We start from the raw sequence: 52482 nt of genomic DNA, 5'->3' as shown, positions 1-52482 counted from the left end.
GAGGTGCTGCGCGGGCTGACCGTGTTAGAACACTGTTTCTCACTCACGACCAGCCGCGGCAGAGCTCAGAGCTTGACCGGGTAGACGGGCTCCGGGATCTCGGGCTTGATCCGGTGCTCGACGAAGATGCCGTGCCACAGCATGAACACGATCAGCGCCCACAGCTGGCGGCTGCGGTCCAGCTGCCCCGCCTTGTGCTCCTCCAGCAGCCCCAGGATCGCCTTCTTGTCCAGCAGCTCCTCGGTCCGGGAGTCGTTGATGATCCCCTTGGCCCAGTCGTACATCTCGTTGCGCAGCCACAGCCGGATCGGCACCGGGAACCCGAGCTTGCGCCGGTTCAGCACGTGCGCCGGGATGATCTTGGCCAGGGCCTGGCGCAGCGCGTACTTCGTCGTCCCGTGCGCCAGCTTCTGGTCCAGCGGGATCGACGCCGCGACCTTGAACACCTCGGCGTCGAGGAACGGCACCCGCAGCTCCAGCGAGTTCGCCATCGTCACCTTGTCGGCCTTGACCAGGATGTCGCCGCGCAGCCAGGTGTAGAGGTCGACGTGCTGCATGCGGGCCACCGGGTCCCAGCCGCGCGAGACGTCGTACCAGGGCGCCGTGACGTCCTTGAAGCCCACGCCTTCCTGGTAGGTCTTCAGCACGTGGCGCAGCTGGTCGTCGCGGAAGTTGCGGGCGTTGCCGTAGTAGCGGTCCTCCAGCGGCAGCGCGCCGCGGCGCAGCAGGTCCTTGCCGCGGGTGCCCTCCGGGATCTTCGTGGACACCTTGCCGATCAGCTTCCGCATGCCGCCCGGGATCTTCTCGAACGGCGCCAGCGAGATCGGCTCGTTGTAGATCGTGTAGCCGCCGAACAGCTCGTCCGCGCCCTCACCGGACAGCACCGCCTTGACGTGCTTGCGGGCCTCGCGGGCGATGAACCACAGCGGGACCAGCGCGGGGTCCGCCACCGGGTCGTCGAGGTACCAGACGATGAGCGGCAGGACCTCCATCATCTCGTCCGCCGTCACCGTCCGGACCACGTGCTTCACGCCGATCGCGGCGGCCGACTCGGCGGCGACGTCGACCTCGGAGTAGCCCTCGCGCTCGAACCCGGTGGTGAACGCGATCAGGTTCGGGTTGTGCTCCTTGGCCAGCGTGGCGGTGGCCGTGGAGTCGATGCCGCCCGAGAGGAAGGCGCCGACGGTGACGTCGGGGTCGGAGATCATGTGCTTGCCGACCGAGTCGCGCATCACATCGGCGATGCGCTGGTGCAGCTCTTCGGCCTCGGCCTGGGTGTTCACCGGCTTCGCGCTGAACTGCGGGTGGAAGTAGCGGGTGAACTTCACCTCACCGCCGGGGACCACCTCGAACGACGTCCCGGACTCGACGCGGCGGATCGCGGTGTGCAGCGACTCCGGCTCGGGCACGTACTGCAGCACCAGGTAGTGCTGAAGCGCCTTCCGGTCCAGCTCCTGCGCGACGCCGAGGGTGTCCGACAGCTCCAGCAGGCTCTTCTTCTCGCTGGAGAACGCCACCCCGCCGGGGCCCGCCGAGTAGAAGAGCGGCTTGATCCCGAACGGGTCGCGCGCGCCGAAGACGCGCTTCTCCTGGGAGTCCCAGATCATGAAGGCGAACATCCCGCGCAGCCGCTTGACCCAGTCGGCGCCCAGGTAGTGGAAGCCGGCGACGATGGCCTCGCCGTCGCCCTCGGTCTCGAACTTCGCGCCGTGCTTCTCCGCGAGCTCTTCGCGCAGCTCCACGTAGTTGTAGATCTCGCCGTTGAAGTTCATCGTGTAGCGGCCCGGCGCCTCCGGCGGCCCCCAGACCAGCGGCTGGTGGGCGTGGTCGACGTCGATGAAGGCGAGCCGGTTGAAGCCGTAGACGACCTCGGCGTCGGCCCAGGTGTCCTGCTCGTCGGGGCCGCGGTGGCGCTGGCAGCGCATGGCCGCCCCGACGGCTTCACGCGCGTTCGCCGCGCCGGTCTCGGTCGCGCAGATCAGTCCAAGCAGGCCGCACACGGGTACTCACACACCTTCAGGGTCTTCGCCGGCTGGGGAGCGCCCAGTATGCCGGGCGGGCCGTGGCGCGTATTACGCGCGTCGAGGGTTACCCCTTGGTCAGCGCGGAGCGTGAACTCGGCTAGGCTCCGGCCTGTCACAAAGATCTGTCGTAGGAGGCTCTGGGTGAAAGGGCGAGGCGCAGTGGGACAACCCAAGCGCACCCTGGGGAAGCGGACCGCGCGCATCGCTGCGCTGGCCGTGCTGGTCGCGCTGACCGCGACGGGCTGCTCCGGCGACGAGATCCTGCGGTTCGGCTGGCCGGTCGGCGTCACGCGGCAGGCCAACGAGATGCGCACGTTGTGGACCTGGACCGTGGTGGCCGCGCTGGTCGTGGGCGCCATCGTGTGGGCCCTGATCTTCTGGACCGCGGCGTTCCACCGGAAGAAGAAGACCGCCGACGGCGAGCCGGAGGAGCTGCCCCGGCAGTTCCAGTACAACATCCCGCTCGAGCTGTTCACGGTCGTCGTCCCGACGATCATGGTCTGCGTCCTGTTCTTCTTCACCGCGACGACGGAGTCGAAGGTCCTGGACAAGATCCCGAACCCGGACGTCAAGGTCCAGGTCGTGGCCTTCCAGTGGAACTGGGAGTTCAAGTACGAGGACGCCAACGCGGCGAAGCCCGACGGCAGCGGCCAGGTCAGCACGGTCGGCTCGTCCGGCGAGATCCCGCTGCTGGTGCTCCCGGTCGGCAAGGTCATCGAGTACGACCTGATCTCCACCGACGTCATCCACTCCTTCTGGGTGCCTGAGTTCCACTTCAAGCGGGACGTCATGCCGAACCCGGACAAGAACAACCAGGACAGCTCCTTCCAGAACACGATCGACCGCGAAGGCTCCTTCGTCGGCCGGTGCGCGGAGCTGTGCGGCACCTACCACTCGGTGATGAACTTCGAGGTCCGCGCGCTGTCGGCGGACAAGTACGACGCGTACATCGCGCTCCGCAAGCAGGTGAACCCGGCCACCGGCCAGACGTTCACCGCGTCCGAGGCGCTTTCGAAGATGAACTGCGGCGAGCTGTGCACCCCGCACGCGGTGACCACCCAGCCGTTCAACACCGACCGCACGGCACGCTCCGCGTCCAACTGACGCTGGTTCACACAGGGAGTTAGGAAGACCCATGAAGGTCGAAGCCCGCATCTTCTTCATCGTGGCGATCTTCGCCGTGTTCATGGCGGCCGTGTACTGGGTGTGGACCGCGCTGGCCGCCACCCACGGGCCCGAGCCGGTGGGCATCGTCTCGCTGTTCCTGACCGGTGGCCTGGCGTTCCTCGCGGGCAGCTACATGCAGTTCGTCTCCCGGCGCATCGAACCGCGCCCGGAAGACCGCGAGGACGCCGAGATCAGCGACGGTGCCGGCGAGCTGGGCTTCTTCAGCCCGGGCAGCTACTGGCCGATCGCCATGGCGGCCACCGCCGCCCTCGCCGCGCTGGCACTGGCGTTCTTCCACATCTGGCTGCTCGTCATGGCGCTGATCGCGCTGCTCATCACGATCGGCGGGCTGGTGTTCGAGTACCACACGGGTCCGTCGCACGACTGACCTTCGCACCTTTCGACTGGCCGCTGCGCTGTGGACTCAGCGCGGCGGCCAGTACTGCGAGCATCCCCAGTGCCTCCGGCCAGGTCGGGCGGTGGCCGTAGAAGGCGACGTCCACCAGCACCGCGACCACCGGGTAGAGGTAGGACAACAGCGCCACCGTCGTGGTCGGCAGCTTGCCGATGCTCGCGTACATCAGCACGTACATCAGTGCGGTGTGGACAGTGCCCAGCAGCACGAGCCAGAGCAGTTCGCGCGGGGCCGTCGGCAGCGGCGTGACGAGCAGCGCAGGCGCCAGCAGGACCGCGCCCACCGTCGTCTGGACGGCCGCGAGCAGGTGCGGGCGGATGTGCTTCAGCTGCTTCGCGACGAAGGACGCTCCGGCGTAGAGCAGGGCCGCGCCGAGCGCCAGCCCGATCCCGGCGAGCCGGACGGGCTTGCCGTCCTCGCCGTGTGCGGACAGGGAGATCAGCGTCACGCCGCCGAACGCGATCGCGCCCCTTGCCAGGTGGCTCTTGGCGACCTTTTCGCCGAGGAACGCCGCCGCCAGGCCGACCAGGATCAGCGGCTGGGTGTGGTAGACGACCGTGCTGACCGAGATCGACGACAGCGCGTAGGACGCGAACAGCAGCACCCAGTTGCCGACGAGGAACAGCCCGCCGAGGACGGCCAGCCCGAGGTCGCGCTTCGAGGGCCGCCAAGCGGGCAGCCAGCCGCGGGCGAGGCACCAGAGCGCCAGCAGCGCCCCGCCGACGAAGCAGCGGGCGAAGGCCACGGCGGGGGCGGCCGCGCCGCTCTCGAGGACGACGGCGCCGATCGTGCCGGACATCGCCATCGCCGCGGACCACTGGAGCAGCGGGCGGGTTTCGGAGTTCGTCATGGCGTTCAGGTTCGTCCGGTCCTGCTCGTCCGACCAGTGTCAGAGATGACAATGGCCGCAAAACTTGTGACATGCTGGCCGCCATGGACGTCAACCGGGTCGCCGTGGTGCTCGCGGACCACGTTTCGCCGTTCGAGCTCGGCGTCGCGTGCGAGGTCTTCGGCACCGACCGCAGCGCCGACGGCATCGAGGGCTGGGACTTCGGCGTCTGCTCGCCTTCGGGCGCGCCGGTGCCGAGCTGGTCGGGCTTCGGGCTGTCGGGGCTGCGGGACCTGGACTTCGCGGCGTCGTCGGACCTGCTGATCGTGCCGACGTGCGCGCCCCGGACAGCACCGCCGCCCGCGCCGGTGCTGGACGTCCTGCGCGACGCGGCGGCCCGGGGAGCGTGGGTGGCGGGGTTCTGCGCGGGCGTGTTCACGCTGGGCTACGCGGGCCTGCTCGACGGCCGTCGCTGCACGGTCCACTGGGTGTACGAGGCGGAGTTCCGCGCCCGCTTCCCGGCGGCGTCGGTGGACACGCAGGCGCTGTACGCCGACGACAGCGGGATCTTGACGAGCGCGGGCACGGTGGCGGCGGTGGACCTGTGCCTGCACCTGGTCCGGCGGCTGCGCGGCGTCACGGCGGCGACGACGCTGGCGCGCCGCATGGTGGCGGCGCCCTTCCGCGCCGGCGGGCAGGCGCAGTTCGTCCAGGCGCCGGTGCCTTCCGTCCCGGACGACTCGGTGGTGGCGGAGGCGCTGGAGTGGGTCGAGCGGCGGCTGGACCAGCCGTTCACGGTGGCCGAGCTGGCCCGGCGGAGTGGTTTGGGAGAACGAACGTTCCTGCGGCGGTTCTCGGCGGCCACGGGGACGACACCGCACCGGTGGCTGACGGAGCGTCGGCTGGACCGGGCCCAGGCGTTGCTGGAGGAGGGGCGCCTGTCGGTGGAGGACATCGCGACGGCGTGCGGCTACGCCTCGGCGGCGGCCCTGCGGCACCAGTTCAGCCGGTTGCGGGGGACGAGCCCGACGTCATATCGGACTGCGTTCCGCGGCTGACCGTTCTCCGCAGGGCTGGCGACGTGGGACCGGGCCGCGACTTGCGTGATCAGGCCCGGAACTCGCGTGTCTGGACTCGTGAACCGCGTGATTGGAGCCGGAACTCGCGAGTTCCGGCTCCAATCACGCGAGTTCCGGTCTGGATCACGCGAGTTCCGGCTCGGAGCGCGGAACGGCGGGTCAGCTGAAGGCGATCCAGCGGTCCAAGACCGCCGCGGCAGCGCCGGAATCGATGGCCTCGGCGGCCTTCACCAGCCCGTCGCGGAGGTCGTCCTCGAGGGAACTCGAGAATCCGTCGAACGCTGCCAAAGCCGCGGCAGCGTTGATCAACACCGCGTCCCGCACTGGGCCCGGCTTGCCGCCCACCAGCTCGCGGACCACCTCGGCGTTCGCCGCGGCGTCGCCGCCGCGCAGGTCCGCGGCGGTAGCGCGGGGCACGCCCAGCGTGGCCGGGTCCAGGGAACGCGAAGTCACCGTTCCGCCTGACACCACCCACACCGTCGAGGTGGTGGTCGTGGTGATCTCGTCGAGGCCGTCGTCGCCGCGGACCACCAGTGCCGTCGTTCCCCGGCGGGCGAACACCTCCGCCAGCACGTGCGTCTTGTCCTCGTACGCGCAGCCGATCAACGCACTTCCCGGCTGGGCCGGGTTCGTCAGCGGGCCGAGCAGGTTGAACGTCGTCGGGATGCCGAGCTCGCCGCGGACCGGGCCCGCGTGCCGCAGGGCCGGGTGGAACGCCGACGCCAGGAAGAACCCCACGCCGACTTCGGTGAGGCTGCGCTGGACGTCTTCCGGAGGCAGCGAAATCGTGACGCCGAGCGCCTCCAGGACGTCCGCCGCGCCGGACTTCGACGACGCGCTGCGGTTGCCGTGCTTGGCCACCGGCGCTCCGGCCGCCGCCGTGACGATCGTCGCCATCGTCGAGATGTTCACCGAGTTCGACCCGTCGCCGCCGGTGCCGACGATGTCGACGGCCGGGCGGTCCAGTTCGACCCGCTTGGCGTGCGCCAGCATCGTGGCCGCCATCCCCGCGATCTCGGCCGGCGTCTCGCCCTTGGCGCGCAACGCCACCGCGAACCCGGCGATCCGGGCCGGGCTCGCCGCGCCGCTCATGATCTGGTCCATCGCCCACGCCGTGTCCTCCTCGGACAGGTCGACGCGGGCGACGAGCTGCTTGAGCAGCGGCGGCCAGGTGCGGGGGACCGGGGTGGTCACCGGGCTCAGCCGTTCACGGCGGGGACCCGTCGCGCGCGCAGCACGTCGGCGACGGTCTCCGCGGCGGTCAGCGGGTCCAGCGGGTGCACCAGCACGGCGTCCGCCTGCGACCACGTCGCCAGCCAGCGGTCGTCCCGGCGCCGCACCGCGACCACGATCGGGGGGCAGTCGGCGATCTCGCTCTTCAACTGCCGGCACAAGCCGATGCCGCCGGTCGGCTGCGCCTCGCCGTCGAGGATCGCCAGGTCGACGTTGCCCGCGTCCACCTCGGACAGCACGTCCGCGATCCCGGTCGCCTCGACGTAGTCCACGCGCGCCAGATCCGCGGCGGGCCGCCGGCCGACCGCGTTCACGATCGCTTCGCGCACCTCCGCCTTGTGGCTGAACACCAGGACCCGCATCGACCGCTCGCCCATTTTGAGCACGCCTCCGTCTCGTCGCCACACAACTCAGCCGATCGTATCGGCCGAGACCGACATCACGCGGTCGGCTCCGGCTGGAGCGCGTCCCAGCCCAGCGCGTCGCCCCCGAGGCGCTGCGCCAGACCCGCCATCCGGGACCGTTCCTGGGCGCAGTGCAGGGCGTCGAGCACCTGGACGCGGACCGCGTGGACCCTCGTCAGGTCGCCGGAAACAGCCTGTTCTCGCAGGTCATAGCCGTCTTGGGCGAGGATCGACGCCGCCTCGGCGAGCCGGTCCGGCGGCAGCAGCAGGTGGTGCCGCAGGACGGCCGGTGCCGTGCTGACCCAGGCGGGTGAACCGGCGAGGACGGCCGAGTCCGCGACGGCGGGGTCGAAGGCCTCGGCGACGATCTCCAGACCGGGCGTTTCCGGCGTCAGACCGGGGCTTTCGCGCTTCTTGACCAGGTTGAGCAGGCGGTTCACCAAACCCATGAGTAGCTCTCCCCTTCCCGGGCATTCACTGTGATCGGTTACGCAGGCGGCTCGCCGTGGACCCACCCGGCGGAGCGGCGGTGCGAGAGGACATAATGCGACGCGTGACAACGGCAGCTCCCACCATCAGTCAGCGGGTCCACTCGCTGAACCGGCCGAACATGGTCAGTGTCGGCACCATCGTGTGGCTGTCCAGCGAGCTGATGTTCTTCGCCGGACTGTTCGCGATGTTCTTCACCGTCAAGGCGCAGAACTCCTCCGGCCAGTGGCCGCCGCCGTTGCACGGCGAGGAGTTCCACCTCAACGTGGCGTACGCGATCCCGTTCACGGTGATCCTCGTGCTGTCCTCGCTGACCTGCCAGTTCGGCGTGTTCGCGGCCGAGCGGGGCGACGTCTACGGACTCCGCCGCTGGTACATCATCACGTTGATCATGGGCGCGATCTTCGTCGGCGGCCAGGCCAACGAGTACCACAACCTCGTCGAAGAGGGGATGACGATCCCGTCCGGCCCGTTCGGCACGGTCTTCTACCTCGCGACCGGGTTCCACGGCCTGCACGTCATCGGCGGGCTCATCGCCTTCGTGTACCTGCTCATCCGCACGAAACTGAGCAAGTTCACGCCCGCCCAGGCCACGTCGGCGATCGTCGTGTCCTACTACTGGCACTTCGTCGACATCGTGTGGGTCGGCCTGTTCGGTGTGATCTACCTCCTTCCGTAGGTCCGCCCAGCCGCCACCACCTTCTCCATCGGCCTGAACTGACAGCAAGGGTTGCCGCAAGATGACCACCAGCACCAAGTCCTCGGAGCGCCGCTACCGCGCGCGGTCGAAGCTGCGGAGGCGGTTCGCCGGCCTGCTCGCGCTCGGTATCGCGCTGGTGGGCGCCGGCGCCCTGTACGCCGTGTTCGCCCCGGAGCCGCAGACCGCGCAGGCCCAGGGCACGCCGGCGCAGCTGCGCCTCGGCGAGCAGGTCTACAACAACACCTGCATCGCGTGCCACGGCGCGAACCTCGAGGGCGTGCAGGACCGCGGGCCGAGCCTGATCGGCATCGGCGACGCCGCGGTGTACTTCCAGACCTCTTCGGGCCGCATGCCCGCCTCGCGCCAAGAGGCGCAGATCGAGCGCAAGCCGCCGAAGCTGACCGAGGCCGAGATCGACGCGGTCGGCGCCTACATCCAGGCGCACGGCGGCGGCGTCCAGCGTCCCGCCGAGAAGGGCGAGGCCCTGCGCGGGTCCGACCCGGCCCGCGGTGGCGAGCTGTTCCGCCTCAACTGCGCTTCGTGCCACAACTTCACCGGCCGCGGCGGCGCGCTGTCCGCCGGCAAGTACGCGCCGAACCTGGACCCGGCCAGCGAAGAGCAGATCTACACGGCGATGCTCACCGGGCCGCAGAACATGCCGAAGTTCTCCGACCGGCAGCTGTCGCCGGAGGAGAAGAAGGACATCGTCGCCTACGTGAAGTCGGTGTCCGACGGCAACAACAACCCAGGCGGCAACGGCCTCGGCGGGGTCGGCCCCGCTTCCGAGGGCGTGATCGCCTTCATCGTCGGGATCGCCGCGCTGATCGGCGCGACGTTGTGGATTGGATCGAAGGCATGAGTGCCGAGGGGCCTAAGCCGCCGACGGAGGCGGAGCTGGCGGAGATGGACCGGGACCAGCTGGTCAAGCTGGGCGGCGCGCTCGACGGTGTCGAGCTCGTCGAGTACCCGACCCCGTGGCCCGTGGAGGGCACCCGCGCGGAGAAGCGGGCCGAGCGCCTGGTGGCGTTCTGGTTCGGCCTGTCCGCGCTGGCCGGGATCGGCTTCGTCGTCGCGCTCATCTGGTGGCCGTGGCAGTACGAGGCGCCGGACAACGAGAGCGGCCACTTCTGGTACAGCCTCTACACCCCGATGCTCGGTCTCACGCTCGGCCTGGCCATCCTCGGCCTCGGCATCGGCGTGATCCTGTACACGAAGAAGTTCGTGCCCGCCGAGGTCGCGGTGCAGGAGCGCCACGACGGTGACGGGCAGGGGTCGGCCGAGGTCGACCGCCAGACGATCCTCGCGCACCTGGCCGACGCCGGGAGCCGCAGCACCATCGGCCGCCGGTCGCTGGTCAAGCGCTCGGCGATCGCCGGGGCCGGCGCGCTGGGCCTCGCGGCCGCGGCGCTGCCGCTGGCGTCCTTCATCAAGGACCCGTGGAAGGACACCGACAACCGGGCGTCGCTCTGGCACACCGGCTGGCTGCCGAACTTCCCCGGCGAGAAGGTCTACCTGCGCCGCGACACCGGCAAGCCGGTCGAGGTGGAGCACGGCAAGGAAACCGAGATCGCGCTGCTCAAGGCCGAGGACCTCGACGCCGGCGCGATGGAGACCGTGTTCCCGTTCCGCGAGTCCGAGCGGAACGACGCGGAGGCCCTGGCGGCCGCGCTGACCCGGATCGACAACCCGGTCATGCTGATCCGCCTGCGCCCGACCGACGCCGCCAAGGTGGTCAAGCGGGCCGGCCAGGAGGACTTCAACTTCGGCGACCTCTACGCGTACACGAAGATCTGCAGCCACGTCGGCTGCCCGACCTCCCTGTACGAGCAGCGGACCAACCGGATCCTGTGCCCGTGCCACCAGTCGCAGTTCGACGCCCTCCACTACGCGAAGCCGATTTTCGGTCCGGCGACCCGTCCGCTGGCCCAACTACCGATCACGGTGGACGAAGAGGGATACTTGATCGCGCGAGGCGACTTCATCGAGGCCATCGGTCCGGCCTTTTGGGAGCGTAAGTCATGAGTTCACTCACCACGCCGACCAAGGGCGCGAGTGCCGTCGAACGGCACTTGGGCGAGGCCGCGGACAACGCCGACCAGCGGTACCACGCGGCCAAGGGCCTGCGACACCAGCTGAACAAGGTGTTCCCGACCCACTGGTCGTTCCTGCTGGGCGAGATCGCGCTCTACAGCTTCATCATCCTGCTGCTCACCGGCGTGTACCTGACGCTGTTCTTCGACCCCTCCATGCAGGAGGTCGTCTACCACGGCAGCTTCAAGAACATGCAGGGCCTGGAGATGTCGCGGGCCTTCGCCACCACGCTGGACCTCTCGTTCGACGTGCGCGGCGGCCTGTTCATGCGGCAGCTGCACCACTGGGCCGCCCTGATCTTCGTCGCGGCGATGGCCGTGCACATGCTGCGGATCTTCTTCACCGGCGCGTTCCGGCGCCCGCGTGAGGCCAACTGGGTGATCGGCGGCCTGCTGCTGATCCTGGGCTGCTTCGAAGGCTTCTTCGGCTACTCGCTGCCGGACGACTTGCTCTCCGGTACCGGTATTCGCGCGACGTTGTCGGGCATCGTGTTGTCGGTGCCGGTGATGGGCACCTGGATCCACTGGGCGCTGTTCGGCGGGGAGTTCCCCGGCGACGTGATCATCCCGCGGCTGTACACGCTGCACATCCTGCTGCTGCCGGGCATCATGCTCGCCCTGGTCGGGGCGCACCTGGCGCTGGTCTGGTACCAGAAGCACACGCAGTTCCCGGGCGTGCGCCGCAAGGAGACCAACGTCGTCGGCGTCCGGATCATGCCGTACTTCGCGCTCAAGGGCGGGGCGTTCTTCACCCTGGTCGTCGGCGTGCTGGCGCTGATGTCGGGCCTGTTCCAGATCAACCCGGTGTGGAACTTCGGCCCGTACAACCCGGCGCAGGTGTCGGCGGGCTCCCAGCCCGACTGGTACATGGCCTGGGCCGACGGCATGCTCCGGATCTGGCCGGCGTGGGAGGTCTACCTCGGGAACTACACGATCCCGGCGGTGTTCTTCCCCGGCGCGGTCGGCATGCCGGTCCTGATCGGCCTGCTCCTGGCCTACCCGTTCCTCGAGCGGAAGCTGTCCAAGGACACCGCGCACCACAACCTGCTTCAGCGGCCCCGGGACGCACCGGTCCGCACAGCGCTGGGTGCGATGGCACTGGGCTTCTTCATGGTCATCGAGCTGTCCGGCTTCAACGACATCATCGCCGACAGCTTCGACATCTCGCTGAACGCGACGACGTGGGCGGGCCGCATCGGCGTGCTCATCGTGCCGCCGGTGGCCTACTACCTGACCTACCGGCTCTGCCTGGGCCTGCAGCGGGCCGACCGCGAGGTGCTGGAGCACGGCGTCGAGACGGGCATCATCAAGCGGCTGCCGCACGGTGAGTTCATCGAGGTCCACCAGCCGCTCGGTGGCGTCGACAGCCACGGCCACGCGGTCCCGCTCGAGTACCAGGGCGCTTCGGTGCCGAAGAAGATGAACAAGCTGGGCTCGGCCGGTCAGGCCGTCCCGGGCACGTTCTGGTCGCCGGACCCGGCCGAGGAGACCGTCGCGCTGCAGCGGGCCCACGGCAACGGGCACGGCAACGGCCACTCGGTCACCCAGGGCGAGCCGGGCGAGTTCGAGAGCATCGAGACGGCCGAGGCCGCCAAGCGCTCGGACCACTAGCTCCACGCACGACGAAGGCCACCTCCCGCGGGAGGTGGCCTTCGTCGTGTCCTGAGTCTTGCTGCTCCGGAGCGGCTGACTGGCAGCGCTTCGAGCAGCGTCGCGGGCGCTTCGCTCAGTCCTCGGCGCCGATCGCGAAGGCCTGCTCGGTGTCGGCGCGGGAGTACGACCGGAACGCGATGTGCGTGACGGTGTCCAGCACCCCCGGCACCTTCCCGATCCGGCCGGGGATGAGGTCGGCCAGCTCCTCGTGGGCGGACACCTTGACGGTGGCGATGAGGTCGACGTCCCCGGCGCACGAGTAGACCTCGCCGACGCCGTCGATGTCGGCGATCGCCTGCGCCGCGTCCGGGATCGCGTCCGCCTCAACCTGGATCAACACGATCGCGGTGATCACCTGGGTCCTCCAAGACTCGTCTGCGGGGGTCGCCCGCGATCCTAGGCCGCGGTGTGCGCCAGCCAGTGCTCGGCCAGCGACCGGTCACCCGTGATCGTGACGCGGTCCGCGGGCAGCCGCCGGGTGAGGACGAGCAGCAGGTCCCGGACGGGGCCGGCCAGGGTGACGTCGGCCGTGTTCGTCTCCCGGGTCCACCGGACGCCGCCGGGTTCGCGGGTGATCAGCCAGCCTCGGTCCTGGTCCGGTCGAAGCTGGAGGGTCTGGCCGGTGCCGCACAGCTCGGCGAAGTCCGGCCGGAGGCTCGCGGTGACCGGGTTCGCGAGCATGTCCAGCCACTCGCCGATCGCGTCGGCCGCGAGGTCCGGGGCCACTTCGAAGGCGGTTCCCGTGGCCAGCGCCGCGTCCGCGTGGTGGATCGTGGTGTCGTGGAGCATCCGGCGCAGCCAGAACTTCGCGGGTTGCTCGCCGAAGAACGTCCAGACTGGCGTTTCGCCCGCGTCCAGGACGGTCTTGGCGAGGTCGTCGGCGCCCTGGCGGAGCCAGTCGGCCCAGGTCTCCGGGGCGCCGGGATCGGCGTCGACCGGGTCGGGAACCGGCGACGGCCCGGATCTGACGATGTCCGCGGACCAGCGGTGGGCCTGGCCGATGTGGCCGACGAGCACCCGCAGCGGCCAGTCCGGGCAGGTGGGGACGCGGGCGTCCGGGTCGGCGCCGGTGACGGTCTCCGCGAACGCGGCGGTGCGGGCGTGCAGTGCCTCGGCGAGGCTGGTGGTGTCCATGGCCGTACCGTAGGAATTCCACCCGGCTGGAGGTTCGACCGAAGGTGACCGAAGACACACTCGGGATCGGCGACCTCGCGCGGCGGACGGGGGTGCCGGTCCGCACGATCCGGTTCTACTGCGACGAGGGGCTGCTGGAGCCCGCCCGCAGCGTCGGTGGCCACCGGCGGTTCGACCGGGCGACGGTCGACCGCCTGACCCTGGTGCGGCGGCTGCGCGGGCTCGGGCTGGGGCTGCGTTCGATCACCGATGTGCTGACCGGAAGCCGGTCGCTGGACGAGGCGGTGGCCGCCGAGCGCGCGGCGCTGGACCGCGAGGTGGCGACGCTGGCCTGGCGGCGTTCGGTGCTGCGCGCGGTGGAGGAGTCTTCGCCCGCGGACCGGGCGGCCCGGCTCGAGCTGCTGTCGGCGGTGCAGGACGGGTTCGCGGCGCACGAGGCGCTCGTCCGCCTCTGGCACCCGATGACGACGGGCCCGATCCCACCGGACACGGCCCGGATGTTCCTGGACGTCAGCGCGCCGCGGCCGCCGGAGCAGCCGTCGACGGGGCAGGTGGTGGCGTACGCGTCGATGGTGGTGCTGGCGGCGGACCCGACCCTCTCCGGCCACGTGCGGGCGAGCACGCTGGCCGGCCACGAGCGAGTCGCGGACCTGGGCACGCTCCACGCGGACGTGGGGTCGGCGTGCGAGCTGGCGTTCCCCTCGGTGGCTGCGGGGGCTTCGCCGTCGCCTGGGCCGGCGCTGGACCGGTTCGTGGCGGCCCACGCGGCGGCGGTGGGGGCGGGGGACACGCCGGAGTTCCGCCGGGCGCTGAACCTCCGGACGGCGCCTGACCGGGATGCGCGGGTGCGGCGGTATTGGGATCTGGCGGGAGAGGTCACCGGGGAGCCCGCGCCGATGGGGGTCACGCACACCTGGCTGCTGGACGCTCTGGACCGCTCGGTCGCCTGAGCGACGACCAGTCCGGTGTGATCAGGCCCGTAACTCGCGTGATCACACCCGTGACTCACGTGATTGGGGCCGTAACTCGCGAGTTACGGCCCCAATCACGCGAGTTCCGGCTCGGATCACGTTGAAGGCGAACCCTGGGCACCGCGGCGGAGCCGGCGATCCGTCTCAGCCCACGTGCTCCAGGGAATGCGCCGTCGAGACCAGGTCCAGCCACCCCAGCCACCCGGCCACCGCGGCCGGCTCCGCCCACGGGCGTGTCGTCCGCACCAGCCGTACCCCCGGCCGGGCCAGCCAGCGCAGCAACACCCCCACCTCCTCCGGTGGCGCGCCGTTCAGCGGTCCCGGGTCCGGCAGCACCGTCTCCGCCGAGGCGACCAGTACGTCCACCACCGGCATCGGCGGCACCCCGCGCCGGGCCACTCCCGCCGAGGCCAGGCGGCCGTAGCGGATCACCGCCAGCTCCCAGCCCCCGTTGCCGTCCGGAGCCGCCGCGATCAGCTCCGCGATCGACGCCAGCGCCGTCTGGCGGTGGGCTCGCCCCAGCGCGCGGATCAGCGCCGCCAGCTCATCGCGGTGGCGGGCCGCCTGCTCGAAGTGCCGGCCCTCCGCCAGGCGCTCGACCTGGGCGGCCGCGACGTGCAGCGGGCGGCCGTCGAGGCCCGCGATCAGCCCCGACACCGACTCGACCGCCGGGACGTACGCCTCCACGCTCTGCCGCCCCGCGCACGGCGCTCCACAGCGCCCCAGCTCCGCCAGCACGCACGGGGTCCCCTTCGCCGTCCGCGGCGAGATCCGCTGCGTGCACGTCCGCAGCCCCGACGCCCCGGCCAGCGTGTCCGCCGTCGCCTTCGCGTCCGCCTGGTTGCGGAACGGGCCCAGCACCCCCGGCCGCGGCAGCCGGACCACCGACAGCCGCGGGAACGCCTCCTCCGTCAGCCCGACCCACCAGCCCTGGTGCCGGTTCTTCGACCGCCGGTTGTAGGCGGGCCGGTGCGCCGCGATGAGCCGCAGCTCGCGCACCTCCGCCTCCAGCGCGTGCGCGCACACCACGTGGTCGACGCGCTCGGCCAGCGCGACCATCTCGCGGATCCGGCTCCGCCCCTCCGACCCGGTGAAGTAGGTCCGCACGCGACGCCGCAGGTCCTTCGCCGTGCCGACGTACAGGACCTCGTCCTTCGGCCCTTTGAACAGGTAGACGCCCGGCGCCGCCGGCAGGTCCGCCGCCAGGTGCCGCTTGGCCCGCTGCGCCACCGTGACCTCGGGCAGGTACCCCATCAGCTCCTCGAGCGAATGGACACCCAGGTTGCCGACGCGCTCCAGCAGCCCGTGCAGCACGTCGACCGTGGCGCGCGCGTCGTCGAGCGCCCGGTGCGTCGGCCGCGTCCGCGCGCCGAACAGCAACGCCAGCGCAGTGAGGTTATAGCGGCCCACCTCGTCACGCGGCACCACCCGCCGCGCCAGCCGGACCGTGCAGACGACCGTCAGCTTCGGCCACACGTAGCCGTGCCCCTCGCACGCCGCCCGCATGTGGGACGTGTCGAACCCCGAGTTGTGCGCCACCAGCACCGCACCGCCGATGAACTCCAGGAACGCCGGCAGCACCTCCTCGATCGGCGGCGCGTCGTAGACCATCGCCTGCGTGATGCCCGTCAGCGACACGATCTGCGGCGGGATCGCCATCCCCGGGTTCACGAGCGTCGCGAACTCGCCCAGGATCTCGCCCGCGCGGACCTTCACCGCGCCGATCTCGGTGATCCCCGACGGCCCCGGCGCGGCCCCGGTCGTCTCGAGGTCGAACACCACGAAAGTCGTGTCCCGCAAGGGAGTTCCGAGCTCGTCGAACGCGAGCTGTGCCTGGATCGAACGCATGTGCGGGAGAGTAGAGGCGACCACCGACATTTTTCGAGTGGTCCGGACGGTACCCACGGTTTCCGGTCGTGCCCGGTCCGTGTGCCGCGCGGCGCGTGATGGGGGGCCGGGGCCTACCCTGGACCAATGCACCCGCAGCCGCTCGTGCCGGAGCCGCCCGAGGACCCCACCGGTCCGTCGGGTGTCGCGTCGCGGCCTGAGCAGGCTGAAGAGCCCGCGGACCAGGACGGGCGGCCGGATCCGGCCACCTGGCCGGCGCTGCCCGAGCCCGTCCGCGACCGGATCGCCGAGCTCTCGGCGGCCGCCGTCGCCAAGCTGCCCGCCACGGACGTGCCCCGCCAGCTGCGGCCCGTCGCCAAGTTCGCCCCGGCCAAACGGGCCAAGCTCGGCGGCGCTGCCTTGCTCACGGCGCTCGGCGAGTCGTCCCAGTTCCGCACGGCGGTCATCGAATGGCTGCGCGAGCACCGCACCGACGCGCTCGACCCCAACGCGGCCGACTCGGTCGCCGCGGCGGCCGCCGCCGTCCTGCTCGGCGAGTCCGGCGCCGCCGGGCGTGTCCGGCTCGTGGCCAAGAACGCCGAGGAAAACGTCCTGCGCGCCGAACGCGACGCCGCCCTGGCCCGCAGCCAGCGTCTCGAAGGCGAACTCACGCAGCTGCGCGTCGAGCTCGCCGAGGCGAAGAAGGCCGCTGAAGGCGCGCGAGGCGAGCGCGAGGGCGAAGTCGAGAAGCTTTTGAAGCGCCTTCGCGAGCAAGGCGTCCAGCTCCGCCAAGCGAAGGACGCGGCCGAAGCGGCGTCCGCCGAGACCGCGCGCGGGTCGGCCGCCCGCGCCGACGAGATCGCCGCCCTCACCGCCCAGCTCGAGCGCGAACGCCAGCGCGTCGCCAGCGAGCGCACCCGCGCCGAACGCGCGGTCGCCGACGCCGACATCGCCCGCCAGTCCGCCCGGGAGGCCCGCCAGGCCGACGAAGTGCGGCTGGCGCTGCTCATCGACACCATCGACGGCGCGGTCACCGGGCTGCGCCGCGAACTCGCCCTCGGCGCCCGCGGCGCGCGTCCCGCCGACATGGTCCGCGGCGCCAGCACCGGCTCCGGCCAGGGCGGCAAGATCGCCGACGTGTCCACGTTGGACCGCTACCTGGCGCTGCCGAACGTGCACCTGATCGTCGACGGCTACAACGTCACCAAGACCGGCTACCCGGAGCTGGCGCTGGCCGACCAGCGCGACCGGCTGATCCACCAGCTGTCCGCCCTGGCGGCGCGCACTTCGGCCGAGGTGACGGTCGTGTTCGACGGCGCGGGCGTGCTGTCGGTCCCGGCTTCGGTGCCCCGCGGGGTGCGGGTGCTGTTCTCCGACCGCGGCGTCCTGGCCGACGACGTGATCCGCAACCTGGTCGCGATGGAGCCCGCGGGCCGGCCCATGGTCGTGGCGACGTCGGACCGCGCGGTGGCGGACTCCGTGCGCGGTGGCGGGGCTCACCCGACGCCGTCCGCGGTGCTGGTCAGCCGCCTTTCGCGGGTCTGATCGGTCCCTCGCGGCCGGTTCGCGAACGTCTTGAATGAGTCATTCAGGACCTCCGAAGACCTGAATGACTCATTCAAGACGTCTGCCGGCCGCCGTTTCGCCCGTGTGGGGGCCGCCTGCGCCGCGACGCCGGTGCTGGTCAGCCGCCTCTTCCGGGTCTGACCGACGGAAATTGTCGGTGGTGGCGCCTACCGTCCTCCTCAGTCAGTCCCGGCGTGAGGAGGAGCACATGAACGACACCCCTGAGCTGTCCGAAGTGGACGTCTCGCACATTTCGGTTTCGGACATCGAAAGCGTGGTGGTCGACTGCGACCGCTGCGTGGTCCGCGGCATCTCCTGCCACGACTGCGTCGTGAGCGTGCTGCTGGGCGCGCCACCCGCTGTCGTGTGGGACCCCGACGAGCGGCGGGCCCTGGACGCGTTCGCCGACGCGGGCATGATGCCCCGGCTTCGGCTGGTCGAAGGACCCGTCCCGAGGACGGCCTGATGGGCCCGTTTCGTGTCGGCGCGCCGAGTGGTCGATCGGGTCAGGTGAACGGTAGGTAGCCGAATCGGGCCCGGAAGAAACCCCAGCGTGTAACGCCCATCACATGTTTTCTCCCCTGCTGGTCCGATGGTGTTTCGCGGCGCTACGGAGAGTTTTTGCCCCTGGGGTGGTGGACGTGGTGGCGGTCTTTTCGTAACCTGTCCGAGATCTCGTGGCCCCTGGCCGTCGATAAGGGCGGCGACACGGGATCGCCGCCGGACGCAGCTTTGTCGGGAAGCTGGGAACCGGAACCACCACCGCGTCGCAACCTGTTGCGGCAGAAGACGGCTCGCGCGCGGTGTGGGACAGCGGCGAAGAGGAACCCCCCGACCTCTTCGTGCCCCGGTCCCCTCGGCGGCCGAGACGCAAAGGAGACCCGCGCGACCGTGCAGTCGCATTCCCTCAGGCGCGTGGTTTCAGGTGCCCTCGCCGCGGCTTCGGTGATCACCCTCGTCACCGTCGCCCAGCCCACGGCCACCGCCGCCCCAGTCCCCGTCCTCCAGGCCCCGCCCACCGGTTCGGACGCCCTCGCCAAGTACCGCGACCTCGCGGCCCAGGCCGAAAAGCTCAACGAAGACCTGCTCAAGGCCCAGGACGACCTGAAGGCCAAGCAGGGTGAGCTCGACAAGGCCACCGGCGACGTCAACGCAGCGAAGGATCAAGCCGCGAAGGCGGGCGAGAACGAGAAGAAGTACCAGACCGAGGTCGACAGGTTCGCCGGCGCGTCGTTCACCAGCGGCGTCCAGCTGAACAAGCTGTCGGCGCTGCTGGCCGGGACGTCCACTCAGGACTTCCTCGACCGCTCCTCGGCGCTGGAAGTCATCGCGACCGAGAAGAACGGCGCGATGGGCAACCTCACCGGCGCCGTCCAGCAGGCCACCGATGCCGCCAACAAGGCTTCCGACGCGGCGAAGCGCGCGACCGATGCGCGTGACGCGGCGGCGAAGCTGACCGATGACATCAGGGCCAAGCAGAAGACGCTGAACGACCAGATCGACCAGCTCAAAGCGGCCAACAAGAACCTGAGCGCGGCCGACAAGGCCGTCCAGGGTGACAAGGGCGGCTCGCCCACCGGCCTCAAGGCGCCTACCGCGGCCGCCCAGACCGCGCTGGACGCGGCGCTGGGCAAGCGGGGCAGCGCCTACGTCTGGGGCGCCACCGGGCCGAGCACGTTCGACTGCTCGGGTCTGATGCTGTGGGCCTACAAGCAGGCCGGCATCACGCTGCCCCGGTCGAGCCGCGAGCAGTCCACCTTCGGCGCCGCGGTGCCGAGGGACCAGCTCCAGCCGGGCGACCTCGTGTTCTACTACTCGCCCGTTTCGCATGTCGGCATGTACATCGGCGACGGCAAGATGGTCCACGCGCCCGACAGCGGGGACGTCGTGAAGATCTCGCCGCTGCAGAGCCAGTACGCGGGAGCGCGACGCCCGACGTCGTGACCCACGCAGCACCACAACGCCGGAGGGGCGGTACCGCACATGCGGTGCCGCCCCTCCGGCTGTGTCAGCCGAGGCTCCGCCTCGGGCCGGGGGCTTCGCCACCCGGACCCCCGAACGAACAGAGGTGGCGGCCGCTAGCCTCTGGGGCGTGCTCAAGACCCTGCTCGTGACCAACGACTTCCCGCCGCGGCCCGGGGGGATCCAGAACTACCTGAACTCCCTCGCCACCCGGCTGCCGGCGGACGACCTGGTCGTCTACGCGCCGTCGTGGGAGTCGCGGACCGGGTCGCACGAGGAGTTCGACGCCGAGGCGCCGTTCGAGGTCGTCCGGCACCCGACGTCGCTGATGCTGCCGACGCCGGACGTCCTTCGCCGCGCGAAGCAGATCATGCGGGCGCGGGACTGCGAAGCCGTCTGGTTCGGCGCCGCCGCGCCGCTCGCGCTGCTGGGGCACTCACTGCGCCAGGCCGGCGCGCGCCGGATCGTGGCGTCCACGCACGGCCACGAAGTCGGCTGGTCCATGCTTCCCGGCTCGCGGCAGGCGTTGCGGCGCATCGGGGACACCGTCGACGTCGTCACCTACGTCAGCCGCTACACCCGGGGCCGGTTCGCCGCGGCGTTCGGTGCGATGGCCGGGCTGGAGCTGCTGCCGTCCGGAGTGGACACCGGGCTGTACAAACCGGACCCCGCCGGCCGCGCGGAAATCCGTGCGCGCCACGGGTTGTCGGATCGCCCGACGATCGTGTGCGTCTCCCGGCTCGTCCCGCGCAAGGGCCAGGACCAGCTGATCCGCGCGCTGCCGAAGATCCGCGAGCGCGTGCCGGACGCGGCGCTGCTCATCGTCGGCGGCGGCCCGTACCGCAAGACGCTGACCGGACTGGTCGCCGAGCTGGACCTCGGCCGCGACGTCGTGCTCACCGGATCCGTGCCGTGGGCCGAGCTTCCGGCGCACTACGCCGCGGGCGACGTCTTCGCGATGCCGGCCCGCACCCGCGGCAAGGGCCTCGACGTCGAAGGGCTCGGCATCGTCTACCTGGAGGCCTCGGCGACCGGCCTGCCGGTGGTCGCGGGCAACTCCGGCGGCGCGCCCGAGACGGTGCTCGACGAGGTCACCGGGCACGTCGTCGAGGGCCGGGACGTCGATCAGCTGGCCGAGACCCTGGCCAGCCTGCTCGCGGACCCCGTGCGCGCCCGCCGGATGGGCGAGGCCGGCCGCGCCTGGGTGAGCGAGAACTGGCGCTGGGACACCATGGCCGGGCGGCTGTCCGGGCTGCTGGACGGCGACCCGGTGGCCGTCGTCCGCTGAGGCGTCACGGCGTGTAGAGCGCCGGGTGCCGCGGATCGTCGACGCGCACGACGACGTCGGCGAGCGAGCTCGGATCGACTTCCTCCTCGTACCGCTCGTAGGCCGGGATCGCCCACGCGTCCGGCACGCGGCGGCGCAGCGCGGCGGGGGACAGCCACAGGTGCACGGCCAGGTCGAAGGCGAGGCCGGTGCCCAGCAGCAGTTCGCCGTCGAGGAGCACGACCCCGCCTTCGGGGAGCGGCACCCGCTCGGCGCGGGTCGCGCGGTCGCGCTCGGCGTCCCACAGCGACGGCAGGACCTCGCCGGACCCGGTTTGCCCCAGCGGGTCGAGGACTTCGCGGCGGAGGGCGCCGAGGTCGAGCCAGTCGGTGTAGCGCGCGTCGGGATCGGTGCGGCCGTGCTCGAAGCGCAGGGACGCGGGCCGCAGGAAGTCGCGCGCCGAGACGCGCAGGGCCGCGCGGCCGCGCAGGCGCAGCGGGTCGACCAGGGCGTCGGCGAGTTCTGTGGTTTCCGTCGCACCCGCCGCGCCGTCGACGGCGACCGCGATCCGCCGGCGCCCGGTGAGCGCGTCGATGCGGTCGGTCAGCTCTTCGGCCAGGACGGCGGGGGAAATCGGGCGGTAGCGCACGGGTGACGATCCTGCACCCGGGCCGGGCCCGGGTTTTGTCGTACCCCGGTGGGATGATGCCGGGATGACTTCTTCAGTGGGGAAGACAGCCGATGTCGGGTGGAACATCGGGGTTTCACGCACGCTGCCCTACCCGGCCGAGACGGTCTGGGAGTTCCTGGTCAGCCGCGACGGCGTCGCCATCTGGCTCGGTCCCGGGGTCGAGCTGCCGCGGGAGCCGGGCGCGGAGTACGAGACGGCGAACGGCACGGTCGGGGAGATCCGCAGCTTCGTCGGGGGCGACCGGGTGCGGCTGACGTGGCGGCCGAGCGACTGGGACCACGACTCGACGGTCCAGGTGCGCCTGAGCGGCTCGGGCGCCAAGACCACGCTGCGGTTCCACCAGGAATGGCTTTCGGGCGCGGAGGAACGCGAGGAACAGCGGGCATACTGGCAGGACGTGACCGAGCGCGTGGTGGCGGCACTCGCCGAGCGCTGAGGCTGACTGCATGGGGGTGGGTATGACGACGATCGAAGTGGCGGAGGACTTCGCACAGGACGCGCACCTGTTCGCGGCGATGCTGCGCGCGGGCGGGCCGGTGCGCCGGGTCCGGATGCCGCGTGGCCTGGACTGCTACGTCGTCACGGACTTCGCGCTAGCGCGGGCCCTGCTGGCGGATTCCCGGCTGCACAAGGACAACCGGCGCGCGTACGAGCTGTTCGAGGCGAAGTTCCCGGCCGGGGCGACGAGCCAGGGCGGCTTCGGCGAAGCGCTCGGGCGGCACATGCTCAACACGGACCCGCCGGACCACTCGCGGCTGCGCAAGCTGGTGAACAAGGCGTTCACCGGGCGGACGGTGGCCCGGCTGCGGCCGCGGATCGAAGAGATCACCACCGAACTGCTCGACGCGCTGGCCGGGCAAGCGCGGGCCGACCTGCTGCCGTCGTTCGCCGCGCCGCTGCCGATCACGGTGATCTGCGAGCTGCTGGGCGTCGCCCCGGAGGACCGAACCGAGTTCTCCGCCTGGTCGAAGACGCTGCTGAGCTCGTCGACGCCGGAAGACGCGCAGCACGCGGCGCAGAGCATGCTCACCTACCTCACCGGCCTGGTCGAGCAGAAGCGCGCCGAGCCGGCCGAGGATCTGCTGTCGGACCTGGTCCACGCGAGCGACGACGGCGACTCGCTGTCGCAGGACGAGCTCATCTCGATGGCGTTCCTGCTGCTCGTCGCCGGGCACGAGACCACGGTCAACCTGATCGCCAACAGCGTCCTGGCGCTGCTGCGCGAGCCCGAGCAGCTGGCGCGGCTGCGGGCGGACCCGTCCTTGATGCCGGGCGCGGTCGAGGAGTTCCTCCGCTTCGACGGCCCGATCCACCTGGCCACGCTGCGGTTCACCGCCGAGGCGGTCGAGGCGGGTGACGTGACGATCCCGGCGGGTGAGTTCGTGCTGATCTCGCTGCTGGGCGCGAACCGGGACGGCGACCGGTTCCCGGATCCGGGCCGCCTCGACGTCACGCGGGCGGCCGGCGGGCACCTGGCCTTCGGGCACGGCATCCACTACTGCGTCGGCGCGCCGCTGGCCCGGCTGGAGGCCGAGATCGCCCTGGCCGGCCTGCTCGCGCGGTTCCCGGACCTCGAGCTGGACGCCAAGCCAGACCAGCTGGTCTACCGCTACAGCTCGCTGGTGCACGGACTGGAGGCGTTGCCCGTTCGCCTGTGACGCGTGTCACTCGATATCGGCCGAGGGGTTCCTTCGCGCGTGAAAGCGCCGAAGCCCGCACGGGAGGTGCGGGCCGGGTGAGGGGGAGTCACCTTGAGAACCAGATTTTTCGCGATGGCGCTCGCCGTTCTGGTGGCGGTCGTGGGCTGGGCGGTCCCGGCCGCCGCGGCCGGGTACGACCTGCGCGGCACGGCGGTGGTCGAGGGCGGGCCGTACCTGCCCGGGGAGCCGGTCACCGTGAAGTACACGGTCACCAACGCCGGGGACAGCGTCTACGTGGCCGCGGGCATCATCGACCAGCAGGGCGGCACGCGCTTCTGGGTGGATTCGGGCTGGGGCGACCTGGGGCCCGGCGGCCCCGGCGCGACCTTCCAGACCGGGGAAACCCGCGAGTTCCGGCTGACCGGCGGCTTCATCGCGCCGTTCGCGGGCGACTCGCGGTTCCGGCTTTCGCTGTCCCGGCTGGACGGGATGACCCCGCCGCTGGCGCCGGTCGACGTCGTCGTGCCGCTGGCCACGGGCACGACCACGATCAGCGGCCAGGCGTTCGCCGACGCGGACGAAGACGGCGTGGCCGACCCGGGGGAGGCGCTCGCCGGCGCGCACGTCCAGCTGAACTGGAGCGAGACCCGCACGACCGACGCCGAGGGCCGGTACTCGTTCGACGACCTGCCGCCCGGGCGCTACGACGTCTACCCGGCCGACGCGCCCGGCGGCTGGATCCTGGGTGGCGGCACGAGCGTGCGGGCCGACGGCTCGACGCCGGTGGTCGACGTGCCGCTGCGGGCGCTGCGGCCGTTGTCCGAGACGCTGCACGCGGAAGTCGCGCTGGACCAGGACAGCTATCGCGTCGGCGACCCGGCGGTGCTGACGGTCGAGCTGGCCAACACCGGTCAGCGTGTCATTTCGGGTGTCTACGGCGCTTGCGACCGCGGTGACAACGGCCGCTCCCTCGACATCACCCCGGCCGGCTGGGGCGAGCTGGACTACTTCGGCCCGGGCGCGACGATCCGGCCGGGGGAGACCCGGACGTTCCGGGTGCCCGGCACGGTCACCGAACGCGCCGGCCGCTGGGGCGTCCTCGAGCAGAGCTGCGACTTCACCCGGGACGAGGCCTACCACGAGGGCGTGCCCGAGGCCCGAGACACGGCGAAGATCCTCGGCCTGGACGGCACCAGCACGGGCCGGATCGTCACCGGAACCGGCGAGGGCGTGGCCGGGCAGCAGGTGACGGCCACCGACATCGACACCGGCCAGGTGCTCACCGCGACGACCGACGCCGACGGGAACCTCACCATCGCCGGGCCCACCGGCCGCTACCGCCTGTCCGTGGCGGGGCCGTGGGTACTGGTGGGGGAGTGGCCGGTGTACGTCGCGTCGGAGGCCATGAACCAGAACGGCTGGGTGTTCACGAGGCAGCCGGCCTGAGGCGGTCAGGCTCCGCCTTCCTCCCCACCACCGCCCTCAACGGAGGCGCTTCGCGCCCTGTTTTAATGCGGAGATGGACTCCGCCGACCTGCTCGCCCTCGACGCCCAGCACGTCTGGCACCCCTACGCGCCGATGCCGGCGAAGGTGCCTTCGCTGCTGGTGACCGAGGCGAGCGGCGTCCGGCTGAAGCTCGCCGACGGCCGGGAGCTCGTCGACGGGATGTCGTCGTGGTGGTCGGCCGTCCACGGCTACCGGCACCCGGTGCTCGACGCCGCGCTCGCCGAGCAGGCCGGGCGGATGAGCCACGTCATGTTCGGCGGCCTCACCCACGAGCCCGCGATCACCCTCGCGAAGACCCTCGTCGACCTGACGCCCGACGGCCTCGAGCACGTCTTCCTCTGCGACTCCGGCTCGGTGTCGGTCGAGGTCGCCGCGAAGATGTGCCTGCAGTACCAGCGTTCCCGCGGGCTGCCGGAGAAGCGCCGGCTGCTGACCTGGCGCGGCGGCTACCACGGCGACACGTTCACGCCGATGAGCGTGTGCGATCCCGACGGCGGCATGCACTCGCTGTGGCGCGGCGTGCTGCCCGAACAGGTCTTCGTGCCGGCCCCGCCGGCCGGCTTCGACACCCCGCCCGACCAGTCCTATGTGGACATGATGGCGGAGGAAATCGGGGCCCACGCCGGGGAACTGGCCGCGGTGATCGTCGAACCGGTGGTGCAGGGCGCCGGCGGGATGCGCTTCCACCACCCCGCCTACCTGCGCGCGCTGCGGGAACTGACCGAGGCGCACGACGTCCTGCTGATCTTCGACGAGATCGCGACCGGTTTCGGCCGCACCGGCGCGCTCTTCGCCGCCGAGCACGCGGGCGTGACGCCGGACGTGCTCTGCCTCGGCAAGGCGCTGACCGGCGGCTACCTGAGCATGGCCGCGGCACTGTGCACGCCGGAGGTCGCGGCGGGGATCTCCCGCGGCGCGCTGCCGGTCCTCGCGCACGGGCCGACGTTCATGGGCAACCCCCTGGCCTCGGCGGTGGCGAACGCCTCGTTGGGTCTCCTCGCCGGCGGCGCGTGGCGCCAGGACGTCAGCCGGCTCGAGAAAGGTTTGCTCGACGGCCTCGCGCCGGCGCGCGACCTCGGCTCGGTGGTGGACGTCCGGGTGCTCGGCGGCATCGGCGTGCTGCAGCTCGACCACCCCGTCGACATGGCGGTGGCCACCGACGTCGTCACCGCGCAGGGCGTCTGGCTGCGGCCGTTCCGGGACCTCGTCTACGCGATGCCGCCGTACGTTTCGGCTGACGACGACCTCGCCGCGATCACCCGCGCGATGCTTGCCGTGGCGGAAAAGGCGTGAATTCAGCACATCGGGTGTGACCACGCGCACACCGAGACCCGAAGGTCTCTCATCGTCGCGCTCCGTGCCGTCGCGCGATCCACACCACGCGATCGGCGGAGGTTCTCGGGCGCCGTTCGCCTGAAAGGTCCGGGAAACCGAACCGATCCGTGCCGGGACAAACGCGAGAAATGCTTGCGTAGCAGACTTTTCGCGCGGTTTCGGCGATCCTGCCTCCATGATCGAGATCGTTCGCGGAGAACACGACACCGGACCGCCGTCGCCGAAAACCTTCCAATACCTCAAACACGATGTCGTCGCTTCGATAGTCGTCTTCCTCGTCGCCGTCCCCCTGTCCCTCGGCGTGGCCTTCGCCGCCGGGGCGCCGCTGCTCTCGGGCCTGATCTCCGCCGTCGTCGGCGGGCTGGTCGCGAGCCTCTTCGGCGGATCGCCGCTGCAGGTCAGCGGCCCGTCCGCCGCCCTCACCGTGGTGCTGGCCGACACGATCGCCACCCACGGCTGGCCCGTCACCTGCGCGATCACCGTCGCCGCGGGCCTGCTCCAGATCCTCTTCGGCCTGACGCGCCTCGCCCGCGCCGCGCTCGCCGTGTCGCCGGCCATCGTCCACGGCCTGCTCGCCGGCATCGGCGTCACGCTCGTGCTCGGCCAGCTGCACGTCGTGCTCGGCGGCTCGGCGCGGGGCTCCGCGCTCGCCAACGTCCTCGCGCTGCCCGGGCAGATCGCCGCGCACCACGACCAGGCCGTGCTGATCGGCGTGGTCACCCTCGCGGTGCTGCTGGCGTGGCCGCGGCTGCCTCGCCCCGTCCGCCGGGTGCCCGCCCCGCTGGCCGCCATCGCGCTGGCCACCGGCCTGTCCGTCACGACCGGGATGTCCCTGCCGCGCGTCGACCTCCCGGCCGGGCTGCCCACGCTGCACCTCGTGCCGCGGCTCCCGGACGGTGGTTGGGGCGGCTTCGCGCTCGCCGCGCTCACCATCGCCCTGATCGCCGGCCTGGAGAGCCTGCTGTCCGCGGTCTCGGTGGACAAGCTCCGCGGCGGCCCGCGCACCGACCTCGACCGCGAGCTGATCGGGCAGGGCGCGGCGAACGTCGCCGCCGGCGCGCTCGGCGGGTTCCCGGTCACCGGCGTCATCGTGCGCAGCATGACCAACTACGAAGCGGGGGCGCGCACCCGCGCGTCGGCGATCCTGCATTGCGTCTGGATCCTCGCCGCGTGCTTGCTGTTCACCGGTGTCCTACGGCTGATCCCGCTGGCCGCGCTCGCCGCGTTGCTGGTCTACGTCGGCGCGAAGCTCGTGAACCTCCACGGCCTCAAGGAAGTGCGGCGCCACGGCGACCTCCCGGTGTACGTCGTCACGCTCGCCGGCGCGGTCGCCGTCAATCTGCTGACCGGGGTCGCGGCCGGGATACTGCTGGCGCTCGCGATGATGCTGCGTCGGATGATCTTCTCGGGGATCCATGTCGAACGGGACGGCGACCGCCACCGCGTCGTCATCGAAGGGGCGCTGACGTTCCTGTCCGTGCCGCGGCTGACCCGGGTGCTCGCCGAGGTGCCACCGCACGCCGAAGTCCGGCTGGAGCTGCTCGTCGACTACCTCGACCACGCGGCGTTCGACTGCCTGCGCGGCTGGCAGCAGGCGCACGCCGGGCCGGTGACGGTCGACGAGATCGGGCATCCGTGGTTCGAACGTGGCAGCTCGGACGCGCCGACCGTGCGCCGCAGCGTCGCCGCGCGCGTCGTGCCGCGGTGGCTCGCGCCGTGGTCGGAGTGGCAGGCGGAGCACGTCGTGCTGCCGGCTCAGCGCACCGCCAGTTCGCTGCTGTGCCGGGGTGCGTCGGAGTTCCACCGCCGCACGGCGCCGCTGCTGCGCGACACGTGGAGCGGGCTGGCGCACGGGCAGCAGCCGCACACGCTGTTCATCACCTGCGGCGACGCGCGGATCGTGCCGAACCTCATCACCACGAGCGGGCCGGGAGACCTGTTCACGGTGCGGAACATCGGGAACCTGGTCCCGCCCGCCGATGGCGACGACTCGTCGGTCGGTGCGGCGATCGAGTACGCGGTCGGGGTGCTCGGCGTCGCGGAGATCGTGGTGTGCGGGCATTCGGGCTGCGGCGCGATGAAGGCGCTGCTCGGCCAGGCGCCGGACGGCTTGGTCCAGCTCGGCAGCTGGCTGCGCCACGGCGAAGCGACGTTGCGGCGACGGAGTCGTGAAGCTCCGCTGCTGCTCGGCGGCGAACGGCCGGCGGCCGAGGCCGACCAGCTCGCGCTGCAGAACGTGGTGCAGCAGCTCGAAACCCTGCGCGGCTACCCGGTGGTGGCGGATGCGCTGGCGCGCGGCGGGCTCCGGCTGACCGGGATGTACTTCGACGTCGGCGCCGCCCAAGTGTCCCTTTTGGACGATGCGGCGCGCGGGTTCGTCACGGCGGGTGCGCTGGAGCACTGACCGGAGGTGTTGTGAACGACTCGTTCATGTCGTCGGACGTCATGAACGAGTCGTTCATGACGTTCCGGTGAGCGGAAACCCTTCTGTAGTACCGGGTTCAACTGTCGCGTGACAGAAATGATCTTGTAAACGACGCGTTAACAGTCCGCCCGATTTATGACGTTCGGGCTAAATATGGCCAATCGTTCACCCAATCGAGTGGCGCATAGCGGACATTTCACACGATTTCCGGTTGCATGGTGATCATGAGACCCCTCGCCGTGCTCCGCCACGACCTGCCGGCCTCACTGGTCGTCTTCCTCGTAGCCGTACCCCTGTCCCTCGGCATCGCCCTCGCATCGGGCGCGCCGGTCGCTGCCGGGCTCGTCGCCGCCGTCGTCGGTGGCGTCGTCGCCGGTGCCCTCGGCGGCTCCGTGCTCCAGGTGAGCGGGCCCGCCGCCGGCCTGACCGTCGTCATGGCCGAAACCATCCAGACCTTCGGCTGGGCCGTCACCTGCGCGATCACCGTCGCCGCCGGCGCGCTGCAGATCCTGCTGGGGCTGAGCCGGATCGCCCGCGCCGCGCTGGCCATCTCGCCGGCCATCGTGCACGGCATGCTGGCCGGCATCGGCGTCACGATCGTGCTCGGCCAGCTGCACGTCATCCTCGGCGGGAAGGCCCAGAGCTCGGCGGTGGAGAACATCGCCGAGCTGCCCGGCCAAATCGTCGCCCACCACGACTCCGCCACCCTGATCGGCCTGCTCACCATCGCGATCCTGCTGCTCTGGCCGAAGCTCCCGGCCGCCGTCCGCAAGGTGCCCGGGCCGCTGGCGGCGATCGCCGCCGCCACGGTCGTGTCGGTGCTGGCCGGGATGACGCTGCCCCGCGTCGAACTGCCCGGGGACCTGCTGGACATCCACCTCGTCCCGCAGCTGCCGGACGGCGGCTGGGACGGGTTCGCGCTCGCCGTCGTCACCATCGCCCTGATCGCCGGCGTGGAGAGCCTGCTCTCGGCGGTCGCGGTCGACCGCCTGCACACCGGGCCGCGCGCCAACCTCAACCGCGAGCTCGTCGGCCAGGGCGCGGCCAACATGCTCTCCGGGGCGGTGGGCGGGCTGCCGGTCACCGGCGTCATCGTCCGCAGCTCCACGAACGTCGCGGCCGGCGCGAAAACGCGGGCGTCGGCGGTGCTGCACGGCGTCTGGGTGCTGCTGTTCGTCGTCCTGCTGGCCGGGCTGATCCAGAGCATCCCGCTGGCCGCGCTCGCCGGCCTGCTGGTGCACGTCGGCGCGAAGCTGGTCGACCCCGGGCACATGAGGACCGTCCTCGCCCACGGCGACCTGCCCGTCTACCTGCTCACCCTCGGCGGGGTCGTCGTGTTCGACCTGCTCACCGGGGTCCTCGCCGGGATCGGGCTCGCGCTGGTGCTGATGCTGCGCCGCACGTTGTGGTCCGGGATCCACGTCGAAAACGAAGGTGACGCCTGGCGCGTGGTCGTCGAAGGTGTCCTGACGTTCCTGTCGGTGCCGCGGCTGTCGAAGGTGCTCGGCGCCATCCCGGCCGGGGTGGCGGTGCGGCTGGAGCTGGTCGTCGACTACCTCGACCACGCGGCGTTCGAAAGCCTCACGACGTGGCAGCAGGCGCACGAGCGCGCCGGCGGCACGGTGGACGTCGACGAGGTCGGCCACCCGTGGTTCGGCGAGGGCAAGGCGGGCCGCCCGACGCGGTCCCGGCTGGCCGCGAGCCGGGCGGTGCCGCGCTGGCTGGCGCCGTGGTCGGAATGGCAAGCGGTGGAAGGGATCCCGGCCCAGCAGACCCGCAACGGCGCCACCGAGTTCCACCGCCGCGCGGCCCCGCTGCTGCGCGACACGCTGTCCGGCCTCGCCGACGGCCAGCGTCCCCGCACCCTGTTCATCACCTGCGGCGACTCCCGGATCGTGCCGAACCTGATCACCACGAGCGGCCCGGGCGACCTGTTCACGATCCGCAACATCGGCAACCTCGTCCCGCCGGGGCAGGCCGACCCGTCGATGAACGCGTCGATCGAGTACGCCGTGGGTGTGCTCGGCGTCGAGGAGATCGTGGTGTGCGGTCACTCGGGTTGCGGAGCGATGGCGGCTTTGGCCGATGGGCCGCCGGCGGGCCCGCTGGCGGTCTGGCTCCGGCACGCGGAGCCGAGCGCCCACCGCACGGGCTCGGCCACCCTGGACGGCGGGGTCCCGGACCGTGAGGGCGATCGGCTGGCGCTGCACAACGTGCTGCAGCAGCTGGAGCACCTGCGGGAGTACCCGTCGGTGGCGGCCGCCGAAGCGGCGGGGAAGGTGCAGCTGACGGGGATGTACTTCGCCGTGGGGACCGCGCAGGTGTACCTGTTCGACGGGGCCGAGCGGACGTTCCGCCCGGCCGGGGCGCCGGTGGTGGTGCGGGGGGCTTGAGGTCGGCGCGGGCCGGGCTCGTCGGGGTCCGGCCCGGGCTCGCCGCCGCCCGGCGCCGGAACCCGCCCGGCCCGCGCGGCGGAGCAGATCGCGGGCGGTGCGCTCTGGGGCGGCGCCCGGTCGGAGATTCGTCGCCCGGGGCCGCACCCGGGCCACCTCCCACCACCCGCGGCACGGAACCCGCCTCCGACCAGCGAGTCTTCCTCCGGCACCCCGCGCCATCCGGTGCCCGCGGTGCGAGCCCGGCACCGCAGTCACTAAGTTGATGGCCCGTGACCATGCTGGTGATGACGGGGACCGGGACCGGGGTCGGCAAGACGATCACCACGGCGGCCATCGCCGCCCTGGCGGTGGCCGGCGGACAGCGCGTCGCCGTCCTGAAACCCGCGCAGACCGGCGTCGGGCCCGACGAGCCCGGCGACCTGCAGGACGTCCTCCGGCTCGCCGGGGACCACGTCACCACGCTCGAGCTGCGGCGCTATCCCGATCCCTTGTCGCCGGAGGCCGCCGCGCGGCGCAGTGGTCTTCCCTCGCTCGATCCCGGGGCGATCGCGCGGGCCGCGTCCGACCTCGACACCGGGCACGACCTCACCCTCATCGAAGGCGCCGGCGGCCTGCTCGTGCGCTTCGACGGCAGCGGCTCCAGCCTCGCCGACGTCGCGTGGTCGCTCGGCTCGCTCGTCATCATCGTCGCCGAGGCGGGTCTCGGGACGCTCAACGCCACCGCGCTCACCGCCGAGGTGGCCACGAAACGCGGGCTGACCGTCGCCGGCGTCATCATCGGCTCGTGGCCCGCCGAACCGGACCTCGCGGCGCTGTCCAACCTCGAAGACCTGCCGGTCGCGGCCGGGGCGCCGCTGCTCGGCGCGCTGCCGGCCGGGCTCGGCGAGGCCTCGCCCGAGGAGTTCCTGTCCGCCGCGCGGGCCGGGCTGTCGCCGTGGTTCGGCGGCGAGTTCGACCCCGAGCTCTTCGCGGGCTGCGCTTCCGCCGGGAAGTGACCTGCGTCGCTGTCGTCCCGAGGTGCCTTCGGGCACGATGAGGGACGCTTCCACCACGACCAAGGAGACGCCGTGACCGCAGTCCCGGACACCGATGTCAGTGACAGCCGGGACTCCGCCCCGGGCCGGGGGCTCCGCCACCCGGAGCCCCCGAAAGACGTGCTCGCCTACGCGCGCGAGCACGTCCTCGAAAACGGCGTCGGCCTGGGTGAAGCCGAAGTCCTCGAGGTGCTGCGGCTGCCGGACGACCGGCTGCCCGACCTGCTGGCCCTCGCGCACGACGTGCGGATGCGCTGGTGCGGACCCGAGGTCGAGGTCGAGGGCATCATCAGCCTCAAGACCGGCGGCTGCCCCGAGGACTGCCACTTCTGCTCCCAGTCCGGCCGCTTCCCGACGCCGGTGCGCTCGGCGTGGCTGGACATCCCGAACCTGGTCAAGGCCGCCCGGCAGACCGCCGAGACCGGCGCGACGGAGTTCTGCATCGTCGCCGCCGTCCGCGGCCCGGACCAGCGGCTGCTTTCGCAGGTCCGCGAGGGCGTGAAGGCGATCCGCGAGGACGGCAACGACATCCAGATCGCCTGCTCGCTCGGCATGCTCACGCAGGAGCAGGTCGACGAGCTCGTCGAGATGGGCGTGCACCGCTACAACCACAACCTCGAGACGGCGCGCTCGCACTTCCCGGCGGTGGTCACCACCCACACGTGGGAAGAGCGCGCGGACACCCTCCGGATGGTCGCGAAGGCGGGCATGGAGGTCTGCTGCGGCGGCATCATCGGCATGGGGGAGACGGTCGAGCAGCGCGCGGAGTTCGCGGTGCAGCTGGCCGAGCTGAGCCCGCACGAGGTGCCGATGAACTTCCTGATCCCGCAGCCGGGCACGCCGTACGAGCACTACGAGATCGTGGAAGGCAAGGACGCCCTGCGGACGGTCGCGGCGTTCCGGCTCGCGATGCCGCGCACGATGCTGCGCTTCGCCGGCGGCCGCGAGCTCACGCTCGGTGACCTCGGAGCGGAGCAGGGCATGCTCGGCGGCGTCAACGCGATCATCGTCGGCAACTACCTGACCAACCTGGGCCGGCCGGCTTCGGCGGACCTGGAGATGCTCGAGGGGCTCAAGATGCCCATCAAGGCGCTCAGTGACAGCCTCTGACGCCGCTTTCTGCGTCCACTGTGGACAGCAGTCGGCCGGTGGCGCCGACCACCCGGCGTGCCACAACCCGAGGACGGCGCTGGAGCCGCCGCGCTACTGCACGTTCTGCGCGCGGCGGCTGGTGGTCCAGGTGAGCCCGCTCGGCTGGACGGCTCGCTGCAGCAGGCACGGGGAGACGGCGAGCGGCTGACTCGCGGAGGTGCCGCGAATGACTCATTCCTGTCGTCCGGCCCGCGACACGACCGGCGGCTCACCGCCTCCTCGCACCGACCGGTTACGCTCGGTCGCACGCAGTAGGAGGGAGTCCGGGTGAGTGAGTCGTCGGGGCCCGCGCACCGGCCGTCGGCCGTCGCCGGCCCGTGGTCGGTGCCCGTGCTGTTCCGGGAGCGGCGGCCGCGGGTCGTCGTCAAGGCCGACCTGCTGCCCGCCGTGAGCGTGCTCGGCACCCTCAGCCTGCTGAGTTTCCCGCTCGCCTTCGCCTGGTCCCGCCTCGCGCCGCCGGAGCGCGTGCGCATCATCGGCTCCGACGGCACCCAGGGCGCCCTCGAGCTGGAGAGCTGGCACCGCTTCGACGACCTCGCCGTCTTCGGCCTCATGACGCTCGGGCTGGGGATCGTCGTCGGTGTCGTCGTCTGGTTGCTGCGGGAGCGCCGCGGGCCGGTCGTGCTGCTCGCCGCGGTCCTCGGTGTCGCCCTCGCGAGTGCGCTCGGGATGTTGCTCGGCGTCGGCTGGGCGAACAGCCACTACGCCATCACCGACGCGCCCGCGCTCGGCTCGGTGATCGAGCTGGCGCCGCGCCTGGAGACGTGGTGGGTGCTGCTCACCGGCCCGCTCGGCGTGACGATGGTCTACAGCCTGCTCGCCACCTGGAACGGCCGCGACGACCTCGGCCGCCGGCTCGGCTGAAGCGCTTCCCCCGCGCCGGACACCGTCCCCTAGGCTGGCCCCTCGACCACAGGGGGTCCAGTGACCGAAGACATCGAAGTTTCGCGGCACCACGCCGTCCGTTTCCCGGGCATCAGCCCGCGCGCCTACGAACACCCGGTGGACCGCGGCGCACTCGCGACGTTGCGCGCGGTGCCCGGATTCGCTCAGGTCGTCAAGGCCGTTTCGGGCTTCTACAACGAACGCGGCGAGCGGCTGATGGCGCTCGCGTCGTCGATCCGCGTCGGGCCCAAGCAGTACCCGGAGCTCGATCGCCTGCGCCACGAATGCGCCGAGACGCTCGACCTGCCGTCGGTGCCGAACTTGTTCGTCTATCAGGACCCGCGCATCCAGGCGGAAGCGGTCGGGATGGACGAGCCGTTCATCCGCGTCACCACCGGGCTCGTCGAGCTGATGAGCCACGAGTCCCTGCGGTTCGTGCTCGGGCACGAAATGGGCCACGTGCTGTCCGGGCACGTCGTCTACCGCACGATCATGGTGCGCCTGATCGCCCTGCAGCTGGCGATGTCGTGGACACCGGTCAGCGCGCTCGGCATCCGGGCGATCATCGCGGCGCTGCGCGAGTGGTTCCGCAAGGCCGAGCTGTCGTGCGACCGCGCCGGGCTGCTGTGCGGCCAGGACCCGACGGCCGCGCTGCGCGCCCAGATCCAGATCGCGGGCGGCATCGACCCGGCCCGCATCGACATCCCGTCGTTCCTGCAGCAGGCCGCCGAGTACGAGTCGGTCGAGGACATCCGCGACAGCTTCCTCAAGCTCAAGTTCGTCGAGACGGAGTCGCACCCGTTCGCGGTGGTCCGCGCGGCGCAGCTGCAGAGGTGGGCGGCGTCGGAGGACTACCGGGCGATCCTGGCGGGCGACTACCCGCGTCGCGACGACGACTCACCGACGTCCGACTGGAAGGACGACCTGAAGTCGGCCGCGAAGTCGTACAAGGACTCGTGGAGCTCTTCGACCGACCCGCTGACGAAGGTGTTCAGCGACGTCGGTGAAGCGGTCTCCAGCACGGCGGGCAAGGTGTGGAACAAGTTCGGCAACGGGAACGGCACCGGCGACTGAGTCAGTTCAGGCTGGCGGGCTTGCTGAGATCGGTGAGCTCGCCGGGCGGCAGCGGCACCGCGCCGAGCGTGTCCAGGAACCCCGCCTCCCGCGTCAGCAGCCGGCACGCGATGCGGAGCCGGCGCAGGGGGTGGCGTTCCTCCAGCAGCCGCTGGCGGTCTTCCAGCGGCAGCAGGCAGTCCGCGGCCAGCTGGTAGGCCAGCTCGGCGAGTTCGGTGTCCGCGTCGGGGGTGTGCCAGTCGTCGCTGCGCCACGCCGTTTCGCAGTAGCGCCGGTGCGCCGTGCGGGCGACCACCGCGAGGCGCTCGGCCATGTCGCCGGCCGGGGCCACCGGGTCGTCGTCGACCCATTCCACCGACGCGATCATGTACGGCGCCGACACGCAGTCGAGGTCGGTCAGCCGGAAGCGGCGCTGGGCCTGCGTCACGACGTCGAACCGGCCGTCCGGCAGGCGCTTCGCCTCGCGCAGCACCGTGCTGCAGCCGATCTCGTACAGCTGGTCCAGACCACGGACCTCACGGGTCAGGGACGACCGCAGGGCCACCACGCCGAACTCGCGCCCCGGCACCGTGCCGCTGACGAGGTCGGCCATCAGCTGCCGGTACCGCGGTTCGAAGATGTGCAGCGGCAGCTTGGTCCCCGGGAGCAGAACCGTCTGCAACGGGAACAACGGCAGCAAGGTCGTCGTCGCGTCGCTTTCCGATTCCGGCTCTGTCACGGGTCCACGGTAAGGGGAGAACGCCTCCACCGCAGGATGGTCACCGGTTCGGCGGCCTGAACACCGCGAACGGATCGGTGATCTGCATGCCCTTGCCGGCGAAGGAGAACAGGGCCGCGGGACGCCCGCCGGCGCGACCCGGCGGGGCCGTGCGACCGGTGGGAACCAGCAGGCCGCGGCGCGAAAGCACCCGCTGCAGGTTGGTCGCCGAGACGCGGTAGCCCAGCGCCGCCGAATACAGCCCGCGCAGCGCGGAAATCGTGAACTCGTCGGGCGCGAGCGCGAACCCGAGGTTGGTGTAGGAGAGCTTCGAGCGCAGCCGGTCGCGGGCGCGCAGCACGATCGCCTCGTGGTCGAACGCCGTTCGCGGCAGCTTCGCGACGTCGTGCCACTCGGTGTCCTCGGGCACCTCCGGGTCGGCGTCGGAGGGAACCAGGGCGAGGAACGCCGTCGCCACCACGCGCGGACCGGGGACCCGGTGCGGGTCGCTGAACACCGCCAGCTGCTCGACGTGCTCGATCCGGCGGACGTCGACCTTCTCCTTGAGCTGGCGCCGGACCGACGTCTCGACGTCCTCGTCGGGCCGCAGCCGCCCGCCCGGCAGCGACCAGCGGCCGAGGTGCGGGTCGAGCGCGCGGCGCCACAGCAGCACCCGCAGTGTGTCCGAGCGCACTTGAAGGACCGCTCCCAAAACCTCGTGGGCCAGGGGGGCCTGGGTGTTAAGATGACTTCGCACGGTTTTCGATTATAAGGCGAAAACCGGAGACAGGTCCAGGAGGGCCCGATGACCAGCACGTTGGTTCCGGAAGGCCTCACCCCGTTCGGCGGGGTCGAGGCGAACGCGGAGTGGGCGGAGGAGGTGCGGCGCCTGGCGAAGCAGCGCGACGCGGTCCTGCTCGCGCACAACTACCAGGTCCCGGAGATCCAGGACATCGCCGACCACACCGGCGACTCGCTCGCGCTCAGCCGCATCGCCGCGAGCAGTGACGCGTCCACCATCGTCTTCTGCGGCGTGCACTTCATGGCCGAGACGGCGAAGATCCTGGCCCCGGAGAAGACCGTCCTGATCCCGGACGCGCGGGCGGGCTGCTCGCTGGCCGACTCCATCACCGGCGCCGAGCTGCGTGCCTGGAAGGCCGAGCACCCGGGCGCGGTGGTCGTCTCCTACGTCAACACCACGGCGGAGGTGAAGGCCGAAACGGACATCTGCTGCACGTCCTCGAACGCGGTCGACGTCGTCGCCTCCATCCCCGCCGACCAGGAGGTTCTCTTCCTGCCGGACCAGTTCCTCGGTGCGCACGTCAAGCGCGTGACCGGCCGGGACAACATCCACGTCTGGGCGGGGGAGTGCCACGTCCACGCCGGGATCAACGGCGCGGAGCTGGCCGCCCGCGCGGCCGAGGAGCCGGATGCCGACCTGTTCATCCACCCCGAATGCGGGTGCGCGACGTCGGCGCTCTACCTGGCCGGCGAGGGTGCCGTGGCGCCGGACCGGGTCAAGATCCTCTCGACCGGTGACATGGTCCACGAGGCTCGCGACACGAAGGCGAAGACCGTGCTGGTGGCCACCGAGATCGGCATGATCCACCAGCTCCGCAAGGCCGCGCCGGGCATCGACTTCCGCGCGGTGAACGACCGCGCGTCCTGCCGGTACATGAAGATGATCACCCCGGCCGCGCTGCTGCGGTGCCTGCGCGACGGTCTCGACGAGGTCCACGTCGACCTCGAAACCGCTTCGAAAGCGCGTGCCTCGGTGCAGCGGATGATCGAGATCGGGCAGCCCGGCGGCGGCGAATGACCACGCCGGTTAATGACCCACGGGCGAAAACCCCGGTTTGGGAAGCTCGCGCGGACCTCGTCGTGGTCGGCAGTGGCGTCGCGGGGCTGACCGCGGCGCTGCGCGCGCAGTCCCTCGGGCTGCACGTCCTGGTCGTCACCAAGGCGGCGGTCGAGGACGGCAACACGCGCTGGGCCCAGGGCGGCGTCGCCGTGGTCCTGGAAGACCAGCACGACCTCGACGACTCGGTCGCGAAGCACGCGGAGGACACGTTCACCGCGGGCGCCGGGCTGGTCGACGAGGCCGCCGCCCGCTCGATCCTCGACGGCGGCCCGGCCGCGATCGCCCGGCTGCGGGCGGACGGCGCGACGTTCGACTCATCGGGTGACGGCCTGCTGGCCCGGACCCGCGAGGGCGGCCACAGCGCGTTCCGCGTCATCCACGCGGGCGGCGACGCCACCGGCGCCGAGGTCGAACGCGCCCTGGTCGCGCAGGCCGGGCAGGCGCGGGTGCCGGTGCTGGAGCACCACATCGCCGTCGACGCGCTGCGCACCCCGGGCGGCCGGGTCGCGGGCGTCACCGTGCTCGATCGCAACGGTGTTCCCGGCGTCGTCCGGGCGCCGGCCGTGCTGCTGGCCAGCGGCGGGATCGGGCAGCTCTACCAGGCGACGTCGAACCCGGAGATCGCCACCGGCGACGGGCTCGCGCTCGCGCTGCGGGCCGGGGCGACCGTGGCGGACATCGAGTTCGTCCAGTTCCACCCGACCGTCCTGTTCACCCCGGGCGCGCGGGGACGCTGCCCCCTGGTCACCGAGGCCGTCCGCGGTGAAGGCGCGACGCTGGTCGACGGCGCCGGGCTGGCGGTCATGGCGGGCGTGCACCCGCTCGGCGACCTGGCTCCCCGTGACGTCGTCGCGGCGGCGATCACCCGCCGGATGGCGCTGGCGCCGGGCGGGGTCGACGACCACGTCTTCCTGGACGCGACCGGGATCGCCGGGTTCGCCCAGCGGTTCCCGACGGTGTTCGCGGCGTGCGCGGCGCTGGGGCTCGACCCGGCTTCGGACCCGATCCCGGTGACCCCGGCGGCGCACTTCTCGTGCGGCGGCGTGGTGACCACCGTGGACGGACGCTCGTCGGTGCCCGGGCTGTACGCCGCGGGCGAGGTGGCGCGGACCGGGTTGCACGGCGCGAACCGGTTGGCGTCCAACAGCTTGCTCGAAGGGCTGGTCGTCGGGCAGCGTGTCGCGGAGGCCGTCGCGGCGGATCTCGCGGCCGGGCTGCTGGCCGATCCGTCGCGCGGCCGGCTCCCGTCGTGGACGACCGCGCCGGCCGCCGGGCGCGACGCGCTGCAGCGTGTGATGAGCCGGTACGCGGCGATCGGCCGCGACGCCGACGGCCTCGCCGCCGCGGGTTCCGTGCTCGACTTGTCGACTCAGGACAGTCCGTTGTGGACGCACGCAGCCGTCGAAGACGCGGCGCTGACCGTGGTGGCGCAGGCGTTGCTCGCCGCGGCCGTCCGGCGCACCGAGTCGCGCGGCTGCCACGTGCGGACCGACTTCCCCTCGCGCGATGACGGATGGCGGCGCAGTCAGCTCATCCGGCTCAGCCCATCCGGCCAGCCGGTGCTGGCCGACCCGATCCCCCTGGAGGGCGTGGCATGACTTTCCCGATCTCCGAACCGGTTCTCCGCCTGATCGCCGCCTCCGGCCTCGACGTCGAGGACGTGACACGGGTGGTTTCCACGGCACTCGGCGAAGATCTGCGGTACGGGCCGGACGCGACGACCGCGTCGACGGTGCCTGATTCCGCGGTCGCCGTCGCCGAGCTGACCCCGCGCGTCGACGGTGTGGTGGCCGGGCTGCCGGTCGCGCTGGCCGTGTTCGACATGGTGCTGGGCTCTTCGTACGAGGTGCTGGCCGGGCGTGAAGACGGTGACAGGCTGGTGGCGGGGGAACCCGCGCTGGTGTTGCGCGGTCCCGTGCGCGGGCTGCTCACGGCCGAGCGCACGGCGCTGAACCTGCTGTGCCACCTCTCCGGCGTCGCGACCGCGACCGCCGCCTGGGTGTCCGAAGTGGACGGTACCGGCTGCGCGATCCGGGACTCCCGCAAGACGTTGCCGGGGTTGCGGCTGCTGCAGAAGTACGCCGTCCGGTGCGGTGGCGGGGTGAATCACCGGCTCGGGCTGGGCGACGCGGTGCTGATCAAGGACAACCACGTCGTCGCCGCGGGTTCGGTGACCGCGGCGCTGGCCGCGGCCCGGGCGCACGCACCGGAGCTGGCCTGCGAGGTGGAGGTCGACACCCTTTCCCAGCTGGAGGAGGCGCTGGCCGCGGCCGCCGACGAGGTGCTGCTGGACAACTTCACGCCGGAGCAGTGCCGGCAGGCGATCGCGCGCCGCGACGAGGTTTCCCCGAAGACGCGGCTGGAATCCTCTGGTGGGCTCACCATCGACCGTGGTAGGGCCTACGCGGAGTCCGGTGTGGACTATCTGTCCGTGGGCGGGCTGACCCACTCTTCCCCCGCGTTGGATCTGGGCATGGACCTTCGCTGAACGGCTTTTCCCGGGTAAACTGGCGGTGGCGGAAGTCCTTTTCCGCCACCGTCTTTCTCTTCGGGGGGCTCGGGTGCGGATACCGGCGGTGCTCGCGGTCGCGGGCCTCATGGCGCTGGGCTTGCCCGCGTCCGCCGTCGCAGCTCCGCAGGGCCAGTGCGCGAACCCGTCCGGCACGTACACCGGCGAGGTCCCGTGGGGCCAGCGCCTCGTCGACCCGGCGCGGCTCTGGCCGCTGACCCGGGGCGCGGGTCAGCTGGTGGCCGTGATCGGCACCGGCGTCGACGCGCAGAACACGCAGTTCGCGCCCGGGCAGCTCGAAGGCGGCGCCGGCACCGAGCGGTCGGACTGCGACGGGCGCGGCACGATCGCGGCCGGGATCGTCGGCGCGCAACCGGACGCGTCGACGACGTTCGCCGGCGTCGCGCCCGGCGCGCACCTGCTGCCGATCCGGTACACGGAAGGCTCGGGCTCGTCGTCGGCCGACGGCGGCGGGGGCGACCCGGGCGCGCTGGCCGACGCGATCGACACGGCGGTGGACCGGCACGCGAGCGTGGTGTTGATCGCGGTGCCCGCGGCGTTCGACAGCCCGGCGTTGTCCGGCGCGGTCGCGCGGGCGCGTTCGTCCGGCGCCGTGGTGGTTTCGGCGGCGTCGGCGACCCAGCAAGGCGCGCGGTCGTACCCGACGGCGACGCCCGGAGTCCTGTCCGTCGGGTCGGTGAACCCCGCGGGCGAGCCGGTGCAGACGGAGGCGGGGGACTACGTCGGCGTCGCGGCACCCGGGGCGGAGCTGGTCAGCACGTCGGCGGGAGCGGGCGGCGCGGTGGCGCACCGCTGGCCGGTGACCGACCCGGGACTGGCTGCGGCGTACGTCGCCGGCGTCGCGGCGCTGGTCCGCGCCTACCACCCGGACCTGACCGGCGACCAGGTCGTCACGCGGCTGGAGCTCACGGCGCACCGCCCGGGTTCGGGTGGCCACGACCCGCGGCTGGGCTGGGGAGTCCTGGACGCGTACGCGGCGGTCTCTTCGACGTTGCCGGCCGACGTTTCGCCCCCGGGCGCGGTTCCCGCCGCGGGTTCGGCTCCGGCGGTGGTCCCGGCGGCGGCGCCCGCGCGTCCGACCTCCGACGTCACGGCCGGCACGATCGCGCTGGCCGGCGTGGCTCTCGCGGCAGCCGCCGGAGTCGCGGTGGCGGCGGTCCGCCGGGCCCGGCGCCGGAAGTGGCGCCCGTCCCGCTTCACGCCGTAACCCGTGATGCCCCTCCAATCACGCGAGTTACGTGCTCAATCACGCGAGTTACGTCTCTGATCACGTGAGTTCGGTGTACCGGCACGGCGAACTCGCGTACCTGGACGGTCGGTTCGCCGGAACTCGCGTGATTGAAGGCGGAACTCGCGTGATTGGAGACGTAACTCGTGTGATTACGGGGTCGACACGGCGGGGACTGGGCGGGTCGAGCCGATGATCGCCACCGCGTGGCTGGCCCGCGCCACGTGGACTGTGAAGTCCGCGCCCTCGCGGCTGAAGCGGGCGATCAGCTCGCGCGCGGTGCTGCGGTCGTGGGCCTGCCAGCCGCGCTGCTCCAATGTGGGGAGCACGACCTCGGCCAGCCGGCGTTCCGGCTCTCCCGAGTGCTCGAGACGGACGCCGTACTGCCAGCACAAGAGGTTGCCGGGCCGGGTGGGGTCGCAGTCCAGCTCGCCGTTCACCGTCGGGTCCGCCGACGGGCCGAACACCGCCGCCACGCCGTCGATCACGTCGGTCAGCTCGCCCGCCAAGCGGTCCAGTTCAGGGCTCATCGCAGCACACCCCCGTCGTTGAGGAACTCGACGCCGTTCTCGAGGATGCCATTCGGGTCGAAGGTGCCATCGGCCGTGGTCGGCCCGCCGGTGATCACGCGGTACATGTTCGTCCACGACTCCGAACCCGGCTTCAGCACGTCACTGTGCGAAGACAGGCCCCACAGCTGATCCCCGGACGCGTCCCGCCCGGTCTCCAGCTCCGTGACGCCCGGGAACGTGTCCGGGTCCGCGCCGTGCCCGATGCCGGTCCACTCCAGGCCCCACGCGTTGCCCTGCGCGACCTCGATCGGGTCGAGCGGCGCCGTCATCGAGAACCGCTGGATGCCCGCCTGGCTCGCCGGCAGATCCGCCGGCGACCAGACGCCGTGGCCCATGCCCGCCGACTCGACGTGCAGGACGCGGTCGACGTCGAGGCCCTGCGTCTCGGCCAGCCCGACCGTCGCGCCGCCGTAGCTGTGCCCGATCGCCGTCAGCGTGACGTCGGAGCCCGCGTGGCCCGCGATCTCGCCGCGCAGGTCGTCGGTGAAGTTCTTGAGGTCGGGCGCCATCGTCTGCGCGTAGCTCGCGTCCGGGCCCTGCAGCACCGGGTTCTGCGGGAACGCGCCGTCGGCCCAGACGACCATCGCCGTGCGCCCGGTCGGGTCCGCGGCCACCAGGCTGCGCCCGAGGCCGGCGTAGGCGTCGAAGTTGGACATCTGCGTGTTGACGCCGGGGACGAACAGCCCGACGTTGCGCGTTCCCGGCTCGATGTGCCCGACGAGCTCGGCGATCCGGCCGTTGCCCGCCGGGTCGAACTTCAGGATCTGCCGGTGGTTCGCGAGGATGTCCTCGTACAGCTTGATCCGCGACTGCGACCGCGCGATCTCGTCGGCGTCGGTGAGCGCCGCCAGCCGCGACCGCTCGGCGGTCAGCGCGTCGGCGACCTTCGTGCGGTTCCGCTCGATCGCCTGCGCCCACGCGCCGGTGTCGGCCGAACCGCCGATCCCGGCGGGGTTTCCGGCGGCCGGCAGGGGATCCTCGGGCATGAGCGCCCGGTACATCGCGGCGACCTGCGCGTCGGCACGGCGATACCCGGCCGCCGACTCGGTCAGTCCACTTTGGAGCTTCTTGGCCCGGGAGACGTGCTCGCCGAGCTTCGAACCCAGCTCCGTCATCGTCTTCTCGAACGTCTTGGCCGCGGCGGCGGACTCGCTGACCCGGCCGAACGCGCCAGCCGGGACCTTCTCGCCCGCCACCGCGGACCGCGCCGAGGAAAGCGTGTCCGCCCGCGTGCCGAACTCGCCCGCCACGGTGTCGAGGCGGGCCGGGGCGACGCGATAGCCGGCAGCCGTCACGGCCCGCCTCCGTTCTTCGAGGGATCAGTACGCTTCCGGCTCTTCGCCGATCACCGGGGGCGCGACCGGGGCCGACTGGCCCCAGACGTTCTCCGTCTCCACCAGCCACGCGGGGATCCGGCGCCCGGACCCCATGTCGCCGCCACCGCCCATGCCCATCGGCATCATGGGCATCATCGGCATCGCGCCCTTGGCCGCCGCCGCGCCCGCGGCACCGGCCGCGCCGCCGGCGAGCCCGCTGAGCGCGTTGCCCGCGCCGCCGTCGCCGGCCAGGCCGGAGTGCGCCGCCGGACCGTCGGCCCCGCCGCCGATCCCGGCCCCGCCGGGGATACCGCCGGCGCCACCCAGAGAAGGCGCGTCACCCCCGCCGATCGGGATGCCGCCCCCGGCGCCGCCCTCGACGCCTGCCCCGCCGCCGCCGAGCTTCGTGCCGGGCGCTTCTTCCTTGCCGTCCTTGGGATCCTTGCCGGTGGCCCACGACGGCACCTTCGGCATGATCGAGCCGAACCGGCCGAACGCGGCGGCCGAAGCCGCGGCGAGCCCGGCGGTGAACATGTCGCCGAACAGCGGGTTCGACGTCGGCACGGTGCCCGGCTGCTGCGGCGTGCCGGTCGAGGGCAGCGGGTGCCCGTCGGTCGGGGTGACGACAACGCCGGGATCGGTGACGCCGTTGCCGACGAGCCCGGGCGAGCCCGCGCTTCCCGCGCCGCCGCCGCCGGCGGGCGGTGCGGTGGGCGTCTGCACGGCGTTCGGCGACGCCGGGATCGACTCCTCGGCGGTGCTGTACTCGCCGGCCAGCTGGGTCATCACGACGATCGCCTTGCCGTGCGCCGACCCGGCCGCGTTCGCCGCGGACTGCTGGGCTTCGACGTTCGCGATGGCCTGCTGGCGCTGCTGCGCCGCGGCCTGCATGACGGCGGGCGAGGAGTCCGGCGGCAGCAGCGGCGGGTTCACCGCGAGCGCGACGTCGGCGGGGGAGACGTCCGGCACCGAAACCGGCGGCGGCATCTCCTTCTTGGCCTTCACGAGCGCGTCGGCGGCGTCGTCGAGCATCACGTTCATCGCCTCGGCGGTCTGCGCCACCTTGGAGATGCCGTTCGCGAGGTCGACGATCATGTGCTGGTACTGGTCGGCGGCGCCGCCGGTCCACTGGTCCTTGAACTCGGTGAGCTCCGAGTTGAGGTTGTGGGCCTGCTCGTGCAGGTGCAGCGCGGCGGACTTCCACTTGTCGGCGGCGTGCCGCGCGCTGTTCGGGTCGCCCGCCTGAAGCATCGCGTACAGCTGCTGGTGGCTGTACGCGGCGAAGTTCGTGTGCGCGGTGTTCGTCATCCCTTGCGGCTCCCGTCCGAGTCGCCCAGGCCGAGCAGGCCGAGCACGGGGTCGAGCAGGCCGGTGACGGCGCCCGAGGTGTGGAGGTCCCCGGCGACTGCCTCGTCGGCGTTCTGGTAGCCGTCGGCGACCGTGGTGGTCACGTCCTGCGCGAAGCCGATCGCGCTGCGGACCTGGTCGAGCAGGCCCTGCATCTCCGAGACGGCCGCGCGGTGGGCGTCGGCCAGCGACCCGGCCTCGCCGAACTCGCCGAACAGCAGCGGCTCGTCGCCGAGGGTGAGCAGGAAGTCGTTCGGTTTGGCCATCGCGTGGATCTGGGTCTCCAGCTCCCGCACGAAGTCCTTCAGCGATTCCAGGTGGACGTAGTACGACTGGTCGTGCATCGGGTCCCGGCTCTCTCGTCGCACGTAAGGAGGGAAAGCCGGTCGGCCGGTGCGAGCTGGGGGAGAAGGAAAACAGGGCCTCGCACCGGCCGACCGACATCTGGGCGCGGCTCAGCCCGCGAACAGTCCCTGGTTGCGGTTCTCCAGCGACTGCTGGAGGTCGTGCGCCTCGCCGACCTTGCCGCCGAACTGGGCGATGATGGCGACGATGTCCGCGGTGGCCTGGCGCAGCCGGGTCTCCGACTGGCGGGCCGCGTCACCGGCGGAGCTGCCGGAGGCGTACCAGGTCGCGGTGATCGGCTGGAGGTTCTGGTGCAGCTGCTCCAGCTGCGAGGTGAGTGCCTTGGCCTTGGCGGCCAGGGACGCCGAGCTGTGCTGCAGCGCGGCGAAGTTGATTTCGACGACGTCGGCCATCGGGTGCGTCCTCTCGGGTCAGGGGTTGAGGCGGGGGATCACGCCCGAGCCCTCGAGGGAGTTGCCGACCCCCTGGAAGCTCTGGTGGACGTCGGCGTCGCCGCGGCCGTAGTTCTGGTGGCTGGTGTGGACGAGCTGCGACATGGTGTCGAGCTCCTTCACCGCCACGGTCATCTTCTCCTGGAGCCGGCGCTGCAGGTCCCAGAACGCCACGGCCTGGTCACCCTTGTAGTTGCGGAGCGCCTCGGTCAGCTCGGACTCCAAGCTGGCCATCGTGGACTTGGCGTTCGTCGCGGTTTCCTCGAAACCCTGGACGGCGCGTGTCATGGCAGCGGAATCTGCCTGGAATCCCGGACTGGACATGGACGGGCCACCTCCTTCCTGAAGCGAATACCCCTGGCGCGGTGGTCCGCGCGGTGTGAAAGTCACGCTAGAAAAGAGCTTGGTGTGGTCAAACGGCACAACTGCCGGTCGCACTGACGGCACTTATACCCACAGGGGCCGCCCCGGTCGTCCGTCCACCGTGGCAGACGGGGAAAACCGCTGGTCAGTGCGATTCTGCCGAAATTCTGAGATCCGCCCGGTAGACCCGGACGCCCCGGGCGAGAGGCGGTCGAGATGGTCCACCCGCAGGCACTGCTGGACGAGTTGGGGCGCGCCCCGGAAGTTCCCGCGTTCGAACACGGCTCGCGCGTCACGTCGCGGCGCGAGCTGCGGGAGCTGGTCGGCCGGTTCACCGCGGGCCTGCGGGCGGCCGGGCTGGGGCCGGGCGACGGCGTCGGCATCGCCACGGCCGTCACGCCGGAGGGGTTCGCCGCGATCGTCGCCGCGCAGGTGCTCGGCTGCCGGGTCGTCGGGGTGCGGCCCGGCCTGCCCGTGCCGCAGCTGCGCCACGTCGTCGGTGACGTCGAAGCGCTGGTCGTCGACGCCGCGTCCGAGACACCGGAGCTGCTCGGCTCCGTCGCCGGCCTGCCGATCCTGCGGGTCGGGCCCGAGCTGCTCGCGGCCTACGAAGAGCCGGTGCCGCGAGGTCGCCCGGACGACATCGCGACGGTCGTCTACACCAGCGGCAGCACCGGCGTGCCGAAGGGCGTCGCCTACAGCTACCGCGCCCTGACCGAAGGCCGGGTGTGGCGGGCGCCGGCACCCGGCTCGGCCCACGAGCGCCTCGGCGCCGGGTTCGGGCGGTTCCTGTTGTTCGGCACGCTCACCAGCGCGGTGATGCTCGAGCAGCTGGGCGTGTGCCTGCTCGCCGGCGGGACCGCGGTGGTCCCGGAGGAGCTGCCGGACTTCCCGTGGGTGCTGCCGCGGCTGCGGATCACCGCGGCGCTGATGACCGTGCCGCGCCTGCACCAGGTCCTGGACGTGCTGCGCACCGAGGACGTCGACCTGAGCGGCCTGCGGACGCTGGTCGTGGCCGGTTCGCCCGTGCCGCCGCACAAGCTGGCCGCGGCGTGCGAACTGATCGGGCCCGCGATGCACCACGCGTACGGCCAGACCGAGACCGGGATGCTGACGATCTGCGGCGCCGGCGAGGGATCCGGATCCGTCGGGAAGGCTTGTGACACCGTCGAAATCGAGGTCCGCGACGCCACGGGTGTACCGCTGCCGGCCGGCGCGGAGGGCGAGGTCTGGGTGCGGACGCCGTCGGCGCTGGCCGGGTACTGGCGCGACGAGGTCACCACGGCCGAGGTGCTGCGCGACGGCTGGGTACGCACGCAGGACCTCGGTTCGCTGGACGCCGCCGGGTACCTGCACCTGTCCGGCCGGGCGCGGGACGTGGTGATCGTCAACGCGGTCATCCACTACACCGGCCCGATCGAGCGGGCGATCGCGGCGCACCCGGACGTCGACCAGGCGTACGTCGTGGCGGTGCCGGACCCGCTGACGGGCGAGGCGGCGCACGCGTTCGTGCTCCCGGTCCCCGGCCGCGAGCCGAACCTCGACGCGGTGCGCAAGGCCGTGGCGGCGGAGCTGGGGGAGGCGGCGGTGCCGGCGCGGTTCAGCTTCGTGGGCGCGGTTCCCATCGCGCCGTCGGGGAAACCGGACAAGGCGGCGCTGCGGGCGTCCGTCGTGGACTAGAAGTGGGGTGCCCGCGTCCGTCACTTCCCGGCGCGCAGGTCGGTGATCACCTTGGCGACGCGGCGCTGCCGGGTCTCCTCGGTCTTCGCCTGGCCGATCGGCAGCACGAACCGCTGTTTCGCGCTGTAGGAAAGGCTTTCGAACCGGGTCCGTGCCGGCTCGTCGGCCGCGAGCGCTTCCGCCAGGTCCGCCGGGATCTCCAGTTCGCGCGGCGCGGTGTCGAGGGCGACCTCGACGTCGACCTCGTCGCCCGCGGTGACGCCGGCCTGCTCACGGTTCTCCGCGCTGAGCGGCAGCAGGAACTGTCCGCCGCGGCTCGCGATCGTCGACCGGTAGGTGTGCCCGCCGAGCGTCACGGTGACCGCGGGCTTCTTGCCGGCGCCGAGCGCCTCGACGACGTCGGCGGGGACCGGCAGCCCGGTCGCGGTCTTGCCGCCGAGCAGGACCTGAGTACGGAACTTCACGGGAGCGAGTATGCCCGCCGAAAGCCGTGAAGGCCTCCTTACCGGCTCTTATGGCCGGTAAGGAGGCCTTCACGGGGATCAGACGTCTAGCCCGTGAGCTTGCAGGAGTCGGGCGCGGCGGTCACGTGGACCTCGGCGCTCCAGCCCGAGCCGACCGTGACGCCCATGCCGTCCGGGCCCGACGGGGCCCACGTGTCGGTGTTGTCGGAATGGCGGTACCAGCGCAGGACCGGGCCGGGCTGGCCGGTCCAGGGGCTCGTCCCGTTGCTGCCACGGCCGTACAGGATGTCGGCGCCCGGCGAGAAGATCTCGCTGAACATCTGCCAGCCGACCCCGACCGGCTTGTTCCGTTCGACCCACGCCGACGTCGTGAAGTCGTACTGGAAGCGGAAGAGCTCCCCGGTCGGCTTCCGCGCGTACAGCACGCCGTCGCCGGCCGCGGTGATCGAGTCGAACCGGTCCCAGCCCGTGTCGAGGACGTCGCCGACGCCGTTGACCCACCAGCCCGTGGCGTCGTTCCAGAGGTAGACCTTCAGCCGGTTCTGGTCGTCGATCATGAAGATGCGGTTCTGCTGGTCGACGGTGATCCGGTTCGCGTACTCGGGCGTGAGGTAGCGCGCCCAGCCGCTGCCCACGTCGTTCCCGCCGCTCCAGCCGGTGCTGGTCGAGTACACCCAGCGCTTGAGGGTGCCGCTCGGGTTCGGGTCGGCTGCGCTGTTGTTGCGGTGGACGTCCCAGATCACGCCGCCCTTGCCGGCCAGCGTCCGGCCGGTCCAGCCGGAGCCGATCGGGGCGTTCGGCGTCGTCCAGGTCAGCCCGCCGTCGGCGGCGGAGGAGTGGACGTAGCGCCAGAGGCTGCCGTCGGAGCGGGCCGTCCAGATCGCCGCGCCGGCGGCGGCGCACGACACGGGCGTCGGCACGATGTGCTGGTGGATCCAGCCGCCGAGGTCGTCGACGCGGGTTTCGGTGCCGCCCTGGCGGGTTTCGGTGACGTCGAGGCAGCCGTGCTGCCACGAGGTGCTGCTGAGCGCCACGAGCTCGGCGGTACCGCCGCTCACGCGGAAGGCCGGGCCACCGGCGTCGCCCTTGCAGGTGTCCACGCCGTCGGCCGACGAGATCGCGACCGAGGAACCCTGGACGCCGGCGACGGTGAACGGCGCGACGCGCGGCCGCGCGGGCACCCAGTCGGTCGCGGTCCGGCCGAACCCGGCCACCTGCAGGGTTTCCCCGGCCTGCGGCGCGGTGCTGCCCACGGCCACCGGCGCGACGCCGGTCGCCGGGGCGGCCAGCTTCGCGAGGACGACGTCACGCCCCGGGTTGCGGACGACCTTGGCCACCTTCGCCGTGACGGTGTCGCCGACCGTGACGGTGGCGGCTTCGCTCGACGCGCCGGACTCGGTCGCGGTCAGGCAGGACGCCGAGGTGAGCAGCCACGACGGGTCGATCAGCGCGCCGGAGCACGCCTTCGTCGCCGTGGTGATCCGGGCCAGGAACGGGTGGGTGCCGGCCGGGACCGCCGTCCCACCGGATACGGCGACGGCGGGCGTGGCGGCCAGCAGGCCGCCGGCGAGCACGGTGGCGGTCAGGACGGTGATCCTGGTTCTGCGCGCGGGTTTTCCTCGCCCGTGGGTCACGGCGCGGCGGTCAGCTGGAGGAGGGTGGTCGGCGCGTTGTTCGGGTTCGCGCCGATGCCGACCTGGGTGCTGCCGCTCGGGTTGACGTCCACGGTCGAGTGCTGGCCGGCGTCGGTGGTGACCTCGGCCTTCACCTTGTGCCCGGCGCCGCTGGTGCGGCCGTCGCCGCGGATCTCGTAGACGGCCGGGATGCGCAGCTCCAGGTGCCCGGTCGGCGACAGCACCTTGAAGCAGACGAGGCCGTTGGTGCCGACGTTCTCGGTGGAGCGGACCTGCATCACGCTGACGTTGTCCACCGGCGGGGTCGCGCAGTCCGCGAAGAGGATGTGGCCGTCGCCGGAGACGAGGGTGACGTTGTACTGCGCCAGGATCTGCGCGGCACCCGGGTAGGAGTAGTCCTCGACGAGCGAGGGCTGGGTGTCGTCGGCCTGGGTCGCGTTCGAGGCGGCGGCTGCCGACCACACCCCGGCGGTGGCGAGCCCGATCGCGACGGCGGCCGCGACGGCGAGCTTCTTGGTGAGCTGCATGGTGTTCGTCCTTCTCGTGCGTGCCGGCGGACCGGTTCCGGCCGGCGGGGCGACGGTCTTAGCGGAGGATCCAGCGCTGGTTGGCGGTGGCCGGGTTCCAGCACTGCCAGGCGTTGACCGCGGGGTGCGGCTGCTGGCCGGTGTAGTCCTGGTCCAGGCACTGGCCGCTGAGCTTGTTGACCAGCGTCACGGTGCCGTCTTCGTAGTGCGGGCGGACGGTCCAGGTCTGGTTGACCCCCAGCGGCGTCCAGCACTGCCAGGCGTTGACGGTCGGGTGCGGCTGGTTGCCCGTGTAATCCTGGTCGAGGCACTTGCCCGAGCGGGCGTTGACGATCGAGACGGTTTCGCCGCCGACCCAGGTGACCTTCCACTGCTGGTTGGTCTGGTCGGTGGTCCAGCACTGCCAGGCGTTGAGCGTCGGGTGTTCCTGCCCGCCGGACCAGTCCTGGTCCAGGCACTGCCCGCTGGCCTTGCCGACGATCGCCGCGGCGACCGGCGCGGTCACCTGGCGCACCCACGCGCCGAGGTCGTCGACCCGGGTTTCGGTGGTGCCCTGGCGGGTCTCGGTGGAGGTGTAGCAGCCGTGCTGCCACGAACGGCTGTTGATCGCGGCGAGTTCGACCTGCGTCCCGGTCTCCCGCAGCGCCGGGCCGCCGGCGTCGCCGAGGCAGGTGGTGGCGTCCCCGCTCGTCGCGGTCACGTCGAGCGCGGAGCCGTTGACGCCGTTCACGGTGAAGGTCGCCGTGCTCAGCCGGTCCGGCACCCAGGTGTCCGCGGTACGGCCGTAACCGCCGAGCCGCAGGACGTCCCCGGCGACCGGCGCATGAGTGGCCAGCGGCACCGGCGCGACGTCGACGATCGGCAGGGCCAGCTTGGCCAGCACGGCATCGCGGTCGGCGGCGGGCACGAGGGTGGTGATCTGGACGGTGTGCCCGCCGGTCCCGCTCAGGTCGGCCCGCCCGACGGTCGCCGAGTAGGGCGTGGCGGGCGGCCCGGCGGGCAGCGGCGCCGGACCGAAGCAGGCGGCGGCGGTGAGCACCCACTGCGGGGCGACCAGCGCACCGGTGCAGCCGTGGGCCCCGCTGATCTGCGCGGTGAAGGCGTAGCTGCCCTGGGCGGCGGGCGTGCCGCCGGTGAGGGCTTGGGCGGGTGTCGCGGTGATCAGTCCCGCGGCGGCCAGGACGGCGAACGCCGCACCGGTCTTCCGGAGTGCGCGTGGCATCGATTCCCCTCGGTGAATTCCGTTGCGCGGAAATGCGTTTTCCGTGCACGACGGACCGGTGAGCGATGTCCCGCTCACCGGGAATGGCGCGAATGCGTGAAGATGGCCGGTTCCCCCCGACCGGTTTTCCTCCCCTAGTCGATCCCGCCTGACCTGTCCAGACGCCGAACGTCGCAACCGCCGTGGCGGTGGTCGCGGTGGTGCGGGCCAGGTCCCGGTGATCCCATCGGAGAAGAAGGTCGGGTATTACCGGAAGGGCCGGTGATGTACCTCATATTCCGGAACGGCGGTCTGTTTGGTACTCGCAATTCTTTCCGGCCCGGACGGCGGTGTGGCCGCGGTCGCGCTCGTACCGGAAGGTGGCGACGGTTCGTGGCGGAGCCTCGACGCTGGATCTGAGGAGACCCGGAGTGTTTGCGGTCGGCCGGGCCCGGCTGCCGGCGGACGGTCGCCAGGGCCTGTCCTCAAAGCCAGATGAGCAGTGTGGCCAGGTCGATCACCCCGCGGTAGGAGAGGGTGGTCTTCTCGAAGCGGGCGGCGATGGCACGGACTGCTTGAGCCGGTTGAGGCAGCGTTCGACAACATTGCGGCGCCGATAGGCGATGCGATCTAAGGTCGGCGGCGACCGCGGGGCCGGCCGGGGCGCTCGGATGGTCGCTGGGATGTGTCGTCGGCGCAGGTAGTTGCGGATAGCGCGGCTGGGAGTAGCCGTTGTCCGCCAGGAGCCGCCTTCGCCGGGTCGCCACTCGTCCCCGCCAGGTTGTGGACTCGGCACTGGACATGACCGTGGTGAACTGGGTGCGGTCGTTGACGTTGCCGCCGGTCAGCACGACGACAGTGGTCAGCCGTCGCAGGCCAGGTGGATCTTGGTGGTGGGACCGGCCGATGGCATGATCACCTGCTCGCTCTGCCCGTCCCACGCTCGGGCTTCCCCCTGTGTGGGACACCGGTGCAGATCTCGCCACGCCATCCTGGTCTGGGCTTTGAACAGCATCCCGTTGATCACGGCTCGATCACCTGCCCCTGCTCATCAGTCAGCTCAAGTCTTCGCACCACGACCGAAGATCAAAGCACCCGACCACATCAACTTTGAGGACACGCCCCAGGTGGATGAGCTGGTACGGCTTCAGCGGACGCGGGTGTAGGCCCGTAGCTGTTGGCTGCGGGCCTTTCCCGTGTTCGATTGTTCACGCCGCGAACGGCAGTGGTTGGTGCAGGTTGTTGCGCCTGGGTTTTCGGCGCTTGTCCAGGAACACCGGTGGCAGGAACTCGGGCAACCCGTCGGCCGCGATGCG

49 protein-coding genes and 1 pseudogene are annotated in these 52482 nt (G+C 71.8%); 28 read left to right on the top strand and 22 right to left on the bottom strand.

The features are described from left to right. Positions 1-65: 65 nt before the first annotated feature. On the bottom strand, positions 66-2000 hold the full coding sequence (gene asnB / locus AB0M59_RS42310) for an asparagine synthase (glutamine-hydrolyzing) (protein WP_364627115.1): 1935 nt from the start codon (positions 1998-2000) through the stop codon (positions 66-68). Between the two features lie 183 nt (positions 2001-2183). Here asnB and AB0M59_RS42305 point away from each other — a divergent pair, with 183 nt between their 5' ends. Together AB0M59_RS42305 and AB0M59_RS42300 are read left to right on the top strand one after the other, a co-directional pair. Further along, complete coding sequence (locus AB0M59_RS42305; protein ID WP_364627113.1) at positions 2184-3128, top strand: cytochrome c oxidase subunit II; 945 nt, start codon at positions 2184-2186, stop codon at positions 3126-3128. A 31-nt stretch (positions 3129-3159) separates the two neighbouring features. Continuing rightward, the gene (locus AB0M59_RS42300) at positions 3160-3579 is read left to right on the top strand and encodes a cytochrome c oxidase subunit 4 (RefSeq protein ID WP_364627111.1); all 420 of its coding nucleotides are present in this window, start codon (positions 3160-3162) and stop codon (positions 3577-3579) included. Here the strand turns inward: AB0M59_RS42300 and AB0M59_RS42295 are convergent. Next, entirely contained in the window at positions 3527-4456 is a 930-nt protein-coding gene (locus tag AB0M59_RS42295; RefSeq protein ID WP_364627109.1) for a DMT family transporter, read from the bottom strand. The two genes, AB0M59_RS42300 and AB0M59_RS42295, sit on opposite strands and share 53 nt — an antisense overlap. Before the next feature lie 83 nt (positions 4457-4539). Between AB0M59_RS42295 and AB0M59_RS42290 the strand changes: the two genes are divergently transcribed. Continuing rightward, the gene (locus AB0M59_RS42290; RefSeq protein ID WP_364627186.1) at positions 4540-5493 is read left to right on the top strand and encodes a helix-turn-helix domain-containing protein; all 954 of its coding nucleotides are present in this window, start codon (positions 4540-4542) and stop codon (positions 5491-5493) included. 180 nt (positions 5494-5673) lie between these two features. Here AB0M59_RS42290 and trpD read toward each other — a convergent pair whose 3' ends face one another. From trpD to AB0M59_RS42275, 3 genes are all read right to left on the bottom strand, one after another. Beyond that, complete coding sequence (gene trpD, locus AB0M59_RS42285; RefSeq protein ID WP_364627107.1) at positions 5674-6708, bottom strand: anthranilate phosphoribosyltransferase; 1035 nt, start codon at positions 6706-6708, stop codon at positions 5674-5676. A 5-nt stretch (positions 6709-6713) separates the two neighbouring features. Then, positions 6714-7124: a hypothetical protein gene (locus tag AB0M59_RS42280; protein ID WP_364627184.1), complete on the bottom strand. Its 411-nt coding sequence runs from the start codon at positions 7122-7124 to the stop codon at positions 6714-6716. Between the two features lie 62 nt (positions 7125-7186). Continuing rightward, positions 7187-7600, bottom strand: coding sequence for a hypothetical protein (locus tag AB0M59_RS42275; RefSeq protein ID WP_364627105.1), 414 nt, complete (start codon positions 7598-7600; stop codon positions 7187-7189). 95 nt (positions 7601-7695) lie between these two features. On the opposite strand from AB0M59_RS42275, the gene AB0M59_RS42270 reads away from it, so the two are divergent. The 4 genes from AB0M59_RS42270 to AB0M59_RS42255 all read left to right on the top strand — a co-directional run bounded on the left by AB0M59_RS42270 (position 7696) and on the right by AB0M59_RS42255 (position 12041). Then, positions 7696-8319 carry a heme-copper oxidase subunit III gene (locus AB0M59_RS42270; protein WP_086681061.1) on the top strand — a complete coding sequence of 208 codons (624 nt, stop codon included), beginning with the start codon at positions 7696-7698 and terminating at the stop codon, positions 8317-8319. A gap of 61 nt (positions 8320-8380) precedes the next feature. Next, a complete protein-coding gene (locus AB0M59_RS42265) occupies positions 8381-9199 on the top strand; it encodes a c-type cytochrome (RefSeq protein WP_364627103.1) in 819 nt (272 codons plus the stop codon). Next, positions 9196-10362 carry a ubiquinol-cytochrome c reductase iron-sulfur subunit gene (locus AB0M59_RS42260; protein ID WP_364627101.1) on the top strand — a complete coding sequence of 389 codons (1167 nt, stop codon included), beginning with the start codon at positions 9196-9198 and terminating at the stop codon, positions 10360-10362. Before AB0M59_RS42265 ends, AB0M59_RS42260 begins: the two co-directional genes overlap by 4 nt. After that, positions 10359-12041, top strand: coding sequence for a cytochrome bc complex cytochrome b subunit (locus AB0M59_RS42255; RefSeq protein WP_364627099.1), 1683 nt, complete (start codon positions 10359-10361; stop codon positions 12039-12041). The genes AB0M59_RS42260 and AB0M59_RS42255 overlap by 4 nt, the downstream gene beginning before the upstream one ends. Positions 12042-12156: 115 nt before the next feature. Here the strand turns inward: AB0M59_RS42255 and AB0M59_RS42250 are convergent, their stop codons facing one another. Then, the gene (locus AB0M59_RS42250; protein WP_284750247.1) at positions 12157-12438 is read right to left on the bottom strand and encodes an Lrp/AsnC ligand binding domain-containing protein; all 282 of its coding nucleotides are present in this window, start codon (positions 12436-12438) and stop codon (positions 12157-12159) included. Positions 12439-12479: 41 nt separating this feature from the next. Then, complete coding sequence (locus tag AB0M59_RS42245) at positions 12480-13217, bottom strand: maleylpyruvate isomerase family mycothiol-dependent enzyme (protein ID WP_364627097.1); 738 nt, start codon at positions 13215-13217, stop codon at positions 12480-12482. Positions 13218-13261: 44 nt separating this feature from the next. Between AB0M59_RS42245 and AB0M59_RS42240 the strand changes: the two genes are divergently transcribed. Further along, positions 13262-14167, top strand: a complete 906-nt coding sequence (locus tag AB0M59_RS42240) for a MerR family transcriptional regulator (protein WP_364627095.1) — start codon at positions 13262-13264, stop codon at positions 14165-14167. 165 nt (positions 14168-14332) lie between these two features. Here AB0M59_RS42240 and AB0M59_RS42235 read toward each other — a convergent pair whose 3' ends face one another. After that, the gene (locus AB0M59_RS42235) at positions 14333-16036 is read right to left on the bottom strand and encodes a DEDD exonuclease domain-containing protein (RefSeq protein ID WP_364627093.1); all 1704 of its coding nucleotides are present in this window, start codon (positions 16034-16036) and stop codon (positions 14333-14335) included. A 126-nt stretch (positions 16037-16162) separates the two neighbouring features. Here AB0M59_RS42235 and AB0M59_RS42230 point away from each other — a divergent pair, with 126 nt between their 5' ends. From AB0M59_RS42230 to AB0M59_RS42215, 4 genes are all read left to right on the top strand, one after another. After that, entirely contained in the window at positions 16163-17560 is a 1398-nt protein-coding gene (locus AB0M59_RS42230; RefSeq protein ID WP_364627091.1) for an NYN domain-containing protein, read from the top strand. 229 nt (positions 17561-17789) lie between these two features. Next, positions 17790-18047, top strand: a complete 258-nt coding sequence (locus AB0M59_RS42225; protein ID WP_364627089.1) for a hypothetical protein — start codon at positions 17790-17792, stop codon at positions 18045-18047. 425 nt (positions 18048-18472) lie between these two features. Continuing rightward, positions 18473-19525 (top strand): NlpC/P60 family protein, encoded by a 1053-nt coding sequence (locus AB0M59_RS42220; protein WP_364627087.1) that lies wholly within the window; start codon positions 18473-18475, stop codon positions 19523-19525. A gap of 148 nt (positions 19526-19673) precedes the next feature. Beyond that, positions 19674-20831: a glycosyltransferase family 4 protein gene (locus AB0M59_RS42215; RefSeq protein ID WP_364627086.1), complete on the top strand. Its 1158-nt coding sequence runs from the start codon at positions 19674-19676 to the stop codon at positions 20829-20831. 4 nt (positions 20832-20835) lie between these two features. On the opposite strand, the gene AB0M59_RS42210 is transcribed toward AB0M59_RS42215, so the two are convergent. Then, the gene (locus AB0M59_RS42210; RefSeq protein WP_364627084.1) at positions 20836-21459 is read right to left on the bottom strand and encodes a uridine kinase; all 624 of its coding nucleotides are present in this window, start codon (positions 21457-21459) and stop codon (positions 20836-20838) included. Between the two features lie 64 nt (positions 21460-21523). Here AB0M59_RS42210 and AB0M59_RS42205 point away from each other — a divergent pair, with 64 nt between their 5' ends. The 11 genes from AB0M59_RS42205 (at position 21524) to AB0M59_RS42155 (ending at position 34949) form a co-directional block, all read left to right on the top strand. Further along, positions 21524-21937 carry an SRPBCC domain-containing protein gene (locus AB0M59_RS42205; protein WP_364627082.1) on the top strand — a complete coding sequence of 138 codons (414 nt, stop codon included), beginning with the start codon at positions 21524-21526 and terminating at the stop codon, positions 21935-21937. A 22-nt stretch (positions 21938-21959) separates the two neighbouring features. Further along, on the top strand, positions 21960-23159 hold the full coding sequence (locus tag AB0M59_RS42200) for a cytochrome P450 (protein WP_364627081.1): 1200 nt from the start codon (positions 21960-21962) through the stop codon (positions 23157-23159). A 93-nt stretch (positions 23160-23252) separates the two neighbouring features. After that, positions 23253-24587, top strand: coding sequence for an SdrD B-like domain-containing protein (locus AB0M59_RS42195; RefSeq protein WP_364627079.1), 1335 nt, complete (start codon positions 23253-23255; stop codon positions 24585-24587). Positions 24588-24660: 73 nt separating this feature from the next. Then, positions 24661-25941, top strand: a complete 1281-nt coding sequence (locus tag AB0M59_RS42190; protein WP_364627078.1) for an adenosylmethionine--8-amino-7-oxononanoate transaminase — start codon at positions 24661-24663, stop codon at positions 25939-25941. A gap of 217 nt (positions 25942-26158) precedes the next feature. Then, a complete protein-coding gene (locus AB0M59_RS42185; protein ID WP_364627077.1) occupies positions 26159-28387 on the top strand; it encodes a bifunctional SulP family inorganic anion transporter/carbonic anhydrase in 2229 nt (742 codons plus the stop codon). Between the two features lie 236 nt (positions 28388-28623). Continuing rightward, positions 28624-30801 (top strand): bifunctional SulP family inorganic anion transporter/carbonic anhydrase, encoded by a 2178-nt coding sequence (locus AB0M59_RS42180; protein WP_364627076.1) that lies wholly within the window; start codon positions 28624-28626, stop codon positions 30799-30801. A gap of 278 nt (positions 30802-31079) precedes the next feature. After that, the gene (gene bioD / locus AB0M59_RS42175) at positions 31080-31799 is read left to right on the top strand and encodes a dethiobiotin synthase (protein ID WP_364627182.1); all 720 of its coding nucleotides are present in this window, start codon (positions 31080-31082) and stop codon (positions 31797-31799) included. A gap of 159 nt (positions 31800-31958) precedes the next feature. Then, entirely contained in the window at positions 31959-32948 is a 990-nt protein-coding gene (bioB, locus tag AB0M59_RS42170; RefSeq protein WP_364627180.1) for a biotin synthase BioB, read from the top strand. Then, the gene (locus tag AB0M59_RS42165; RefSeq protein ID WP_364627074.1) at positions 32935-33138 is read left to right on the top strand and encodes a hypothetical protein; all 204 of its coding nucleotides are present in this window, start codon (positions 32935-32937) and stop codon (positions 33136-33138) included. The genes bioB and AB0M59_RS42165 overlap by 14 nt, the downstream gene beginning before the upstream one ends. 119 nt (positions 33139-33257) lie before the next feature. Then, positions 33258-33854 carry a DUF2567 domain-containing protein gene (locus AB0M59_RS42160; RefSeq protein WP_364627072.1) on the top strand — a complete coding sequence of 199 codons (597 nt, stop codon included), beginning with the start codon at positions 33258-33260 and terminating at the stop codon, positions 33852-33854. Between the two features lie 60 nt (positions 33855-33914). Beyond that, the gene (locus tag AB0M59_RS42155) at positions 33915-34949 is read left to right on the top strand and encodes a M48 family metallopeptidase (protein ID WP_364627071.1); all 1035 of its coding nucleotides are present in this window, start codon (positions 33915-33917) and stop codon (positions 34947-34949) included. A gap of 1 nt (position 34950) precedes the next feature. Here AB0M59_RS42155 and AB0M59_RS42150 read toward each other — a convergent pair whose 3' ends face one another. Further along, on the bottom strand, positions 34951-35667 hold the full coding sequence (locus tag AB0M59_RS42150) for an LON peptidase substrate-binding domain-containing protein (protein ID WP_364627069.1): 717 nt from the start codon (positions 35665-35667) through the stop codon (positions 34951-34953). A 40-nt stretch (positions 35668-35707) separates the two neighbouring features. Then, a complete protein-coding gene (locus AB0M59_RS42145) occupies positions 35708-36340 on the bottom strand; it encodes an NUDIX domain-containing protein (protein ID WP_364627068.1) in 633 nt (210 codons plus the stop codon). A 111-nt stretch (positions 36341-36451) separates the two neighbouring features. On the opposite strand from AB0M59_RS42145, the gene nadA reads away from it, so the two are divergent. The 4 genes from nadA to AB0M59_RS42125 all read left to right on the top strand — a co-directional run bounded on the left by nadA (position 36452) and on the right by AB0M59_RS42125 (position 41244). After that, positions 36452-37465 carry a quinolinate synthase NadA gene (gene nadA / locus AB0M59_RS42140; protein ID WP_364627066.1) on the top strand — a complete coding sequence of 338 codons (1014 nt, stop codon included), beginning with the start codon at positions 36452-36454 and terminating at the stop codon, positions 37463-37465. After that, positions 37462-39105 (top strand): L-aspartate oxidase, encoded by a 1644-nt coding sequence (locus AB0M59_RS42135; RefSeq protein WP_364627064.1) that lies wholly within the window; start codon positions 37462-37464, stop codon positions 39103-39105. The genes nadA and AB0M59_RS42135 overlap by 4 nt, the downstream gene beginning before the upstream one ends. Beyond that, a complete protein-coding gene (nadC, locus tag AB0M59_RS42130) occupies positions 39102-39995 on the top strand; it encodes a carboxylating nicotinate-nucleotide diphosphorylase (RefSeq protein ID WP_364627062.1) in 894 nt (297 codons plus the stop codon). The genes AB0M59_RS42135 and nadC overlap by 4 nt, the downstream gene beginning before the upstream one ends. A gap of 109 nt (positions 39996-40104) precedes the next feature. After that, positions 40105-41244 carry a S8 family serine peptidase gene (locus AB0M59_RS42125; RefSeq protein WP_364627178.1) on the top strand — a complete coding sequence of 380 codons (1140 nt, stop codon included), beginning with the start codon at positions 40105-40107 and terminating at the stop codon, positions 41242-41244. Positions 41245-41417: 173 nt separating this feature from the next. Here the strand turns inward: AB0M59_RS42125 and AB0M59_RS42120 are convergent, their stop codons facing one another. The 6 genes from AB0M59_RS42120 to AB0M59_RS42095 all read right to left on the bottom strand — a co-directional run bounded on the left by AB0M59_RS42120 (position 41418) and on the right by AB0M59_RS42095 (position 45621). Continuing rightward, positions 41418-41795, bottom strand: coding sequence for a hypothetical protein (locus AB0M59_RS42120; protein WP_364627060.1), 378 nt, complete (start codon positions 41793-41795; stop codon positions 41418-41420). Beyond that, positions 41792-43132, bottom strand: coding sequence for an alpha/beta hydrolase (locus AB0M59_RS42115; RefSeq protein ID WP_364627058.1), 1341 nt, complete (start codon positions 43130-43132; stop codon positions 41792-41794). Before AB0M59_RS42115 ends, AB0M59_RS42120 begins: the two co-directional genes overlap by 4 nt. A 24-nt stretch (positions 43133-43156) precedes the next feature. Beyond that, positions 43157-44461: a WXG100 family type VII secretion target gene (locus AB0M59_RS42110; protein ID WP_364627056.1), complete on the bottom strand. Its 1305-nt coding sequence runs from the start codon at positions 44459-44461 to the stop codon at positions 43157-43159. Then, positions 44458-44844 (bottom strand): hypothetical protein, encoded by a 387-nt coding sequence (locus AB0M59_RS42105; protein ID WP_364627176.1) that lies wholly within the window; start codon positions 44842-44844, stop codon positions 44458-44460. The genes AB0M59_RS42110 and AB0M59_RS42105 overlap by 4 nt, the downstream gene beginning before the upstream one ends. Before the next feature lie 111 nt (positions 44845-44955). Beyond that, the gene (locus AB0M59_RS42100) at positions 44956-45258 is read right to left on the bottom strand and encodes a hypothetical protein (RefSeq protein ID WP_020644701.1); all 303 of its coding nucleotides are present in this window, start codon (positions 45256-45258) and stop codon (positions 44956-44958) included. 18 nt (positions 45259-45276) lie between these two features. Continuing rightward, positions 45277-45621, bottom strand: a complete 345-nt coding sequence (locus AB0M59_RS42095) for a WXG100 family type VII secretion target (RefSeq protein WP_086856673.1) — start codon at positions 45619-45621, stop codon at positions 45277-45279. A gap of 255 nt (positions 45622-45876) precedes the next feature. On the opposite strand from AB0M59_RS42095, the gene AB0M59_RS42090 reads away from it, so the two are divergent. After that, positions 45877-47340, top strand: coding sequence for a long-chain fatty acid--CoA ligase (locus tag AB0M59_RS42090; RefSeq protein WP_364627055.1), 1464 nt, complete (start codon positions 45877-45879; stop codon positions 47338-47340). A gap of 20 nt (positions 47341-47360) precedes the next feature. On the opposite strand, the gene AB0M59_RS42085 is transcribed toward AB0M59_RS42090, so the two are convergent. The 5 genes and pseudogenes from AB0M59_RS42085 to AB0M59_RS42065 form a co-directional block, all read right to left on the bottom strand. Beyond that, complete coding sequence (locus tag AB0M59_RS42085) at positions 47361-47804, bottom strand: YdeI/OmpD-associated family protein (protein WP_364627053.1); 444 nt, start codon at positions 47802-47804, stop codon at positions 47361-47363. Between the two features lie 86 nt (positions 47805-47890). Then, positions 47891-49438 (bottom strand): tachylectin-related carbohydrate-binding protein, encoded by a 1548-nt coding sequence (locus AB0M59_RS42080; protein WP_364627051.1) that lies wholly within the window; start codon positions 49436-49438, stop codon positions 47891-47893. Continuing rightward, the gene (locus tag AB0M59_RS42075) at positions 49435-49965 is read right to left on the bottom strand and encodes a hypothetical protein (protein ID WP_364627049.1); all 531 of its coding nucleotides are present in this window, start codon (positions 49963-49965) and stop codon (positions 49435-49437) included. Before AB0M59_RS42075 ends, AB0M59_RS42080 begins: the two co-directional genes overlap by 4 nt. A gap of 58 nt (positions 49966-50023) precedes the next feature. Next, positions 50024-51187 carry an RICIN domain-containing protein gene (locus tag AB0M59_RS42070; protein WP_364627047.1) on the bottom strand — a complete coding sequence of 388 codons (1164 nt, stop codon included), beginning with the start codon at positions 51185-51187 and terminating at the stop codon, positions 50024-50026. Positions 51188-51651: 464 nt separating this feature from the next. Beyond that, positions 51652-52243, bottom strand: a pseudogene (locus AB0M59_RS42065) (IS5 family transposase). Positions 52244-52482: the final 239 nt, after the last annotated feature.

It is taken from the genome of Amycolatopsis sp. NPDC051371, from assembly GCF_040682155.1.
Taxonomy (GTDB): domain Bacteria; phylum Actinomycetota; class Actinomycetes; order Mycobacteriales; family Pseudonocardiaceae; genus Amycolatopsis.
This window is presented reverse-complemented; position numbering and strand designations above follow the sequence as displayed.

Excerpts from the sequence above, each read along its gene's own strand:
- AB0M59_RS42120 (WP_364627060.1), bottom strand. The coding sequence starts at position 41,795 with ATGAGCCCTGAACTGGACCGCTTGGCGGGCGAGCTGACCGACGTGATC.
- AB0M59_RS42295 (WP_364627109.1), bottom strand. The coding sequence starts at position 4,456 with ATGACGAACTCCGAAACCCGCCCGCTGCTCCAGTGGTCCGCGGCGATG.
- AB0M59_RS42090 (WP_364627055.1), top strand. The coding sequence starts at position 45,877 with ATGGTCCACCCGCAGGCACTGCTGGACGAGTTGGGGCGCGCCCCGGAA.
- AB0M59_RS42280 (WP_364627184.1), bottom strand. The coding sequence starts at position 7,124 with ATGGGCGAGCGGTCGATGCGGGTCCTGGTGTTCAGCCACAAGGCGGAG.
- AB0M59_RS42135 (WP_364627064.1), top strand. The coding sequence starts at position 37,462 with ATGACCACGCCGGTTAATGACCCACGGGCGAAAACCCCGGTTTGGGAA.
- AB0M59_RS42105 (WP_364627176.1), bottom strand. The coding sequence starts at position 44,844 with ATGCACGACCAGTCGTACTACGTCCACCTGGAATCGCTGAAGGACTTC.
- AB0M59_RS42180 (WP_364627076.1), top strand. The coding sequence starts at position 28,624 with ATGGTGATCATGAGACCCCTCGCCGTGCTCCGCCACGACCTGCCGGCC.
- AB0M59_RS42190 (WP_364627078.1), top strand. The coding sequence starts at position 24,661 with ATGGACTCCGCCGACCTGCTCGCCCTCGACGCCCAGCACGTCTGGCAC.
- AB0M59_RS42200 (WP_364627081.1), top strand. The coding sequence starts at position 21,960 with ATGACGACGATCGAAGTGGCGGAGGACTTCGCACAGGACGCGCACCTG.
- AB0M59_RS42070 (WP_364627047.1), bottom strand. The coding sequence starts at position 51,187 with ATGCCACGCGCACTCCGGAAGACCGGTGCGGCGTTCGCCGTCCTGGCC.
- AB0M59_RS42100 (WP_020644701.1), bottom strand. The coding sequence starts at position 45,258 with ATGGCCGACGTCGTCGAAATCAACTTCGCCGCGCTGCAGCACAGCTCG.
- AB0M59_RS42125 (WP_364627178.1), top strand. The coding sequence starts at position 40,105 with ATGGCGCTGGGCTTGCCCGCGTCCGCCGTCGCAGCTCCGCAGGGCCAG.
- AB0M59_RS42255 (WP_364627099.1), top strand. The coding sequence starts at position 10,359 with ATGAGTTCACTCACCACGCCGACCAAGGGCGCGAGTGCCGTCGAACGG.
- AB0M59_RS42260 (WP_364627101.1), top strand. The coding sequence starts at position 9,196 with ATGAGTGCCGAGGGGCCTAAGCCGCCGACGGAGGCGGAGCTGGCGGAG.
- AB0M59_RS42185 (WP_364627077.1), top strand. The coding sequence starts at position 26,159 with ATGATCGAGATCGTTCGCGGAGAACACGACACCGGACCGCCGTCGCCG.
- nadA (WP_364627066.1), top strand. The coding sequence starts at position 36,452 with ATGACCAGCACGTTGGTTCCGGAAGGCCTCACCCCGTTCGGCGGGGTC.
- AB0M59_RS42245 (WP_364627097.1), bottom strand. The coding sequence starts at position 13,217 with ATGGACACCACCAGCCTCGCCGAGGCACTGCACGCCCGCACCGCCGCG.
- nadC (WP_364627062.1), top strand. The coding sequence starts at position 39,102 with ATGACTTTCCCGATCTCCGAACCGGTTCTCCGCCTGATCGCCGCCTCC.
- AB0M59_RS42300 (WP_364627111.1), top strand. The coding sequence starts at position 3,160 with ATGAAGGTCGAAGCCCGCATCTTCTTCATCGTGGCGATCTTCGCCGTG.
- AB0M59_RS42075 (WP_364627049.1), bottom strand. The coding sequence starts at position 49,965 with ATGCAGCTCACCAAGAAGCTCGCCGTCGCGGCCGCCGTCGCGATCGGG.
- AB0M59_RS42225 (WP_364627089.1), top strand. The coding sequence starts at position 17,790 with ATGAACGACACCCCTGAGCTGTCCGAAGTGGACGTCTCGCACATTTCG.
- AB0M59_RS42290 (WP_364627186.1), top strand. The coding sequence starts at position 4,540 with ATGGACGTCAACCGGGTCGCCGTGGTGCTCGCGGACCACGTTTCGCCG.
- AB0M59_RS42270 (WP_086681061.1), top strand. The coding sequence starts at position 7,696 with ATGCGACGCGTGACAACGGCAGCTCCCACCATCAGTCAGCGGGTCCAC.
- AB0M59_RS42095 (WP_086856673.1), bottom strand. The coding sequence starts at position 45,621 with ATGTCCAGTCCGGGATTCCAGGCAGATTCCGCTGCCATGACACGCGCC.
- AB0M59_RS42235 (WP_364627093.1), bottom strand. The coding sequence starts at position 16,036 with ATGCGTTCGATCCAGGCACAGCTCGCGTTCGACGAGCTCGGAACTCCC.
- AB0M59_RS42265 (WP_364627103.1), top strand. The coding sequence starts at position 8,381 with ATGACCACCAGCACCAAGTCCTCGGAGCGCCGCTACCGCGCGCGGTCG.
- bioD (WP_364627182.1), top strand. The coding sequence starts at position 31,080 with ATGCTGGTGATGACGGGGACCGGGACCGGGGTCGGCAAGACGATCACC.
- AB0M59_RS42110 (WP_364627056.1), bottom strand. The coding sequence starts at position 44,461 with ATGACGAACACCGCGCACACGAACTTCGCCGCGTACAGCCACCAGCAG.
- AB0M59_RS42230 (WP_364627091.1), top strand. The coding sequence starts at position 16,163 with ATGCACCCGCAGCCGCTCGTGCCGGAGCCGCCCGAGGACCCCACCGGT.
- AB0M59_RS42205 (WP_364627082.1), top strand. The coding sequence starts at position 21,524 with ATGACTTCTTCAGTGGGGAAGACAGCCGATGTCGGGTGGAACATCGGG.
- AB0M59_RS42275 (WP_364627105.1), bottom strand. The coding sequence starts at position 7,600 with ATGGGTTTGGTGAACCGCCTGCTCAACCTGGTCAAGAAGCGCGAAAGC.